Here is a 56,804-nt window from a genome sequence, read left to right on the forward strand (position 1 = left end):
GCGAGCATGCCACCGCCCGGCGGGGGCCGGGCGCCGCTCGGCTTCGTACCGGGGGTGCAGCCGTGATCGACTTCGAACTGCTCGTGCCCGACGGCTGGGTGCAGATCCCCACCACGGCGGAGACGGCCAGGGTGCGCGCCCGGGTCATCGACGAGCTGATCCGGCACCATCTGCCCGACTCGCTGCCCCGCGACAAGGCGGGCCCCTACCGCCGCATGCTCCGCAAGGAACTGGTCGCGGCGACCGATGACGCGTCACGGCAGGGCGCCCGCTCGGTACTGCTGCCGCTGGAGGAGTTCAACGGCATGAAGATGCCGGGCTCCTTGGTGGTCACCGTCATCGAGAGCGGGAACGAGGACGAGGACGCGGAAGCCATGCTGGCGTCCCTCCTCGCCGACGCGGGGGACTCCGGGACCTATCTGGAGATCGACGGGGTACCGGCGGTCCGCCTGGCCACGGTCATCGACACCGGCCGTCTCGGGCGCAAACAGCCGGCCTGGCGGGTTTCGTACTACGTGTCCCACCCGGAAGCCCCCGGCGTGTGGGGGCTGCTGACCTACACCGTGCTGACCGACGGTGACGTCGATGCCGAGCCGGTCCGGGCGGTGATGCTGGTCTTCGACGTGATCGTGTCGTCGCTGCGCTGGGAGGACCGGATCGACGTCCCGACCGAGGAGGAGGTCCTCGCGGAGGCGGATGCGTTCCTCGCCCGGGTCGAGGCGGCCGAGGCGGCGGCCGCGGGGCCGGACACCTCGCCGGGCGAGGGGCCCGCGGCTCCCCGGGCAGAGGCACCCGGCGCCCCGCATGAAGCAGACGTGAAGAGAACCTGAAGCCGCCCCCCGCAGGCTGACGGCATGACAACCGATGCCAGCTCACCCTTTGTGCCGCAGGGCGCCCACCGGGTCCGCATTGCCATCGTCAGCCCGGACATCCTGGCCCGGATCAGGCAGGTGTTCGCCGAGAAGAACCTCACCGTCGAGATCGCCCGGATGCCGTACGTCGAGGTCGCCGTGCGACCGGTGACCGGCGGCCGGACCGGGCCCGGCGGCGCGCCGGACCGGGCGCGGGGCGGTCACCGGGACGCCCCGCCCACGGCCCGCCGGCTGTGCGCGGAATACCGGCTGAGCGTGGTGGGACAAGACGAGCCGGGCCCGGCGGCCGGTCCGGCGGGGGCCGGTGCCCCGCCGCCGGAGACGGCCGCTCCCGCATCCCGGCTCTCCCGGCGGCAGCACGAGGTGATGGCCCTGGTCTCGCGCGGGGCGCGCAACGCCGAGATCGCCGAGCGGCTGCACCTCAGCGAGAAGACCGTGAAGAACCATCTCAACCGCATCTTCCGGCGGTTGGGCGCCGGCAGCCGGATCGAGGCGGTGCTGCTCTGGCACCGCGATCAGCGCCACGGACGCACCGCACCGCGATCCGGCGGCACCGCGCACCCGCCGTCGCCGTCCGCCGCCGGACCGGAGGCCGCCAGCCCCTCCCGCGCCCCCCGCTCCGCCGGACTCTCCCTCGCCCGGCCCGCCCCGCCCGGCCGCCCGGAACCCGCCGCCCGCTGGAGCTCGGCCGGACCGAACAGCGCCAACGCCTCGTGAGCGCGGTCGCCGTGGGCCGCACGCAGCGACAGCGCCTCCCGGAAACACCGCTCCGCCGCCTCCGCGTCGCCGAGCCCGTGCTCGGCCAGCCCCAGATGGATCAGTACGTTCGCCTCCAGCAGTGCGTCGCGGCAGCGCCGGGCCGCCGCCAGACCGGGGACGCCGTACCGCCGGGCGCTGCGGAAATCGCCGCGGTCGAGGTGGAGCCGGCACAGCAGGTCCAGACAGCCGGCCCGGTGGTGGAGCGAGCCGGTGCGGCGGGTCAGCGTCAGCGCCTGCTCCGCGTGGCGTAGGGCCGCCGGGACGTCCGCGGCCTCCCGCAGCGCGGCGGCCAGATTGCCGAGCAGGCCGGTGCGCACCACGTCGTCGCCGGTCTCCTCGGCCAGCGAAAGCCCCTGCTCCCACTGCTCCACGGCGGCGGCGCCCCGCCCCATCCGGGAGTGGGCCACGCCCAGGTGGTTGCGGAGCGCCGCCTCGGCCCGCCGGTCCCCGAGCAGTTCGGTGCTGCGCAGCCCGATCTGCAGGGTCTGCGCCCAGTCCCGCGCCTGTCCGGCCACACAGAAGTAGTCGAAGAGGAGATAGGCCAGCTGCCAGGCCGCGTCGTGGCAGCCGATCCGCTGCGCGGTCCGCACGAGCGGGCCGAGGTTCTCCCCGTCCCGCGCGCACCAGGCCACCAGCGCCTGCCGGTCCGCGAAGCGCGGCTCCCCGCCCGCGGCCCCGTCCTCGACGGTGAACGGCAGCGGCGGCTCACCGGCGGTGTGGAACCGCGCCAGCGTCCGTATGTGCCAGCGCAGCGCCCGCTCCAGCGACCGGCGCCGGGAGGCGGCCGTCTCACCGCCCCGGCACGCCTCCTCCGCGTAGATGCGGGTGAGATCGTGGATCACGTAGCGGTCGCCGGCGGCCTCCAGCAGATTCTGCGCGGCCAGGCTCCGCAGCGTCTCCGCGGCTGCCGGAGCGGGGACGTCCAGCAGCGCGGCGGCCGTCTCCGGCCGGATGCTCCCGCCCGGGAGGAGCCCCAGGAGCCGGAAGGCGTGGGCGTCCTCGGTGTGCAGCTTGGCGTAGGAGCAGGAGAGCGCCCCGCGGACGGACGCCAGCTCGTCGCCGGGGACCGTGAGAGTGTCGAGCCGGCTGCGGACGTCCTCCAGATCCGCCACCAGATCGGCGATCCGCGGCGGCGGGCCCGCGGACACCTGGTCGGCCACGATGCGCAGCGCCAGCGGCAGATGGCCGCACAGCTCCGCGAGACGGCGGGCCGTCGCCGCCTCCGCCGCGACCCGCGCGCCGCCGATCGCGCCGGAGAGCAGCTCCAGGGACTCCCCGGCGCTGAACGGGGACAGCGTCACCCGGCGGGCGGAGTAGCGGACGGCGAGCCCGCCGAGCCGGTTGCGGCTGGTGACGAGGGTGAAGGACGGCCCGCCGCCGGGCAGCAGACCGTCCAGCTGATCGGCGGACTCGGCGTTGTCGAGCACCAGGAGCAGCCGTTTGCCGCGCACGAGGCTGCGCCACAGGGCGATGCGGGCCTCCTCCGCCGGGGGAATCGCCGTGGCGCCGAGCGAGGTGAGCAGCGTGTGGAGCACATCCGCCGGTGCGCCGGCCGGGCGTTTGGGGTCGAAGCCGCGGAGGTTCACGTACAGCTGGCCGTCCGGGTAGGCGTCGGCCAGCTGATGGCCGCAGTGCACCGCCAGCGCGGTCTTGCCGACGCCGCCGACGCCGACGATCATCGCGATCCGCGACGCCCCGGACGACGGCGCGCGCGCCGCGTCCAGCACCTGCCGCACCGCATCGGCCCGGCCCACGAACCTGCCCACCCCCTGCGGCAGTTGCGCCGGACGGACCGGGGCCGCGGCGACGGGCACCGCGCCGTCCGGGTGGCCGGCGAGCAGCGATCCGTACAGCGACCGCAGCTCCGCCGTCGGATCGATCCCCAGATCGTCGGCGAGCCGCCTGCGCAGGCCGTGGTAGTGGGCGAGGGCGTCGGCGGTGCGGCCGCTGCGGCTGAGCGCCGTCATCAGCAGGGCGCTCAGCCGCTCGTGGTACGGATTGTCCGGAACATGCCGTTGCAACTGCGCGGCCGCCGGTTCGGGCCGGCCGAGGCTCAGCAGCGATTCGGCGCGCTCCAGCTGCAGGCTCAGCCGCAGTTCGGACAGCCAGGTGCGGTGCGCGGCGGCGAGCGGGCCCGGAAGTCCGCTGAGCGCGGAGCCCGGGTGCCAGTGCGCGAGCGCCCGGTCGTAGGCGCCGACCGCGGCGCCCGGGTCCTGCCGCGCCCGGCTGTCGCGGGCCTGCGCCGCCAGCCGCTCCACCACGGCGAGGTCCAGCCGCGCGGGGTCGAGGCGGAGCGTGTATCCGCGACGGGAACTGGTGAGCGGGAGCGACGGATCGCCGGATCCGGCCAGCGCCCGGCGCAGTCCGGACAGGTAGGTGTGGAGGCTGCCGACCGCGGTGGCCGGGGGCGAGGCGCCCCAGATGCCGTCGATCAACTCGTCCCGCGAGACCGCCCGGCCGCCCCGCAGCGCGAGGATGGCGAACGTCGCCCGCTGCTTCGGCGGGCCGAGCGCCAGCTCCCGGCCCCCGGCGTAGGCCCGCAGCGGCCCGAGGACCTCGACCTTCAGACCGTCGCGGCGCGACACCGGCATGGGACCTCCAGGGGAGGGCGTGCCCCGCCCTGCGCACCGCCGGGCGGGCGCGCCACGAGCACCGCCCGAGCCCGTCCAGTCTCCGGGCGCACTCCCCGGACGGACAAGGCGGGGCAGGGGGCATGCGGGCGCATTCGGACGGCGCGCGCCGTGTGACGGGGAATGGGGCGCGCGGTGGTTGAGGGCAACTCAAACATCCGGCCAGGGGAGGGAATTCGCCGTCCTTTGGTGCGGTATGGACGCGCTCGGCGGCCGTCCCTAGCCTGATCTGGTCTGGACCGCAGCCGGTTTCGCGGTCCTTTCCGTACGTCGTGATGCTCCATGGCCATCGGGCGCCATCGCCCGACAGGCCTGCTCGGTAAGGCACTTCCCCCACAGCGGCCGCCTCCCGCCCGGTGGCCCGGCGCCCACGAGGCCCGGATCTCCCACCCGGCGGGTGGCCGCATTAAGGAGTTCCCGATGAGGTCACGTATCGCCGCCCTGATCAGCGCCGCCACCCTCGCCGCCGGCGTGGCCGTGCTGGCGCCCGCCGCACCCGCGGGTGCCACGCCCGGATGCGCCCCGACCGCCCTCACCTGTACGAAGGCCGCCACCAAGGCCGAGGGCTTCGTCGTCAGCGAGGCGCAGTTCAACCAGATGTTCCCGAACCGGAACCAGTTCTACACGTACAAGGGGCTGACCGACGCGCTCAGCGCCTACCCGCAGTTCGCGAACACCGGAAGCGACACCGTCAAGCGTCAGGAGGCCGCCGCCTTCCTCGCGAACGTCGGCCACGAGACCGGTGGTCTCGTCTACGTCGTCGAGCAGAACACCGGCAACTACCCGCACTACTGCGACGCGACGCAGCCCTACGGCTGCCCCGCCGGCCAGGCCGCGTACTACGGGCGCGGGCCCCTCCAGCTGAGCTGGAACTTCAACTACAAGGCGGCGGGGGACGCGCTCGGCATCGACCTGCTGAACAACCCCTCGCTGGTGGAGAAGGACCCGGCGGTGTCCTGGAAGACCGCGCTCTGGTACTGGAACACCCAGAAGGGCCCGGGCACCATGACGCCGCACGACGCGATGGTCAACGGCGCGGGCTTCGGTGAGACGATCCGCTCCATCAACGGGGCCATCGAGTGCAACGGCGGCAACCCCGGCCAGGTGCAGAGCCGGATCGACAGCTACCAGAACTTCGTCAAGATCCTCGGCGCCGAGCCCGGCGGAAACCTGAGCTGCTGAGGCACGACCGCGGCAGCGGGCCCGCGCGCCCGGCCGGAGCCATCAGGCCCCGGCCGGGCGCGCGGGCCGTCGCCGTTCTTCCCCGGCGGCAGCATCGCCGAGGACACCCGCGCCACCGCCGTCGGCGCATGCGTCACCGGCCACCCCGGCGTGGCCGGCGCCCGCACCGCCCCGCTCGTGCGCGTCTGCCGCAGGCCGTTCGGCGGCGGCCCCCCTTCGTCTGTCTGCACAGATTCGTTTGCGTACGCACAAAAGATGCGCTCCCGCGCGCTGCCGGCGCCGCGCGTGCGGGAATCGGCGACGTGCCTACCATGGGAGAGGCCCGGAATGCGGACACCTGGTTTTCGCCCGCCGGGCGGGGGCCGGGTGCGTCCCGGCCGGTAACGCCGGAGCGGCCCGTCCAGCCCGCTTTTCCCCCTCGGACGCCGCTTCCGCGCCCTGAAACTCTGGTCGGTGGTCCGCTGGTACGGCGCCGAAGGCCTGCGCACCCACATCCGCACCGGCGTCCGCTACGCCCGCCTCTTCGCCGACCTGCTCGGCACCGACCCCTGCTTCACCCTGCTCGCCCCGCCCCTCCTCGGCCTGGTGACCTTCCGCCTGAACGCCTCCGACGCCGCCAATCGCGCCCTCCTGGACACCGTCAACACCGAGGGCACCACCTTCCTCACCCACTCCGAGAAGAACGGCACCTTCTTCCTCCGCTTCGCCGCCGGCGGCACCTTCACGGAGGACCGCCATGTCCAGCAGGCGTGGGCCGTGGTGCGCGGGGCCGCCGACGCGGGACGGAGCGAGGACGAGCGGGGCGCCGCGTGAACTCCCGCTCATATGCGGCGGTCACGCGTGGCGGTGGGGTGAGGAAATACCGGGCGACTTTCCGTCGTCGAGGCGAAACTGCATTATCTGTGCGATGTGCTGGACCGCTGTTCGGCAGCGGAATTCACCGGGCGCAATGACCGGACGGAATCCTTGAATTCCTCCTCGGGCTGATTGACCGGTAGGCGCCTCGCCCGGCCGGGCTCCGGCTCGGGTTCCTCGTCCGGCTCCGGTGGTTCGGGGCCCGGATGCATCGGGTCCTGCGGGCCCGGAGGCGGTGGGTGAGGCGCGTCCGGATCGGGTTGCAGCGGCGGCTCGCGGGGCGGTGTGGGCCACGGGGACGGCGCCGGTTGTGCGGGGTCCCCGATGGGCGGGGCGGACAAGGTGAGGCGCATCTCTCCTCCTGTCGAGAACGGCCGGCACCGGGACGGACACCGGGACGGGCAGGGGAACGGGCAGGGGAACGGCGCGCGGGAAGGCATGCGGCCGCTGTGCCTACGGAGGCGCCGGTCGCGGCGCGCGCCATCGTGCCGCCGGGGGCGTCGTTCGCCGCGCCGGCCATTTGTCTGCCGGCGGCACCGCTCGCCGTTCCGACCACCGCGCCACCGAGGGCACCGTTCGCCGTATCCGGCCCCGGCCCCTCCTCCCACTGTGCGGCAGCCGCAGCGGGTCCGCGACAAGGGCGCCGGGCCGCGGCATCCGGGCCGGACCGCCCCGGCGGCGAAAGGGGGAGCCGCCACCGCGAACACCCTGATCTCCACCCCGGCCGGTCTCGCCCTCCTCGCGGGCACCATCATGGTGGCCCCGCTCTCGACCACCGGGTGCAGCTCGTCGCGGCGGGCATGATCGGTCTGGTAACAGCCCTGCTGCCGACGGCCACCGCGCATGCTCCGCACCGGCGCGGCCCCGCCGGGCCGGGCCCGAAGGGCCGACGGTGCGGCACCGGCGTAGGCGGCGGCACCGCGCACCGCACCGCACCGAAAGGATGAGCCATGCTCCACGATCCCTCCGGGACATCCCCCGGGCCGGTCTCCTCACCCGGCTTCCGGACGACCGCTCTTGAGCAGTACACGCCCGCCGACCTGCGCGGCATCTCGGGAGACGACCCCGACCCGTTCGAGGTCGCCCACCTGGGCCTGACGTGGCGCCCCAAGGAGCACCACTTCGGAGTCGTGCAGGGCGAGCGCATGGTGGCGCACGCCGGGTGGGTCGATCTCCCCGTCCGCGTCGACGGCACCCGGATGCAGGTGGCGGGCCTGGGCGGCGTGATCGTCGCGCCCGGGCTGCGGGGGCACGGCCTGGCCCGGCGCGTCGTATCCGCCGCCGCGGCCCACGCGGCGGAGCAGGGCTTCGGCCTCGCCCTGCTGTTCTGCCGGGAGGACCGTGTGCCGGTCTACACGAAGATGGGGTGGACCCGGCTGACCGCCGAGGTCGAGGCCGAGCAGCCGGGCGGCACCCGCACCATGCCGCTGCCGGCCATGTGGCTCTCCCTCGGCGGGGACGCGTCGTGGCCGCACGGGCGGGTCAGCCTGCTCTCGCTGCCGATGTGACCGGCCCGCGCGGCGGCGCCGCCCGTCACAGATCCGGATGCTTCGTCGCCACGTGGTAGTACCCCGAGTGGAAGACCAGCGGGGTGCCGCCGTCGGACTCGTACTGTTCGACCTCGCCGAGGAAGATGATGTGGTCGCCGGCGTCGAGGCGCTGGACGGTGCGGCACTGGAAGCGGGCGACCGTGCCCTCCAGCAGGGGCGTCCCGGCGATGCCGGGGGTGGTCGGCGTGCCGCGGAACTTGTCGTCGGACGGGGTGGCGAACTGGCGGGAGAGATGGTGCTGGTCGGCCGCGAGGACGTGCACGGCGAAGTGGGAGGCGTCGGTGAAGTCCGGCAGGCTCGGGCTGTTCTTGCCCGGGCACCACAGGACGAGCGGCGGGTCCAGGGATACGGAGGTGAAGGAGTTCGCCGTCATGCCGACGTTGCGGCCGTCGGGGGCCCGGGCCGTCACCACGGTCACGCCGGTCGCGTACTGCCCCAGCGCCCGGCGCAGCTCCCGGCCGTCGAAGCGGGCGGCGTGCTGGGCGCGCTTCTCGGCGAGGAAGCGCTGCGCCTCGGCCTCCTCGAACCACCAGCGGTAGAGCGTGCGCGGATCGTCGAAGCCGGCGGCGACGGCGCCCGCGACCGACGGGATCTCGGCCGCCGCCGTCAGGATCTCGCGGTGGTGCGGGCCCAGCTCGGTCAGCAGGGAGTTGGTCCAGCCGACGGCCCACTGGGCCCAGCCGCGCCAGAAGTTGTCGAAGGTGCGCTGCATCCACTGCGGCGTGAACTCCGCGGCGCCGTGCCGCAGGATGCTGTCGAGGTAGTGGGACGCGGCCTGGGCCGCGTTGTTGGAGCCCTGGCCGGTGATCGGGTCGTTGAGGACCACGGCGTCGGCCATGCCGAGGACGTGCCGCCCGGAGGACAGCCGGGCGACGGGCTGCCGGACGGTCGGCGTGACGCGGCCGCGCAGCACACCGCCGTTGTCGGTGAGGCGGGAGTGCCGGTGGCGCTCGAACTCGTCCGGGAAGAACCGGTGGAGGATCTCCAGGGACCGGGTGAGGTGGGCCTCGGGGGTGTGGACGTCGTCCCAGCAGTCCATCGGCCCGCCGGGCACGCCCTCGAAGACCATGATCTCGCAGGGGCCCGTCGTGGTGAGGGCCGGGAACGAGAAGAACTCGCCGACCCCGGGGACCAGCCGGTAGTGGACGGCGGCCGCCCCCTCCCGCGGCTCCGCACCCGTGACGTACGTCAGCGCCACCGCACGGCGCGGCCGGTCGTACGGGGAGAGTTCGGAGTTGCGCGGGAAGAGGCGGCTCAGCTCGCCCTTGCCCGTGGAGACCACGACGAGATCGTGCGTACGGGCGTACCACTCCAGATCGCCCGCGCCCGCCTCGTGCAGCACGATCTCGCCCTGGCCGTCCGCGAACTGCTCGATCCACGTCGCGCACTTGACCCGCTGGTCGACGGAGTGCGCCGGGCCCTCCAGCGGGGCGCGCCAGGTGAGGTCGGGAGTGCCGTGCGGACCGATCAGGGAGAACGCGATGCCGGAGATGTCCGGGGCCTGGCCCTCCCAGTGGTGCAGGCCGAGTTCGCGCTCGTTCTGCCGCGCGGTGTCGAACATGCACTGACTGGACATGACCGGGCCCCGGCGTATCTCCTCCGGGCTGCGGTCGGTGACCAGGGTGACGTCGTAGCCGTGCGCCTGGAGTCCCAGGGCGAGTTGGGCACCCGCCTGCCCGGCGCCGATCACCGCGATCCTTCTCATGTCCTGCTGCCTTGCTCTCGTTACCTGGCTGGTGCTGTGCTGCTGGCGTGGTGCTCCCGGCGGGCGGTCAGGAGGCGATCGCGGCCAGGTAGTTCTGCGCGGCGACCGGGTCCATGAACCAGTGGAAGAAGTCGCGCGGGTCGTCGAAGCCGTTGACGAAACGGGAGGCGACACGGGGGTTGACGCTCGCCGCGCCGAACAGCTCCAGGACGTGCTGCGGCGGGGCGCCCAGCATCGCGTTGGTCCACGCCGTCGCGGACTGCGCGTTGTCCCAGAAGCGGCCGAAGGCCAGCTCCATGAACGCGGCGTCGTACGGGCGGTCGCCGTGGTCGAGGATGGCGGCGAGGTAGGCGGCCGCGCACTTCGAGGCGTTGTTGGAGCCCTGGCCGGTGACCGGGTCGTTGAGGACGACCACGTCGGCGAGGCCGAGCACCTGCGCGCCGGAGGGCAGCGTGGCGACGGGCTTGCGGACGGTCGGCGCGAAGCGGCCCGCGAGGGTGCCGCCGGCGTCGGTGAGCGCGAGGTCGGTGCAGCGCTCGGCCTCCCACGGGACGTACGTCCGCAGCAGCTCCTGGAACGTCGCCAGCTGCTGCTCGGGGGCGAGGCCGCCGAAGCAGTCGAGCGGGCCGCCCGGGATGCCCTCGAAGAACATGATGTCGCAGGGGCCGGTGGTGGTGAGGCTGGGCATGGTGAAGTACTCGCCGATGCCGGGGATGACGTTGAAGCTGACGCCGGTGCGGTGCGGCAGCGGCACCATGCCGGTGACGTACGTCAGGGCCAGCGCGCGCTGCGGGGCGGCGAACGGGGAGCGCTGCGCGTCCCGCTCGAACAGCCCGGCGATGGCGCCCTTGCCGGCCGCGACGATCACCAGGTCGGACTCGGCGGCGTAGCGCTCCAGGTCCGCGATACCGGCCTCGCGGATGTCCAGCCGGCCGCCGCGGCGTGCGAACTCGCCCATCCAGAGGGGCATCTTGACGCGCTGGTCGATGGAGCGGGCGGTGGCGTCCAGGCGGGCGTCGAAGGCGAGCGCCCGGCCGCCCTGGCCGTCGGCGATGTTCACGCCGAGCCCGGAGATCGCCGGGCAGGCGTCGCCCCAGAAGTCGAGGCCGAGGTTGCGCTCGTGGGCCAGCGCGGTGCCGAACATGGCCTGGCTGGACATGACCCGGCCCTCGCGGATCTGCTCACCGGTGCGGTTGGAGACGACGGTGACGTCGTAGCCCTGGTCGATCAGGCCGATACCGAGCTGGAGCCCGGCCTGACCGGCTCCGACGATGGTGATCTTGCGCATGGGTGGGACCTCCGGGGGTTCGGATGATGCGGTGGAGAGGGGTGCCGTGCGCCGCCGTGCGCGGGACGGCACGGCGACGCGGCGGCGGTGGGGACGCTGCTGTGGGGGGATGGGCGGCTGCCCGCCGGCGGGGGGTCCGGCGGGCAGCCGCGGGAAGCCGGTGCACCCGTGGGACCAGGGGAGAGGTCCGGGTCACCGGCCGGCTACAGGGGCCCGGCCGGTGCGGCGGGCCGGGGCGGGGGCGGGGGTGCGGCGGTGCGCGGGGGCTCGGCCTCGTCGGCGCGCGCCGGGCCGGCGGCCGTCCCGGGGGGCACGCGTGGCGGACCGGCGGCGGGCCGTCCGCCGGGTGTCGCCCCGCTCCTGACGAGCGCGGTGGGGCCCGGCACTCCCTGCATCGTTGATTCCCTGGTCTCTTCTCGGATCCGCGGCGATAGGGGTCCACCTTGGTATGGCAAGATCGTCTTCGCTATCCGGATCACGCGGGTCGCTGTCCCGATCGCGCATCTCGGCGGTGGAGGTTGACATGCCCGCTGATGAGCCCCCGCTCGCAAATCACCAGCTGTTTCACACAGCGGACATCTGGGAGGCGCGGGCCGAGGTCGGCCGTGCCTTCTGCCCGCACGACCTGCGCATCGTGCAGCGCTCGGCGACCCTCGACGCCCGGCTGCACGGCGCCCCCTTCGACCGGACCGGTCTGTACTACCTCGACTACGGGACGGAGGTCCGGATCACCCCGGGCGACCTGGAGAGCTTCTTCCTGGTCCAGATACCGCTCGCCGGATACGCCGAGATCACCTGCGGCCGCGAGGAGATCATTTCCTCGCCGGAACTCGCCTCCGTCCCCTCTCCCGCCGGAAAGCTGGACATGCGCTGGGGCGGCGGCAACCCGCAGCTGATCGTGTGGCTCGACCGGGCGGCCATGGAGGCGCACCTCGGCAGCCTGCTCGGCCGCACCGTGCGCCGACCGATCTCCTTCTCGCTCGGCATGAACCTCACCACGCCGGGCTCCCGCTCCTGGCTCAACATCGTCGACCTGATGCGCCGGGAGGCGGAGGGCCCGGGCGGCATGACCAGCCGCCCGATCGTGACGAAACAGCTCGAATCGCTCCTGATGACCCAGCTGTTGATGGCCCAGCCCCACAACTACAGCCCGGCGCTCCACGGCGAGCAGCCGCGCGTCGCCCCGCCCGCGGTCCGCCGCGCCATGGAGATCATCGAGGCGCACGCCGCCGAGCCGCTCACCGTCGCCGAGATCGCCGAATGCGTCGGCGTCGGCGTCCGCGCCCTCCAGGAAGGCTTCCGCCGCCACCTCGACACCACGCCCCTCGCCTATCTGCGCGAGGTCCGCCTGGATCACGTACGCAAGGAACTCCTGTCCGGCGACCCGGGGACCACGACCGTCACCGCCGTCGCCGCCCGCTGGGGCTTTCTGCACCCGGGACGCTTCTCCGTCGCCTACCGTCGGCAGTTCGGGGAGCCGCCCTCGCAGACGCTGCGGCGGGCCTGCGCCCTTCGACCCTGACCGGCCGAAGCCCCTAATATCGTTCGACATTTCGCCGGCGGGCACCGCGCCCGCCGCCCGTAACCGCCGCCCCACGCTCCACACCCCGACGGGGGAGCCGGGCACCGAGGAGAGGAACGTCCATGCGCGCCCGGAGCATCGGCGCGGTCGCCGCCACCGCAGTGGCACTGGTGGCTGCCCGCGACCTCATGCAGAAGAAGCACGCACTGCTCAGGAACTTCCCGGTGATCGGGCACGCCCGGTACCTGCTGGAGACGATCGGTCCGGAGCTGCGGCAGTACATAGTCACCTCCAACGACGAGGAGCGCCCGTTCAGCCGCGACCAGCGCACCTGGATCTACGCGTCGTCGAAGGGCGAGAACAACTACTTCGGCTTCGGCACCGACAACGACGTCGAGCACATGCAGGGGCACGCCTACGTCAAGCAGCGCACGTTCGCCGGCGCGCTGCCCGACCTGCACGATCCGCAGGTCCCGCTGCCCTCGGCCAAGGTGCTGGGCGGACCGCGCGGCCGCGCCAAGGCGTTCCGCCCGGCGAGCGTGGTGAACATCTCGGCGATGAGCTTCGGTTCGCTCTCCGGCGCCGCGATCACGGCCCTCAACGAGGGCGCGGCGCTGGCCGGCACGATGCACAACACCGGCGAGGGCGGCCTCTCGCCGTACCACCGGAGCGGCGGCGACCTCATCCTCCAGATCGGCACCTCGTACTTCGGCTGCCGCAACGACGACGGCACCTTCAACCTCGACAAGCTGAAGGAGATCGTCGCCGGCGCCCCGGTCAAGGCGCTGGAGATCAAGCTCTCCCAGGGCGCCAAGCCGGGCCTCGGCGGCATGCTGCCGGGCGCGAAGGTCACCCCCGAGATCGCCGAGATCCGCGGCATCCCGGTCGGCGAGGACTGCGCCTCGCCCTCGCGGCACACCGCGTTCCACGACGTCGACTCGATGCTGGACTTCGTCGAACTGCTCGCCACCGAGACCGGGCTGCCGGTCGGCATCAAGAGCGCGGTCGGCGAGATGGAGTTCTGGCAGGAGCTGGCCACGCTGATGGCGCGGGGCGACCGCGGCGTCGACTTCGTGACGATCGACGGCGGCGAGGGCGGCACCGGCGCCGCGCCGCTGATCTTCTCCGACTCGGTGTCGCTGCCGTTCCGGATGGGCTTCTCCCGCGTCTACGGCACCTTCGCCGAGCGCGGGCTCACCGACGACGTCACCTTCATCGGCTCCGGCAAGCTCGGTCTGCCCGAGAACGCCGCCGTCGCCTTCGCCCTGGGCGTCGACATGATCAACGTCGCCCGTGAGGCGATGCTGTCCATCGGCTGCATCCAGGCGCAGAAGTGCCACACCGACAAGTGCCCCACCGGCATCGCCACCCAGGACCCGTGGCTGGTCCGCGGCCTCGACCCCACCTCGAAGGCCACCCGCGCCGCCGTCTACCTGCGCACCCTGCGCAAGGAGCTGATGAAGGTCTCGTCGGCCGTCGGCGTCGCCCACCCGGCGCTCATCACCCCGGCCGACATCGAGATCATGAACGGCGACTACGAGGCCCGCACCCTGGCCGGCGTCTACGGCTACAAGGACGGCTGGGGCGAACTCGGCCCGCACCTCGCCGAGGAGATCACGGCGCTGCTGACCACCGGAGCGCAGCCGTCCGCCGAGCCGGGCGCCTGACACCCGGCGGCCGGTGCCGCGGGCCCGGCTCCGCCCGGAACGGAGCCGGGCCCGCGGCGCGCCGCAACGGCCCGGAGCCCTTCCGCCTCAGGCCCGCATCCCGCCGTCCACCCGCAGCACCGTGCCCGTCACGTACGAGGCGCGGTCGCTCAGCAGCCAGGCCGCGGCCTGCGCGATCTCGTCCGGATCGGCGGCCCGGCGCAGCGGGGTCACGGCGTTGAGCTGCGCGATCGTGCCCGGGGACCGGGCGTCCCAGTCCTGCAGCATCTCGGTGAGCGTGGTGCCCGGAGCGACCGCGTTGACCCGGATTCCCTCCGGCCCGTACGTGGCGGCCGCCGACGCGGTGAGGCTGTTGACCGCAGCCTTCGCCGCCCCGTACACGGGCAGTTCCGGATTGGCCATCAGGCTGCCCACGCTGGAGGTGTTGACGATCGCGCCGCGCCCGGCGGTGGCGCGGATGGCGGCGATCTCCGCGGCCATGGCCACCCACATGCCCTTGAAGTTGACGGCCGAGACCGGGTCGAACTCCTCCTCCGGCAGCCCGTCCAGCGGACCGGGCGGCTGGCCCGCCGCACCGTTGTTGAAGGCCACGTCGAGCCGCCCGTACCGCTCCACGGCCCGGCCGACGGCGGCGCGGACGCTCGCCGGGTCGGCCAGATCGCACCGGACGTGATCCGCGGTGCCGCCCTCCTCGCGGATCTCCTCGGCGACCGCCGCGAGCTGATCGGTGCTGCGCGCCGCGAGGAGGACCCGGGCGCCCTCCCGGGCGAAGAGCCGTGCCGCCGCCGCGCCGATGCCGCGGCCGGCACCCGTGAGGAACGCGACCTTGCCGGCGAGCAGACCGGGAGCCGTGGTGGAGGTGATGGTGGTGTGGTTCATGCCGACGAGCCTGGCCCCGGCGGCCGCGCCCATCCAGGCACCGGCAGTACCTGGCTCGGCGGTCCGCCGCTCCCGCACACTGGACGGGTGGACCGAAAAGAACTGGCAGGCTTCCTGCGCAGCCGGCGCGAACGCCTGAGCCCCGCCACCGTGGGCCTGCCCACCGGACCGCGCCGCCGCACCCCGGGGCTGCGCCGCGAGGAGGTGGCGCAGCTCGCGTTCATCTCGACCGAGTACTACACCCGCCTGGAACAGGCCCGCGGCCCCTCCCCGTCCCGCGAGGTGCTGGCCCAGCTCGCCCGTGCGCTGCGCCTGTCGGACGCCGAACGCGACCACCTCCACCACCTCGCCGGCGCCCCGCCCGGCCCGCCGCCCGGGCCCTCGCGGGAGGTGCGGCAGTCCCTCGTCGACCTGCTCGCCCGGCTGCCGGAGACCGCCGCGCTCGTCCTCTCCGCGACCTACGACGTCCTCGCCTGGAACGAGCTGGCCGCCGCCCTGATGGAGGACTTCTCCGCCCTGCCGCGCCGCGACCGCAACCTGCTGCGACGCGCCTTCCTCACCCCGCACGCCCACGGGCGACGGCTGTACGGCCTCGGGGACACCGACACCTTCGCCCGGACCGCGGCCCAGCAGCTGCGCACCGCCGCCGCGCGCTACCCCGACGCCCCGGAGGTGACCGCCCTGGTCCGCGAACTGCGCGACGGCAGCGAGGAGTTCGCCCGGATCTGGGCGGCCCACGACGTCGCCGCCCGGCCCGCCACCTGCGCCGCCTTCGCCCACCCCCTCGTCGGCCCCGTCCACGTCACCTGCGACATCCTGGACATCGCCGACCGCGACCAGCGGGTCCTGCTCTACTCCGCCGTCCCCGGCTCGCCCTCGCAGGAGTCGCTGCGGCTGCTGTCGGTCATCGGCACCCAGCGCCTGGACGTACCGGGCTGAGCGGTCCGGGCGGCCGCGCGGGGGAGCCGGGACGGCCCGCGCGGCCTTGCGGGGGCGGCGGTCGGGCTCAGTCCGGTGGCCACCGGAGTTCCCCCCGGGCCCCCGTTCCGCCGCCGGATCCGCCCTGGTGCACAATCGCCGCGTGCCTGTCTCCGTTGCCGATCTGCTCGCCGAACCGACCCTGCGGCTGCGGGCGCTGAGCAGCCACTGCCACGACGCCGACCGGCGCATCGGCTGGGTCTCCACGACGGAACTGCCCGACCCGCTGCCGTTCCTGCGCGGCGACGAGCTGGTGATGACGACCGGCCTGCGGGAGCGGGACGCCGCCGAATGGACCCGGCTCCTCGAACGGCTGGCGGAACTCCCGGTGGCCGCGGTGTGCTTCGGCACCGGGCTGGTGCACCAGGAGGTGCCGCCCGCCGTCGTCGAGACCGCCGAGCGGACCGGGCTGGCGCTCGTCGGCTCACCGGTCGAGGTGCCGTTCGTCCAGATCAGCCGCTGGGTGGCCGACCGGATCTTCGCGGAGCGGTACGACGCGGTGCGGTCGGCCGCCGCCCTGCAGGACCAACTCGTCCGCGAGCTGCTGTCCGGTCACGGACTGCGCGGAATGCTCCGGCGGCTGCACCGCGAGCTGGGCGCGGGCCCGGTGGCCGTGGTCGAGCCCGGCGGCCGCGTCCTGGCGCGCCACCCCGCCGCGTCCCGCCGCGAGGACGCTCGCCCCGGGACGGACGGGCCGGACGCGGAGCACCCGGGAGAGTCCGTACCGGTCCTGGTGGACGGCGTACCGGTCGCGGAGCTGCGGACCGGGCGCCCCACCCCGCGGCAGGACATCCTGTCCTTCGCCACCAGCATCCTCGGCCTCGAAGTCGCCCGTCACCAGGCCGTGCTCACCGGACGGCGGGAACTCCTCGGGCAGGTGCTGGAGGACGTCTTGCACCGCACGGTCTCCGACGGCGACGCCCGCCGCCGGCTGGCGTCGTACGGACTCGCCGCGGACGGCCCGCACACGGTCATGGTCGCCCGGGTCGGCGGCGACCCCGCACGGCTGCGGAGCCTGCCGTGGACCCTGGGCCCGCTCCTGGAACGCGCGCACGACCGGCTGCCCACCGCTCTGGTCGACGACGCCGTGACGGTCGTCGTGCCGGACGGGGCCGATGCCGGGGCCGCCGCAGGGACGGTCGCGGAGCATCTGAGCGTGCTCGACCCGCAGGTCCGTGTCGGGGTGGGGGAGCCGCGGCGCGGCGTGAGCGGGCTGCGGCTCGGCTACTTCGAGGCCCGCCAGGCCGCCCGGTCCGGTCCCGGCGTGCACCGGGCGGCGCCGCTGAGCATCGCCGGTCTGCTGATGGGCAATCTGGATCTGCCGCTGCGGGAGCTGGGGCACGCGGTGCTCGCCCCGCTGGTCCACCACGACGAGGCCCACCGCGCCGAACTCGTCACCACCCTGCGGTCGTACCTCTCCCACGACTGCTCATCCGCCGCGACCGCCCGCGAGCTGACCCTCCACCGCAACAGCCTGCGCTACCGGCTCCAGCTGATCGAACACCTCACCGCCCGCGACCTCGGCAGCCTCACCGACCGCATGGAGCTGTGGCTCGCCCTGACCGCCCTCGACGCCGACCCGGCGGGCGCGCCGCCCGAGGCGACCTCGTAGGGCGACACATGCCTGAGCCGGGGATCACCGCCCCGCGTCGAGGGCGAGCCACGCGGCCGGGTACGCATCCGGCGCCTCGGGGCCGACTCCGACCGGCCCCTGCGGCCACCGGACGGCGGCTCGGGGCAGAGGGGAGCGCCCGGGGAGCCCTGCCCTACCCGCGCTCCCGGTCCCGGCTTCGGCCCCGGCTCCCGGAGAGCCACTGTGCGACGATCTCCTCGGCGTGCTCGCCGAGCGCCGGGCTCGGGGCCGTCGGCGCGGATCCGTGCGCCGCGGCGCCCGCCGGGCCCGGTGCGGTGCCCGCCGGGCCCGGTGCGGTGCCCGCCGTCGGGTCCGGCGCGGCGTCCCCGAAGTGCGCCGGCTGCCGCAGGAACGGCGTGCGGCCCAGGACCGGATGGTCGAACTCGCCGATCAGGCCCCGCTGCCGGATCTGGTCGCTGCGCACCGCATCGGTCAACTCCCAGATGGGGGCGGCGGGGACGCCCGCCGCCCGCGCGAGGTCGAGGGCCCGCTCCGTCGTGAGGCCCGTGGACCACGCCTCGGTGATCTCCCGCACCTGCTCGATGTGGCGCGAGCGGGCGGCGTCGTCGCCGAACCGCGGATCGGCCGGCAGCTCGGGCCGCCCCACCAGCGCGGCGAACCGGGCGAACACCGCATCGCTCGCCACCGCGATCGCCACCAGCCCGTCGGCGGTGCGGTAGGTGTCGAACGGTGTGGAGACCGGATGCCGGTTGCCGACCCGCCCCGGCAGGCTGCCGGTCGCGGTCAGCAGACTCATCGCGGTCACCTGCAACGACACCAACGAGTCGAGCATGGCCACATCGATGTGCCGCCCCCGCCCGCCGCGCTCCCGGTCGTACAGCGCCGCGCCGATGGCCCAGGAGGCGAACAGCCCGGCCAGCAGATCACCGACCGACTCACCCACCCTGGTGGGCGGCCCGCCGGGCACGCCCGTACCGGCCATCAGCCCGGACATCGCCTGCACGATCAGATCGTAGGCGGGGCGTTCGCGCAGCGGACCGCTCTGCCCGAAGCCCGAGATGCTCGCGTAGACCAGACGCGGGTTGAGGGCCGCGAGCGTGGCGTGGTCGATGCCCAGCCGCTGCGCCACACCGGGGCGGAAGTTCTCGACGAAGACGTCCGCACGGGCGGCCAGCCGCAGCAGCAGCGCATGGTCACCGGGGTCCTTCAGATCGAGGGCGATGCTGCGCTTACCGCGGTTGAGCTGCGCGAAGTACACGCTCTCCCCGTCCCGGAACGGCCCGAGACGGCGGGCGTCGTCACCGGCGGGCGGCTCGACCTTGACCACGTCCGCCCCCAGATCCGCCAGCAGCGCGGTGCAGTACGGGCCCGCCAGCACCCGGCTCAGGTCCAGCACCCGCAGCCCTTGGAGAACGGTCATCGCTTCACGCCTTTCGGTCGGTGGCTCGCATCCGGCCTGCGGAACGTATGCGGGCCCGGGCCGCGGCGTCGATGTGCCGCTGCACGAACATCTCGCCGATCCCGGTGCACCCGCACCTTGGCGTGGCGCATCCCCGTACGCCGCAATGGATCCGCGCCGCACCCACAGCGCGTGCCCCGCCGATCCCGCACCCGAGAAGGACGCCGCCATGACGGACCCCACCACCACCCCGTATCTGCTGCCCGGGACGTACGACGAGTTCCGCGCCGCGGCCCGTGCCGTCGCCGAGAAGGAGCTGGGCCCGCGGGCCGCCGAGGTCGACGCGCGGGGCGGCTTCCCGCACGAGAACTACGCGGCGCTCACCGCGGCCGGGCTGCACGCGCCGGGCATCCCCGAGGAGTACGGCGGCGACGGCGTCGACGCGCTCGCCGCGGCCATCGCCGTCGAGGAGGTCGCCCGCGTCTGCGCCTCGTCCTCCACCATCCAGACCTCCAACAAGCTCGGCGTCGTACCGCTGCTGCTGGCCGGCACGGAGGAGCAGCGGCGCCGCTACCTGCCCGAGGTCGCCGCGGGCGAGGCGCTGATGGCGTACGCGATCAGCGAGCGCGAGGCCGGCAGCGACGTCGCCGCGATGCGCTGCCGGGCGACCCCCGACGGCGACGGCTGGGTCCTGGACGGCGTCAAGACCTGGATCACCTCCGCCGGGATCGCCGCGTACCTCATCGTCTTCGCCGTCACCGACCCCGGCTCCCGCGGGATCTCGGCCTTCGTCGTGCACGCCGACGACCCCGGCATCGGCTACGGCGAACCCGAACGCAAGATGGGCCTGAAGGGCTCGGTCACCCGCGAGGTGTACTTCGACGGCTGCCGGATCCCCGGCGACCGCCTCCTCGGCGAGCGGGGGAGGGGACTGCGGGTGGCGCTGGCGACCCTCGACCACACCCGCGTCTCGGTCGGCGCCCAGGCCCTCGGCATCGCCCAGGGCGCCCTCGACACCGCCGTCGCCTACGTGCGGGAACGCCGCCAGTTCGGCAAGGCCCTAGCCGACTTCCAGGGCGTCCAGTTCCTGCTCGCCGACATGGCGATGAAGGTGGAGTCGGCCCGGCAGCTGGTCTACGCCGCCGCGGCCCGCAGCAGCGCGGCCGCCCCCGACCTCACGTACTTCGGCGCGGCCGCCAAGTGCCTGGCGTCCGACGCCGCCATGGCGGTGACGACCGACGCGGTGCAACTGCTCGGCGGCTACGGCTACACCCAGGACTTCCCCGCCGAGCGCATGATGCGCGATGCGAAGATCACCCAGATCTACGAGGGCACCAATCAGATCCAGCGCATCGTCATGGCCCGGAAGCTGCTGGAGAAGCGCTAGGGGGTGTCTTTTCGATCTTCGTGGGTCAGGCCCCACGAAGATCGGGAAGACACCCCCTAGGTCCAGGACAGGGCGGCGCATCTCCTTCGGCCCCAACTATTCCGACCGGCGGCCCGATTCATCACTTGGGTGGAACTTCCCCGGCGCTTCTGGCCGGTCGCGAGCGGCCCCTCGAAACTGGTGCGGAATGCCGGGATCACCTGATCCGACCAGGTGTGTCCCGCATGCACAGAAGGGGGAAAGCGATCCGTCACAGGAGATTTCACCTCAGCGTTCTCGCCGTACTCGCCTCGCTGGCCGTCGCGGGCATGTCGGCACCGTCAACCTCCGCGTCCGCGCACGACGCCCACCCACCGGCAGGGCCCGGCCCGCAGATCACCGCCGCGGAAGCGGTGCCGGGCGTCGCGCCACCCGGCGCCGGGGCGAGCGCGGTCTATCTGGACCGCACCGGCCGGGTGCTGGACATGCACGGCTCCGGCCTGCCCTGGCAGGCCGCGGCGTTCGGATGCACCCCGGTCAGCGGACGGGACAATCCCCACCGCTCCGGCACCGGCGTGGCGGCGTCCGGCCACGGCTGGTGGAAGAAGGGGAACTGCAGCAACGACCGCGCCAAGGTGTTCAACTGCCTGTACGAGTGGTATACGGACAACACCTGGCGTCAGCAGGCGTGTTCCGCCACCGAAACGCTCAAACCCGGCGGCGGGAGCACCCACCGCACGGTGGCCCGCCGCGACTGCCGTGACACGCAGCGGACGTCCTGGCGCAACCACGTGGACGTCGACGTGATCGGCGAGATCGACACCGCCGAGAAGCCGATGAACCAGGCCGATATGGACTGCCGGGTGTACTGAGGGACCGTGCCGGCCGCCGTCGAGGGCAGGCCGTGCAAGCCGCAGCGGAACCACGGAGGACGAAGTGTCAGAGCAGGGTGCCACCGCACAACCGGGCATCGCGCCCACGTCCCACCGCACCGCGGGCACCCTGTTCGCCGCCCTCTACGGCGAGTTGACCCCGCACTCCTGGCACGACCCCGCGTCCGAACACGACGCCTACCAGCTCTTCCACCAGCGCTCACTCGCCATGGGCTGGCTCGACGACCGGGCGGGCGCCGCGGCGGAGACGGATCCCGCCAGGCGCGCCGCCGTCGCCCCGGGGCTGTGGGCCATGAACGACGCCGGATGGAGCCACCCCCTCGCCGCTCCCGAGCCGCAGCTGATCGCGTGGTTCCAGGTCGAGGCCGGCGCCGTGGCGGGGGACCGGCCGCTCCCCGTCCAGCCGTTCCTGCGCTGCGCCGAGGACACCGCGGCCCGGATCGGCACGGTGCGCCTCTCCGCGGTGCAGCTCCTCCTGCCGGTCCACGGCCTCGATCCCTCCGCCCGCCCGGCGTCCGCACGCGTGCCGTCCCTCCAGACGGCCGACTGGTTCGGCGAGTACGACCCGCGGGCGCGGACACCGGTGACGGTCCGCATCGACAGCGGACGCTCCCCGTCGCTCTCCGCGGTCGCACCGCAGCTCGCCCAGCGCCTCGGTCGGTTGGACCAGGGCGTCTTCGCCTGCGGCGCGCACGACCTCGCGGCTCCGGGCGGCGTGCCGGCGCCGCCGTTCGACGACAGCTTCTGGAACGGGCCGCCCGGGCACGGCACCACCCTCACCGGCGTACTCGCGGAGTGGTCGTGCGAGGCCGTCGGCTGGCTGGCCGAGGTCGTCGCCGACTCCGCCGCCGGGCTCGGTGTACGGGAACCCCTGCTCGTCACCGTCCTGCGGACCTGAGCCCGGCAGTTCTCCGCCGGCCCGGCCACGCTCTCCCCGCGGCGCCTGTTCCCGCGGCCCGTGCGGCGCCGGGGGGCTTTTCGGTCTTCGTGGGGCAGATCGTCACGGCCCCGCGAAGAGCGGGAAACACCCTCTAGAGTCGGCTCCGTGATCGTATGGCTCAACGGCACCCACGGTGTGGGCAAGACGACGACCAGTGCGCTGGTGCAGCAGCTGCTCCCGGACTCCCGGGTGCTCGACGCCGAGAAGGTCGGCGAGACGCTGATGGACATCGCGCCGGGGCTGCCCGGGACGGACAACTTCCAGCACTGGCCACCGTGGCGGCCGCTCGTCGTGGAGACCGCCCGCCACGTCCTCGACTACACCGGCGGCACCCTGGTGATGCCCATGACCGTGCTGGTCGAGGCGTACTGGCGCGAGATCAGCGCGGGCCTCGCCCGGCACGCCATTCCGGTACGGCACTTCGTCCTCCACGCCGACGAGGCGACCCTCCGCCGGCGCATCGCGGGGGACACCGTGCTCGGCCCCGACTCGCCCTTCCGCCTCCGCTACCTGGAGCCCTACGCCGAGGCGGCCCGCACCTGGCTGCACACGGAGGCCGAGGTCGTCGACACCACCCACCTCACGCCCGCTCAGAGTGCCGCGCGGATCGCGGCGGCCGTCCGGGGCTGAGGCCCGCCCGGCCGTGCGTGGCACTGACCGGTGCCGGGCCGCTGCCGGTTGGCCCGCGGGCGAGGGCGCCTCCGCCGCCGGGGAAGGCGTATGCCGGGCAATGAGGTGATGGCCTCCGCGCTCCGCGGCGGCTGCGCCGCCATCGGCCCGGCGCCGGTGTGAGATGTCCCCACAGCCACCGACCGCCGGCCCGGCGGACCGGCGAAGACCGAGGCGGAGGACGGGACCATGGTCGAACTGGACGAGCGATTCGACGTCGTCGTACTCGGCGCCGGGCCCGGTGGCTACGTCGCCGCCGTCCGCGCCGCCCAACTGGGCCGGAGCGTCGCCGTCGTCGAGGAGAAGTACTGGGGCGGCGTCTGCCTGAACGTCGGCTGCATCCCCAGCAAGGCCCTGCTGCGCAACGCGGAGCTGGCCCACCTCTTCACCCGGGAGGCGAAGACCTTCGGCATCAAGGTCGAGGGGCGGGTCTCCTTCGACTATGGCGAGGCGTTCCGCCGCAGCCGCAAGGTCGCCGACGGCCGGGTCAGGGGCGTCCACTACCTGATGAAGAAGAACAAGATCACCGAGGTGAACGGGCGCGGCACCTTCCTCGGCCCGCACGTCCTCCAGGTCGCCGACTACGACGGCAACACCCGGACCATCGGCTTCACGGACTGCATCATCGCCACCGGCGCCACCCCGAAGCTGCTGCCCGGCACCAAGCGCAGCGCGCGGGTGGTGACCTACGAGGAGCAGATCCTCGCCGAGGAACTTCCGCGGTCGATCGTCATCGCCGGCGCCGGGGCCATCGGCGTGGAGTTCGCCTATGTGCTCCACCAGTACGGCGTGCAGGTCACGGTCGTCGAGTTCCTCGACCGCATCGCCCCGCTGGAGGACGCCGAGGTCTCCGCCGAACTCGCCCGCCGGTACCGCAAGCTGGGCATCGACGTGCTGACCGCCACCCGCGTCGAGTCCATCGACGAATCCGGCCCGCAGGTCCGCACCACCGTCACCGGCAAGGACGGCACCTCGCGGATCCTGGAGGCGGACAAGGTCCTCCAGGCCCTCGGCTTCGCCCCCAACGTCACCGGCTACGGCCTGGAGAACACCGGCGTGGCGCTCACCGACCGCGGTGCGATCGCCGTCGACGGCCGCTGCCGCACGTCCGTCCCGCACCTCTACGCCATCGGCGACGTCACCGCCAAGCTGATGCTCGCGCACGCCGCCGAGGCCATGGGCATCATCGCCGCCGAGACGATCGCCGGCGCCGAGACCATGGAACTCGACTACGTGATGATCCCGCGGGCCACGTACTGCCAGCCCCAGATCGCCAGCTTCGGCCACACCGAGGAACAGGCCCGCGACCTCGGCTACGACGTCAAGGTCGCCACGTTCCCGTTCACCGCCAACGGCAAGTCCCACGGCCTCGGCGACACCGCCGGCTTCGTCAAACTCATCAGCGACGCCACGCACGGCGAGCTGATCGGCGGCCATCTGATCGGCCCGGAGGTCACCGAACTGCTGCCGGAGCTGACCCTGGCCCAGCAGTGGGATCTCACCGTCCACGAGGCCGCCCGCAACGTGCACGCCCACCCGACCCTGGGCGAAGCCGTCAAGGAGGCCCTGCACGGGCTGGCCGGTCACATGATCAACATGTGAGCGGCGGGTTCCCGCGGTTCTCGGTGCTGCTCCCGGGCGGGGCAGGGTGGCTGACGCACCGTCCGCCGGACGTCGGCAGGCGGGATGACGCGCGTCCGCATGAATCCGGTTGACCATCTCTGCACCGATCGCCAGGGTGAACGCGGCAGGAGGCGGCTTCGACCTGTCCCCGCTCCGCGGCCGGCCTCCGGTTCCCCTGCAACGGCACCCGCATCGCTGTGCAAGAGAGGAAAACCCTCCGCCCATGACCGACAAGGCCGGCCCCACCGCCGTCCCGGGAGACGCAAACCCCGGCGTCATCGTCGTCTCCGGCATCTCCGCCGCGGGCAAGTCGACCGTCGCGCAGGCCCTTGCCGAGCGGCTGCCCCGTTCGGCGCACGTACGCGGCGACATCTTCCGCCGCATGGTCGTCAACGGTCAGGCGCACATGACCGCCGAGGCCCTGCCGGAGGCCGTCGCGCAGCTGCGCCTGCGGCACCGGCTGGCCGCCGCGGCGGCCGACGCCTACGCCGAGGCCGGTTTCACGGCCGTCCTTCAGGACGTTTTCCTCGGCGAACACCTGCGGAAGATCACCGAGATGATCAGCTGCCGTCCGCTCGCCGTGGTGGTGCTGGCACCCGACCCGGACGTCGTGGCCCGGCGCGAGGAGAAGCGCTCCAAGACCGGCTACGGACCCGACTGGCGGCCCAAGGACCTGGACAAGGTGCTCCGGGAGAGCACGCCCCGCATCGGGTTGTGGCTCGACACCTCCCACCGGACGGTCGACGAGACCGTTGACGAGATCCTCCGGCGCGCCTGGGGCGAGGGCGCCGTCTTCTGACCACGCCGACGGGCTCCCGGGGCGCCGCCACGCCCCTCACGGACCCGCGGTGACCAGGCCGTGCGGATCGTGCGCCGGACGGCCGCCGACGAGTGTGGCCAGGACGGAGATCGCGCCGATGCGGTCGGGGGCGCAGGTCGTGGGGTCGGCGTCGAGCACCGTGAGGTCCGCCAGCAGGCCGGGGACCAGCCGGCCCTTGCGGTCCGCGGTGCCGGTGGCGTGGGCCGAGCCGACCGTCCAGGCGCGCAGGGCGGTGGCGGCGGGTACGCCCTCGTGCGGGCCGAAGGGCGCGCCGCTCTCCGTCAGCCGCTCCACCATCGCCTGCATCGCGGCGAGCGGCGCGCCCGGTGCGACGGGGCGGTCGGAGCTGCCCGGCACGGTGAGCCCGAGATCGAGGAAGGAGCGCAGCCGGTACGCCCAGCCCGCCCGGCGGGCGCCGAGACCGGCGGCCATGCTCTCGCCGAACGCCGGGATGAAGTTGTGCTGCGGTACGGGCACCACCCCCAGGGACGCGAACGCCGCGAGCTGATCGGGGCGGACCACCCCCGCGTGCTCGATGCGGTGGTGCACCCCGGGGCGCGGCGCCTCGCGCTGCGCCCGCGCGTACGCCGACAGGGCCAGGTCGACGGCGCGGTCGCCGATGGCGTGCGCGGCCACCGTCCAGCCCGCCCGGTGCGCCGCGACGACCGTGCCGGCCATCGCGTCCGGATCGCCCTGGAAGTAGCCGGTGTTCTCGTGCGGGCAGCCGCAGAACGGCTCGGAGACGGCGGCGGTGCGCCCGAACAGCGAACCGTCCAGGAAGATCTTCACGGGCCCGACGGAGAGCGTGTCGTCCCCCAGGCCCGTCCGTATCCCCAGGTCGAGACCGAGGGTGAGGTCGTCGTCCGGATGCGCGGTCAGCGGGTGCAGCACATCGGCGGCCACCATCAGCTGGGCCCGCGCACGCAGCCGCCCGGTGTCCCGGGCGTGTTGGTAGGCGGCGAGTTCCACGGGGGTGTGGCCGATCCAGCCGCCGCCGATCCCGGCCTCCGTGAAGCTGGTGATGCCCTCGGTGAGGTAGTGCCCGGTGGCCCGGTCGACCGCCGCGGCGACGGTCTCGACGGAGTACGGCAGCACCTGGTCCTGGACGAGGCGCTGCGCGGTCTCCTCCAGGAGGCCGTTCGGCCGGCCGTCCGCGTACCGGGCCACGACCCCGCCGGGCGGATCGGCGTGGCCCGGCTCCAGGGCGCCGGCCGCCCGCAGCACCGGCGAGTTGACGACGCAGGCGTGCCCCGAGGCGTCCTTGAGCCAGACGGGCCGCCCGCCCGCCGCCCGATCCAGCGCGTCCCGGTGGGGCCGGCGGCCGCCCGGGCCGCCGGGGGCCAGGCCCGCTCCGACGACCCACGCCCCGGCGGGCAGCTCCGCCGCGTGCGCGGCGACCGCCGCGTACACCTCGTCCGGATCGCGCACACCGGACAGATCGAGCTGACCGAGCGTCAGGCCGAACCAGGCGGTGTGACAGTGCGCGTCGTTCAGGCCCGGGACGACGGTCGCGCCGCCCGCGTCGAGCACCCGGGCCGCGGCGAGATGCGCCACGTCCTCGTCGAGCCCGACGACGCGGCCGTGCAGCACCCCCAGGGTGTGCGCGGTGGGCCGCCGTTCGTCGAGGGTCAGGATGCGCGCATTGCGCACCAGAAGATCGAGCAGCACGGGATGTCCTCTCCTCACCGCCACACCGTGTCCTGACGGTCGTACGTCCGCCCCGCGGGCGCGGGGCGCTTGCGGAGTTCGCCCTTGGCGACGCGCTCCGACGGGGTCAGCGGGAGCCGGTCGCGCAGCTCCCAGTAGCGGGGCACCTTGAAGGCGGCCAGCCGCTCGCCGCAGTGGGCGGCCAGCTCGTCCGGGCCGGGCGCCGGTCCGTCGCCGTCCGGCACGACGTACGCCTTGATCTCCTCGCCGCGCAGCTCGTCGGCGACCGGCACGACGGCGGCCAGCCGGACCCGCGGGTGCGCGGTCAGCACCTCCTCCACCTCGGCCGCTGCGACGTTCTCGCCGCTGCGCCGGATCATGTCCTTGAGCCGGCCCCGGAAATGGACCCGGCCCTCCTCGTCCAGGTGGCCGAGGTCCCCGGTGCGGAACCAGCCGTCCGCGAAGGCGGCCGCGGTCGCGTCCGGGCGGCCGAGATAGCCCGCCATCATGCCCGGGCCGCGCAGCTGGATCTCGCCGGCCGTGTGGGCCGGGAGCGCGGCGCCGTCCGGCCCGGCGATGCGGACGGCGCGGTGCCGCAGCGGCCGGCCGATGCAGCCGCTGCCGACCGCCGCATCGTGGTCCGCGGGCCCGACGCGCAGGTCCGCGCCGGTCTCCGTCATGCCGAACGCCTCGTACCACGGGACGCCCCAGCGCTCCTCCAGCCGGGCGTGCAGCGCGGGCGGAATGGCGGAGCACTGGACGGCGCGGACGCGGTGGTCGCGGTCCTCGGGGTGCTCCGGCATCCGCAGCAGCAGCGCGGGCATCAGGCCCAGGCAGTAGAAGTACGTGACGCGGTGCTCCCTGACCTTCTGCCAGAAGGTGGTGGGGTGGAACCGGTCCAGAACGACGAGGCGGCTGCCGGCGAGCAGGGCCGCGGCGACGTTCCACTGCGGGTCGATGTAGTGGAACGGCTGGCAGGTGAGCAGCGTGTCGTCCGGCCCCAGGTGCGGGAACTCGGCGACGAGACTGCCGGCCAGGGCCAGCCAGTAGCGGTGCGGCAGCAGGCAGCCCTTGGGACTGCCGGTGGTGCCGGAGGTGTACTGGACGTTGACGAGCTCATCGGGACCGCACGGGCCGCCGGACGAGACGGGGGCCGGAACGGCGGGCGGCGCAACCTCGTCGACGTAGCGGACGGCGCGCAGGGTGGGCACGGCCGCCAGCAGCTCCTCGGCCATCGGCCGGAACTCCTTGCAGGTCACCAGCAACTGGGCGCCGGAGTCCCGCAGGACGTGCGCCGCGTCGTGGCTGCGGTAGGCCGTGTTGACCGGCACCATCGCGGCGCCGAGCGCCGCCAGGGCCAGCCAGGTGAGCGGGAACTCCGGGCGGTTGCGCAGCAGCACGGCGACCCGGGCGTCCCGCCCGACACCGGCCGCGCTCAGCTCCGCCGCGGTCCGCCGGACGCCGCGCGCCACGCCGGCGAAGGTGAGGTCGCGGCCGTACTCGTCGAACGTCCAGGCCACCCGGTCGGGCCACCGGTCCGCCGCCCGCTCCACGAGCGTCACCAGATCGGGTACGGACTCCGGCGGCAGCTCCGCACACCCCGGGGCGTCCTGCGCGCTCATCGCCCGCCCTCCCGGGCCGGTGCGGGCGCTTGCGTGAACGCCTGCCGGGGGCGCTCGTGCTCGCCGCTCTCCCCGGTGAGCTGGGCCGCCGACACCTCCCGTGCCAGGGCCTGTTCGACGGTCCCGTCCAGACCCTCGTCGATCAGCTGCTTGGCGAGCGCGAGCGCGAACGGCGGCCGCCCGGCGAGGACGGCCGCCAGCTCGGCCGCCACGCTCTCGTGCCGCCCCGGTGGGCTGATCCGGGTGACCAGCCCCAGCCGCTGCGCCTGACGGGCGTCGAAGTGCTCGCCCAGCAGGACCAGTTCCTTCGCCTTGATCGCGCCGACGGCGGTGGTGAGCAGGCGGGAGACGCCCCCGGTCACACTGAGCCCGACACCCACCTCCGGGAAGCCGAACCGGGTGCCCTCCGCCGCGACGACCAGATCGCAGGAGAGCGCGAACTCGCAGCCGGCGCCCAGCGCGTAGCCGTGCACGGCGGCCACGACGGGGAAGGGGGCGTCCCGGATCAGCCGGGTCACCTCCTGGATGCGGTCCAGGCGGGCGCGGGTGCCCGCGGCGTCCGCCGGCGCGGGCTCGGCCTTGAGGTCATGGCCGGAGCAGAAGGCCCGGCCCGCCCCGCACAGGACGGCCGCGCGCACGCCCTCGTCGGTCGCCCGGCGCAGCGCCGCCAGCAGATCGTCGACGAGATGCTCGGTCACGGCGTTGAGCCGGTGCGGCCGGGAGAGGCGGATGCGGGCGATGCCGTGGTCGAGGACCGCGTACGCGACGCGGGGCTCCTCGGCGCCGCCGTCCGGCCGGACGCTGTTCGCCGTACCGGTGGGAATGGGGTCAGTAGCCACAAGGTGCTCCTCGGAAGTCGCCGAACAGCGCGCACGTTACTCTATCGATCGGTCGATCGATAGAGGCTTGCGTACGAGGACTCGGACCCGGTGAATCGATGGTTCGGCGGCGTCCGAGGCGGGTGGGGAAGCGGGGTGGCGCGGCCGTACGCCGCTGCCTTGAGGGGGACGTACGTCGCCGCCCGAAGGGGGAAGGGGCTGCGTCAGGCCGAGGTGGGCGTGCTCGCGCCCAGGCTGACCTGCCAGATCTCCTCCACCAGCGCCCGCGCCGTGCGGATCTCGGCGGGCTCGGGACGCGGCATCGAGTGCGCCGGGACGCCGAGCAGTTGCAGCGCCAGGCGCGCATGGGCCGTCGCCACCCCGTCGAGCGCGATCGAGCCGTCGGGGGAGTACCACGTGGCGACCCCGGAGCACATCTCCAGCAACGCCATCCGCGCGAAGGTCCGGTCGGGCACCGTGAACAGGCCGGAGGCGCAGCCGTTGGCGATGGCGTGGCGCCAGTGGTCCTCGTACGCGTCCCGCAGCGCCACCATCGCCGTGCGGCGCTCGGGCCCGAGCGCCTCCAGCTCGTTGTCGACCACGGCGGTCTCCTCCGGGCGCAGCGCATGGGTGAGCACATGGACGTGCACCAGCCCGGTGATCTGCGCCTGCGGATCGGACGCGTCCGCGACGATCCGGCCGGCCGCGTCGTTCAGCCGGTCCAGGCTGGCCCGCATGATGGAGGCGAGCAACTCCTCCTTGGTGCCCATGTAGTGGTAGAGGGTCGCGGACGACATGCCCGCGCCCTCGGCCAACTCCCGGATGCCCACACCGTGGAAGCCCTTCGCGGCGAACAGCCGGATCGCCGCGTCCCAGACCTGGCGACGTGCGTGCGCGCCGGCGCGTGTGCTGGGGGCCTTGGCCACGGGACGATCCTTCGCTCGGAGCGGGCACGCTGGACGGACGGGCCGAGTTTACCGCGCCCTATCGGCCGATCGATTGGCGAGCGGGATGCGTGCCATGGCAGGCACGCACCGGGACGCGGTCCGCCGTCCCACCGGTCACCGCTACCGCCCGCCCCCGCCACTCCTGCCCGCCCGCCGCTGCCGCAGCGCCCCGACGCCCGCCGCCACCACCGTGACCGTCAGCGTCAGGAACAGCGAGCGCTGCGTGGTCGCGTCGAAGGCCAGCAGCACGAGGACCGCCGCCAGCGCCGTGACGACCGTCCACGACAGCCAGGGGTAGGCCCACATCCGTACCGCCGGTGTCCGTCCCAGCCGCTCGGCCCGCATCCGGCTGCGGATCTGGCACGCCGCCACGCACAGATACATCAGGACGATCACCGCCCCGGTGGAGTCCAGCAGGAAAGTGAAGATCGTGGCGGTCCCCGCGAAGTACTTCGACGCGAGGGTGAGAAGCCCGGCGCCCGCGGCGACCAGCACCGCGGGCACGGGGACGCCGCGCGCATTGGTCCGCGCGAAGAGCCGGGGCGCCTCGCGCTGCCCGGCCAGGGCGAAGAGCATGCGGGACGCCGTGTAGAGGCCGGAGTTCAGGCAGGACGCCACCGCGACCAGCACGATCAGATCCATGAGCCGGCCCGCCTGGGGCACGCCCAGCGCGTCGAGCGCCGCCGAGTAGGGGCTGGACGTGACGCTCGCCCGGTCGTATGGCAGCAGCGTGACGATGACCCCGATGGAGCCGATGTAGAAGATGAGGATGCGGGCGGTGGTGGAGCGGATCGCCTTGCGCACCGCCTCCGCCGGGCGCGGCGCCTCGCCCGCCGCGATGGTGACCACCTCGGCGCCGCCGAACGCGAAGATCACGGTCAGCACGCTCGGCAGCACCGCGTACCAGCCCTCCGGGGCGAAGCCGCCGTGCCCGAGGAGGTTGGCCGTGCCGGGGGGGTCCGTACCCGGCAGCAGCCCCGCGACGGCCAGCACGCCCAGCCCGATGAAGGCGGTGATGGCCACCACCTTGATCAGGGCGAACCAGTACTCGGCCTCGCCGAACGCCGCCACATGGATCAGATTCGACGCCGTGAGCACGGCGAGGAGCACCAGCGAGGCGACCCAGGCGGGGACCGCGGGCACCAGATGGTGGGCCAACTCGCCGCCGATGACCGCCTCCAGGCCGACCGTCACCCACCACGAGTAGGCGTAGAGCCAGCCGATCGCGAGCCCGCACCAGCTGCCGAACTCCCGCGAGGCGTAGTGCGCGAACGATCCGGTGCTCGGGTCCGCCACGGCCAGTTCGGCGAGCATCCGCATGACGAGGATGACCAGCAGCCCCGCGATGGCGTACGAGACCAGGGCCGCCGGACCGGTGCTGCGGATGACCGTGCCCGACCCCACGAACAGGCCCGCGCCGACCACCCCGCCGATGGCGATCATGCTCATCTGGCGGTTCCGCAGACCGCGCCGGAGACCGGAACCGCCGTCCGTCCGCCCGGCGTCGGCGTCGTTGTCGGAGCCCGCGGCGGCGGCCGGCCCGCCGGTGTGCGCGCGGGCCGCCTCCGTGGCGAGGGGGCGGGACGCGGCCCCGGGCGGGGATGGAGCCTGTCGGGGTGCTGCGGAATCCCGGGTCATGGCCACTCCAGCTCACTCGATCGATCGGTCGATTGATTTGCGACAAGGTAGGTCCGGAGCTGGGCCAGGACAAGACTTCTCGCCGAGGGGATTTCCGTCTCCGCCCAACACCCGCTGGTCAGGCCCTGATTGCCGAGCGGGGGAGGCGCCGGAGAGGCGGGGCGGTATCGAGACCGCCGGTGTGTCAAGACGTTGCGTCGCGCCGTGGTGGCGCCCTAGGCTCTCGAACGATCGAACGAGAGCGCACCTCAGCACACCTCCGTCACCAGGCACCGGGGCGGCGAGCCGAAGGAGCACCGTGGACGTCCCGCACCTCACGCACACCGCGCCCGTGTACTACGACGAGTTCGACCTCAACGGACATCTCCACAACGCGCGGTACGCCCTCCACATCGAACGCGCCACGACGGCGGCCTTCGCCGGGGCCGGCTACGACACGGGGGAGACCGTGGAACGCCATCCCGACCTGCGCTACGTCGTGCGCCGGTTCGCCATCGACTTCCTGGTGCCGGTGGAGGGCGCCGATCGGCTCGCCGTCGACCTCTGGCTGAGCCGGCTGGGACGTACGGGCATGACCTGGAACTTCCGGGTCCGGCAGGGGGACGATCCGCTGCCCCGGGCCACGGGCACCCGCGTCCTCGTCAAGGTCGGCCCGGACGGCAGGCCGTCCCCGTGGTCGTCCGCGATGCGGGACTGGTACGCGACGCTGAGTGGCGACCCGGCGCACGCGCACGGCTGGCGCCTTCCCGGAGCTCCGGGAAGGCGTCAGACATCCGGGCCGAGGGTGTCCCTCGGGTCAGTGCTGCGGGTGCGGGCGTGGGTGGAACACCGACCGCCGGTGCCTGGGGGGTGCGGACGCGGGGTCGCGCCCGACGGCGATGCGCAGGCGAATGGCGTTGATCACCTCGGTGACGCCCAGGACGATGGCCATGATGCCGGTCACCAGGGTGAGCGCGGCGATCGAGCCGAACGGCGAGATGATCATCACGATGCCGGCGAGCAGGGTGATGATGCCCAGGAAGAGCTGCCAGCCACGGGCCGGCGTTTCGCGGGCGGAGCCGGCGGCCGCGGTCAGCATGATGCCGCGCACCAGCCAGCCGAAGCCGATCCAGAGGGCGAGCAACAGGGTTGACTGCAGGGTGCCCCGGAAGCAGATGAGTCCGAGGAGCACGCTGAGCGCACCGGTGATGAAGTGCAGTGCCCGTAGATGCCCGGGTACATGTGCGCCGAAGGCTCCGGCCAGTTGGAAGACACCGCTGACCAACAGGTAGACGCCGAAGGCGATGCCGATGACCAGCAGCGTTTTGCCCGGCCAGACCAGGACGATCACGCCCAGCGCGATCGATGCCAGGCCGATGGTGAACAGCGCCTGCCAGCCGAGATTGGCCAGGATCCCCAGGGGATTGCTCTCCGCGGAAGCTTCCGGGGGTTGCGTCGGGCCGTCGTCCGAGGCCGCGGAGGGATTCGTCATACCTGCCACCTCTCTCATGGGACAGCGCGGGACGGATACGGACGTTTCCATCGTCACCCCAACGGCCCCGTCCCGCTTGGGGAGGGCGCCGCGGCCCGCGGTGAGGCGCCCGCCTGGCGGCGGCGCGGAGCGGTTGCCGAATTCTCCGGTCCGTGGCAGGCCGTTCCGGACCGTTCCAAGGTCGTTCCAGGCTGTTCCGGAACTACCTGGAACGAGCTGGAACGGTCCGGTTGGATCTGGAGCGAGCTGGAACGGTCCGGAAGGATCTGGAACGGGCTCGAATGGTCCGGAAGGACCTGGAACGCCATGGAACGACAGCGGAACGGATGGAACGGCCTGGAACGGCCCGGGACGGGAAATCTCCTGATACCGGGCGCGCTTGCCCGGTATCGAAGGCCGGCAACTTGGTTCGCTTCCCCGGCCTGTGATCGCATGGCGGCGATGCTCTCCAACGAACCTTCCGCACATTCCACGGCACGGGTTCCGGCCGGCCGCACGCCCCGGAACGGCGAGGAGCCGGACGCCGCGCCTGCCCGGAACGACGGTGCCGACCTGGGCCGGAACGACGGCCCCGACCCGAGCCGGAACGACGACGTCGCCCCGGACCGGGACAGCGGCGCCGCCCCGGCCACCGGCAGCACCCCCGCCCCCGCCGTGCCCGACAGCGCACCCACCGTGACCGGCAGCGGCACCGACCCCGCTGCCACCACCGCCACCGCCGGCACGGGCACGGACACCGCGCCCATCGGCGACGGGAAGGAGCCCCCGCGGCCCGGACGCAAGCCCCGTCGGGTGCTGGTGCGAAGGACCGTGAAGACGGCCGTCGCGCTCGCCGTCGTGCTGGCGTTTCTCGCGCTCGGCGACCGGTGGGCGGTGCTCTACGCGGAGAACGTGGCGGCGCAGCAGGTCCAACGGGCGCTGAAGCTGCACGCCGAGCCCGAGGTGCACATCGACAGCTTCCCGTTCGTCGGGCAGGTGCTCGCCGGCGGCATCGACCACGTCGAGGTCACCGTCCCCCACGTCGACGCCGGGCCGGTCTCCGTCGCCCGGGTGAAGGGGACGGTGGACGACATCCGGATCGTCGGCAGCCTGCCCTCCTCGGTCGAGGGAGCGGTCCTGAGCCGGGTGCGCGGAGACGTCCTGCTGGACTTCAAGGACCTGAACCGCGAGGTCGGGGCCTCGCAGATCCGTCTGAGGCCCGGCCCGGGGAAGAACACGGTGCTGGCCTCCGGCGAGCTGCCGGTGGGCGGCAGGCAGGCCCGCGTCCAGGGGCGCGCGCAGCTGGAGCGCACCGGGGACCGCGGCCTGCGGATGGCCGTGCAGGACACGCGCGTGGTGGTGCCCGGCCTGCTCACCTACGTGCCGGGCAAGGGCGGCGGCCTCCAGCTGACCGCACCCGTCGCCGACCGGATGGACGAGGGCGAGCTGCGGCGGGCGACCGGCGAGCACGTCAGCCCGCGGCAGCGGATGACCGGCCGCATGCTGGACACGCTCGCGGACCATCCGTCGCTGCTCGCACCCACCGGCATCGATCCCTCGCTGATCAAGGGCCTGCAAAAGCTCCGGGAGCCGAAGGTCGCCCAGCGGATGGAGTTCTCCGCGCGGCTGCCGGACGACCTGCCGGGCGACATCCGGCTGCGCGACCTCTCCGTGACGAAGGACGGGATCCGGGCGCAGCTGACCGGCAAGGACGTGGCGGTCGGCTGAGCGGCGGCGCCGACGGGCGCCCGCACATGGGCGCCCGCACACGGGCATCCGCGCACGGGCGCGCCGGACCGGAGCGGGCAACGCGGCGGTACGGGCGCGCAGATGCCGCCCGTACCACGGGCCGTCGTCACCGTCCCCCGGCCCGCGCTCCGGGCCCCGGCCGCCCCGCCGGGCGGCGGCTCACGGGTGATCCGGCTGCCCGACGCGGCGCCACCACTGCCGGCCGCCCGTGTCATGGACGACCACCCCGAGCTTCGTCAACTCCCGCCGCAGCTCCGCGACCTCCTTCTCCTCCTTCTTCCGCAGGGCCTCGGCCCGCGCCTTCAGAAGCGCGTTGCCGCCGGCCGGCAGGCCCGGCATCTCCTCGACCCAGCGCCGGTACGCGTCGCGGTACGGGTCGCCGTCCGCCAGCCACGGATACCCGTGGGCGCGGAAGCCCTTCGCGAGCTGCGCGACCGACGGCAGGTCCGCGCCCTCGCTCTTGTGCTCCACGGCCAGCTCCTCGCCCCGCTCGCCGAGTATCACCAGCCGCCCGCGGTCGGCGAACACCGCGCGGACCGCGGTCCGGGGAACGCTCTGACGGACGTCGCCGCGGCTCGTGGTGATCCGGTCTTCCTCGATGGTGACGGTGGTGTAGCCGTACTCGGCCAGGAAGACGATCACGCCGCCGGCCAGGGCCCCGACGAGGAGGCTCACCACCGTCGCCGTCGGTTCGGGCGCCTTGTGGATGAGTTCGACCAGCCCCTCCCACGGAACCCAGGGCCAGGAAGCCGCCCAGTCCGCGAGGGCCTTGAGCAGCAGTCCGGCCGCTGCCCCCAGTGCCGGGAAGCCGATCGCCACCAGAATGCGGTGCGACGCCTTCTGCCGTACCACGATTGCCGTGCCTGCGCCAGTCATACCGATGCGCCTTTCTTCGATTTCGGGTGTGTACCGGGACGAGGAATGCCTGCGTGCTACGGCCGGGGCGGGTGCGCGTCGTCGCGCCGGCGCCACGGCGGCACCGACAGCGTGGTCCAGGAGCGCAGCGGCCACTCCAGCGGGCCGTAGGCGTGCTGCCGCAGCCACCACCGGGCGGCCACCGTCTGTACCGCGAACAGCGCCAGGGCGATCGCCACGAGGCCGGCGGGCGCGACCCGGCCGACCAGCGCGGCGCCGTAGCCGGTGAACAGCAGGGCGCAGACCAGGGACTGGCCGAGGTAGTGGGTCAGCGACATGCGGCCCGCGGGCGCGAGCGCCGCGGTCACGGCCCCGCCCCGGCGGCCGCGGACGAGCCGGAGCACGGTCGCCGCGTAACCGGCGGCCAGCAGCGGAGCGGTGAGCACATCGAGGCCCATGGCGAGGACCTGGTACGCGGACCCGGGGTGGTTCAGGCTCGCGTCCGCGTACACCACGCCGCCCAGCAGTCCGACGGTGAAACCGGCCCACTGGAGCCGCTTCAGGAACCGCTCGTGGCGGTCGGTGTCGGCCAGGGCCCGGCGGCGGCCGGCGGCCAGGCCCAGCAGGAAGGCGGCGAGCGCCGAGGGCGCCTGGAAGAAGACCAGCAGGAAGGCCACGTCCGGCAGCTGCGCGAGGTGGGCGCGGACGACCGAGCCCGGCCCGCCGCGCAGCGCCTCGGTCGCCTGCGCGGCGTCGGACGCCGTGGACGCCGGGATGCCACCGCCGCCCGCCTGGTGGAGCACGAGCGCGAGGAGCGCGTAGCAGGCGGCGGTCACCACCAGCAGCGTCACCGCGGTCCGCACCGCCGTACGGGGCCGCAGGCGGCGCAGCGCCAGCAGGATCAGGCCGAGGACGGCGTAGAGGGTGAGGATGTCGCCGGGGAAGAGGATGACGGCGTGGACGACGCCGATCACGTACAGGCCGGTCAGGCGCCGCAGGAAGCGGGGGGTGAAGCGGGCGCCGCGCCGCTCGGCCGAGTCGATCTGCAGCGTGAAGCTGTAGCCGAACAGGAACGAGAACAGCAGGAAGAACTTCGCCTCGAAGAACACGGCCACCAGCCATCGGGCGGCGGCGTTCAGCGGGCCGCCGAAGCCCGGGTCCTCCAGGCCGGTCCCGTGGTAGGCGGAGGCGAGGTAGGTGATGTTCACCATCAGGATGCCGAACAGGGCGAAGCCGCGCAGCGCATCCACCTGCGGCAACCGCGCACCGCCGCTCTGCTGTGCCGCTGCCGCGGGGCGGGGATGCGGAGGGCTCTCCGTACGGGGTCGGACGTTCACGGCACTCCTTGAAGACGTCGAAACTATCGAAGTTGAAACGGTCGTTTCTTAAACGAGCGTACTATGGTTGTCGAAGTGAGAGTGACCGGCGGAATCCGGCGGAGGCGGGCGAGGCCCGCGCCGGGAGAGGGGTAACGATGGACGTACCGAAGAAGGCGGACCGGAGCGACGGCGCTCCCCGGCTGCACCGCGGCATCCCCGACGGGGGCGAGACGCAGGTCGCCGCCCTGTACTGGGAGGCGTTCGGCCGCAAGCTCGGCGGCGCGCTCGGCCCGCCCGCCAAGGGCCGGGCGTTCCTCGCCTCCCATCTGCACCGCGACCGGGGCATCGCCGCACTCGACGGCGCGGGCCGCGTCATCGGCGTCGCCGGCTACGACCTCGCGGGCCGCGCCCTGTTCGGCGGCTCGGCACGCGATGTGCTGTCCGGATACGGCCTGCTGGGCGGGGTGCCGCGGATCGCCCTCCTCGCCCTGTTCACCCGGAGGCCCGCCGAGGGCGAACTCGTGATGGACGGCATCTGCGTGGCGGCGTCGCACCGCGGCACCGGCATCGGCTCACTGCTGCTGCGCGAGACCGCCGCCGTGGCCGCCGAGAACGCCTGCACCCGCATCCGGCTCGACGTCATCGACACCAACCCGCGCGCCCGGGCCCTCTACGTACGCCACGGCTTCGGCGCCGTGCACACCCGGCAGACCCCGTTCCTGCGGAAGCCGATGGGCTTCGGAGCCGTCACCACCATGCACCGTGCCGTCACCCCCGACGACCTCAGCGGAGGAACCCCCTGATGCCCCGCCCCCAACCGGACGCCCGGCGCCCGGAGATCCCCACCCGGCTGCTCGTGCACGCCCTCGTCCGGGAGGACGCGACCGTCGACGCCGGACAGCTCTACGCCGTCGCCGGGCTCCTCGGCATGACCGACCAGCAGGTCCGGCTCTGCGTCAAACGCCTCGTCACCGAGGGGCGGTTCGTCCAGGAAGGGCGCGGGCGCAAGGCCGTGCTGCGGGCCGTCTCCGACGCCGCGACCGGAACCGTCGCCCCCGACGCCGACCACGTCCGCCACGCCTACCGGCAAGACCGCGGGCTCGCGCCGTGGGACGGCACCTGGCACCTGTTCGCCTTCGCCGTCCCCGAAGCGCGCCGCACCGCCCGCGACGCGCTGCGCGAAACCCTGCTCCACCTGGGCGCGGCGCCCGTCCAGGGCGGGCTGTACGTCGCCGCCAACCCCATCGCCGACCTGGTCGAGGCGCAGGCCAGGCACCTCGACGTCCTCGGCTCCGTCACCTTCCTCACCAGCACCGACCTGCGCATCGGGGACACCACCGACCCGCGCGAACTGGCCGCCGCCATCTGGCCGCTGGAGACGATCGCCGCCCGCCACGACGACCTCGCCGCCTTCGCCGGTGCCTGCGCCGACCGCATCGGCCGCGGGACGGACCTGTCCGGCACCGAGCAGCTCACCCTCGCCGTGGAGCTCGCCGCGGAGTTCAGCCGCGCCATGACCGGCGATCCGCTGCTGCCCCCGGAACTGCTGCCCCGGCCCTGGCCCGGCAGCCGCGCCCGCCGACTGGCCCGGGAATGCTGGGACGCCCTGCGCGCGCTCCCCGCGGACGAGGACACCGCCACGCCGCTGCCGCGCCTGTTCCACTTCTACGACGACGCGTTCGCCGAGCCCGGCGGGCAGGGATAGCCCCCACAGGCCGGTGCCCGGGCGCACAGCCGCCCGCCCGGGCACCGGCACGGGGCCGGATCAGCGGATGACGGCCTCGCCGTTGCTGCGGATCCTGTCCACGATCGCGGCCGGAGCCTTCTGCGGGGAGCCCGCGTCGTACGGCGGCTGCGGGTCGTACTCGGTCCCGAGCTGGACGACCTGGGCGAATTCGTTGCCGGCCACCTTGCCGACCAGCGCCAGGCCCATGTCGATGCCGGACGAGACCCCGGCGGCGGTGACGACCTTGCCGTCCACGACGACCCGCTCCCCGGTCGGCGTGGCGCCGAACGTGGCGAGAGCGTCCAGCGCCAGCCAGTGCGAGGTGGCGCGCCGGCCCTGGAGCAGCCCGGCCGCCCCGAGCAGCAGCGAGCCCGTGCAGACCGACGTCGTCCAGGTGCTGGTGGCGTCGGCGGCGCGCAGCCAGCCCAGAAGCGCCTCGTTCGTCATCTGCTCCCGCTGGCCCGGGCCGCCGGGCACCACCACGATGTCCGGGCGCGGCACCTCGGCGAGCGCCTTGTCCGCGACCAGCGTGAGCGTGCCCTGGTCATTGGTGACCGGACCGGGCCGCTCGGCGACGAAGACGGTCTCGGCCCCGGGCGTACGGCACAGCATCTCGTACGGACCGATCGCGTCCAGCGCGGTGAAGCGGTCGTAGAGGACGATGGCGATCTGCATGGCTTTTCCTTTCACGGAGGGGAGTGGGGGAGAGGCCGGCCCGGGCCGGGGGCGGCCGGGCCGGGGGAGTTGGGGTCATCGGCGGAAGCGGCGGCGGTATTCGGCCGGTGCGGTGTCCAGCGCCTTGACGAAGGCGCGGCGCATGGCCTCCGGGGTGCCGTATCCGCAGGCCCGGGAGACCTGTTCCACACCGTCGGCCGAGTCCTCCAGGAGCCGGCGGGCCTGCTCCAGGCGGACGCGCTCCACGTACCGGCCCGGCGTCATCCCCGTCTCCGCACGGAACGCCCGCGCGAAGTGCCGGGGGGAGAGGCGGGCGCGCTCCGCGAGGCGCTCGACCGAAAGATCCGCTTCCGGATGCTCGGTGATCCACTGCTGAAGCTCCCGCAGCGGCTCCCGCCGCGCCGTCTGAACGGCCAGCTGGGCGCTGAACTGCGCCTGGTTGCCCGGGCGCCGGAGAAAGACGACCAGATCGCGTGCGACGGCGAGGGCGACCTCCCGGCCGTGGTCCTCCTCGACCAGGGCCAGCGCGAGGTCGATGCCGGCGGTGACCCCGGCGGAGGTGGCGATCGCGCCGTCCCGTACGAAGATCGGGTCCGGCTCGACCGTCACCTCCGGGTACTGCTCGGCCAGCTGCTCGCACACCGCCCAGTGCGTCGTCGCCCGGCGGCCGTCGAGCAGCCCGGCCCCGGCCAGCAGCAGCGCACCGCTGCACACCGACACGATCCGCGCCGCCCGCCGCGCGTGCCCCCGCAGCCAGCCGATCAGCGCGGGGTCGGGGGAGCGGGAGCCGTCACCGCCCGGGACGAGCAGCGTGTGCGGCGTCCCGGCGTCGGGCAGCGCGCGGTCCGGGGTGATCCGCAGCCCGCTCGACGTCCGGACGGGCGCGCCGTCGAGCGAGGCGGTGCGGATCACATACGGTTCGCCGCTCGCCCGGCCGGCACCCGAGAACACCTCCACGGGGCCGGTCACATCGAGACTCTGCACGCCCTCGAAGAGGACGACCAGCACGGATCGCTGCATCATGACGCCCATCCTTCGCGGCCCGCCCCATGTCCGCAATGACGAGAATCCCACCCTTCCTGCCATCCGGGACCGGGTACCTCAGGACGGCGGCTCCGGTCCTCGGCTGCTCCGCTCAGACCGCGGACGGGGCGGACGGGGGGACCGGGGGCGCGTCCGCCGCCCCGCCCTCCGAAACCGTCAGGAAGGCCCGGACCTGGCCGCCCGGCGGAGGTGTTCGGCGAGGGCCACCGCCTCCGGCGACGCGGCGCGGTCCCGGACGCCCCAGGCCAGGAGGTGCTGCCGGCGGGCCCAGGGGTCCTGGAGCGGGCACACGTCGAGGGGCTGACCGGGGTCGATGGCGCGACGCGGCACGATGGCGAGCCCGGCGCCGGCGGCGGCGAGGGAGACCAGGACGCCCAGGTGGGCGACGGTGGTGCGGTGGCGCACCGCCGGGGCGTGGGGCCCGAGATGCCTCTCGATCCAGCGGCGCAGCGAGGAGTCGGCGTCCAGTCCGACGAGGGGGTGTTCGGCGACCTCGCGGTAGGTCAGCGCGGTCCGTCCGCTGAGGACTCCGCCGACCTGACCGATCACGAAGAGGGAGTCGTCGCCGAGCGGCTCCGTGCGCAGCCCGCACTCCCCGGCCTCGTCATCGATGACGACCCCCAACTCCGCCTCGCCGTCCGCGAGCCGCCGCACGGTCCGCGGGGTGCGGCTCTCGGACACGGTGACATCGACGTCCGGGTGGGCGCGGAGGAACGAGGTCAGGGCCTGCGGCACCAGCCGGTGCATCGCGGAGCCGCCGCCCAGCAGGGTCAGCGGAGCGGTCGGGGGCCGGGCGTAGCTGGCGACGGCGCTTTCGAGCCGCGCGGTCCGGTCGAGCACCTCGCGTGCATGGCGGGCCAGGGCCGTCCCCGCCGGCGTGGGCCGTACGCCCCGGCGGCCGCGGACCAGCAGCGCCACGCCCGCGTGGTGTTCCAGCGCACGCACCCGCGCACTGGCCGAGGGCAGGCTCAGAGGCATACGACGAGCGCCCGCCGTGATCGACCCCTCCGTGACGATGTGGAGGAAGAGCCGTAGATCGTCCAGGTCATAGCGCACCCGTCCAGACTACGTCGCAGCCTAAGCCTGAGTACGAAGATTCCGCATTGTGGAACCCGTCGCCCGGGGCTGATGCTCGGCGCATGAGTGAGTTCCTTCCTGTCCTGCTGGCCGGTGTGGCCGCCGGAGCCCTGAACGCCATCGGAGGCGGCGGGACCTTCGTGGCGCTGCCCGCACTGGTCGCCTTCGGACTGCCGCCGGTCGCGGCGAACACCGTGTCCCGGGTCGCCCTCGCACCCGGAGCGCTCGTCAGCGCATGGGTGTACCGACGCGACCTCACCCCGGTCGGACCCGTATCCGTCAGGGCGTTGACGACGGCCGGCGTGATCGGCGGCGGCGTCGGCGCCGGCCTGCTGCTGGCGCTGCCCGCAGCGTCGTTCGACATCGCGGCGCCATGGCTGCTCGCCTTCGCCACGCTCGTCCTCGCCTTCGGCCGCCACCTCTCCAAGGCGCTGACCGGCGCGCTGGGCCGCCCGGTCGGCATGAGCGCCCGAGCCGTCCTGACCGGGCAGTTCCTCCTCGCCGTGTACGGCGGATACTTCGGCGGAGCCGTAGGCATCCTCATGCTGGCCCTGTGGAGCATCGGCCTGGGCCTGGACGCCGCGGCCGGCAACCCGATGCGGATCGCCCAACTCGCCGCCGTCCACCTCAGCGCGACCGCGCTGTTCCTCCTCGCCTCGAACGCCCTGAGCGCCCCGCTGCTCCTCACCGCCCTGCTGATCGGCGCCCTGGCCGGCGGCTTCGCCGGCGCCCACCTGGCCCGCCGCCTGCCCGCCCGACTGCTACGCGGCGTCCTCCTGGCCACCGCGGTGATCACGACCGTCCTCTACTTCCTGCGCGGCTGACGGCGCGGCGCCCCGCGGTACGGGCGCACGCGGGTGCCCTCCCGCACATATGGCCTCCCGACCGGCGATCCTGACGGGCCGCCGGCTGTGCCCGAAGGTAACTTCTGCCTCACCGGCGGAGAATTCATCGCCCGCCCGTGCGGCGCCCTCCCGGCCGAAGGAAGGGCGCGCCCCGCGCGGCATCCAGCCCACCCGCACGACGCCCGCCTGCCCACGGACACCCTGGAGGGAAGGAATGACGACGGTCGCGATCGTCGGTTTCGGGGACATGGGGGAGCCGATGGCGCCCCACCTCGTCGCCGCCGGACATGAGGTCCGGGTCAGCGACACCGACCCCGCCAAGCGGAAGCGCGCCGCCGCCCTCGGCGCCTCCGTCCACACCACCCCGGCCGACGCCGCCCGCGGCGCGCGGCTCACCCTCGGCCTGGTGATGTCGGACGACATCCCCGCCGCCTACCTCGGCCCCGACGGCATCCTCGCCGGAGCCGAGCCGGACTCCCTGGTCCTGGTCTGCTCCACCACCACGCCCGAACTGCTGGACACCGTGGTCTTGGCAGCGCCCGCCGGAGTGACCGTCCTGGACGCGCCGATCGTCGGCGGGGTGAAGTACGCGCGCGAGCGCGGGATCACCTTCCTGGTCGGCGCCGCGCCGGACGCCTTCGCGCGGGCGCGCCCGGTGCTGGAGACGCTGGGGAAGGCGCGGCACGTCGGCGAGCCGGGGTCCGGCGTGGCCTACAAGCTGATCAACAATGTCGCGATCATGGCGGCCGAGGCCGGCATCCGCGAGGCCCTGGACCTGGCCGACCACCTGGGCCAGGACTACGACACCGCGCTGGACCTGATGGCGGTCGGCCCCATGGCCGCCGTCGTCGCCCGCGCCCGGGACACCACCAACCCGCGCCCGCTGCGCCGCTCGGCGGAGGACGACGACACCCTGCTCACCGCCGTCCCCGACCCGGCCCGGCAGCTGCCGATCTCCCACGCCGCCGCCGGACGGCTGTGGGAGGCCGTCACCGCGGTCGACGGCCACGAACCGGACTTCGTGGACCTGACCCGCAAAACCACCGCCCGCGAGGAGTTCCGTTCCTGAAACCCGCGAACCCGTGCCCCGGTAAAAGGGCGTCCCGTCGGTGTACGCAGACCCCGGCCGATGCGAGCGGTTCCGCACCGAAGCCTCCGCGGAATTTCCCCCCGCAGGCAGGAACTCCGCCGCACAAGGGAGAACCCGGCCGCGGAGAGTTGACGGCGGCCGGGCAGGCCTCCGGCCGGGGCCCGGGTGGGCGCACCGGCCGGAGGAGGGAGGGTTCAGCCCGCGTGCGGGAAGAGGGCGGTGAAGGAGTCGACGCCGGCGGCGAGGCCGCGGCTGAACGGTGCGTCGAGGTCCCAGACCAGGAACAGCAAGAACGCGATCAGCGCGCTGAACAGCCCGGCCATCAGCAGTTCCTTGCCCGATCGCCGGATCTGCAGGGTGAAGATCAGGCCGACGGTCACGGCCGCACCGGTGATCAGCCCGAACCACACGACGGACGGCAGGGTGGAACCGGCCGCATCGGCACGGGCGTTGCGCGCCCCGTCCGCCACCGCGACCTGATCGGTGAGGGGTTGGTAGGACTGCTCCTCGAAACTGTCGCGGGCGCGGTGGTCGGTGACGTCCGCGCGGACCTTTGCGAGGAGTTCGGTGCCGCGCGCGGTGACCTCACCGCGTTCGGCCATCACCGGCCACTCCTTCTGCACCACATAGGTGACGTACCGGTCGACGTCCGTACGGATCTGGTCGCGGACGGGCGGTGTGAAGACCCGCGCCCGCTCGCTGATCTCGTGCAGGGCCTGCGCCTCGGTGCGGACGGTGTCCTCCGCGGTGCCCCGGGCCTCCCAGACCCCGGCGATCGCCAGACCCAGGACGATCGCGTAGACGACGCCCACCATCATCGTCATGTACTCGATGACATCGGGCGTTTCGGACGGGTCGTCGTCCTCACCGATCCGGCGCTGCTTGAGCACCGTGATGGCCAGAACGACGCCACAGGCGGCGGCCATGGCGATCGCCAGTACCAGCCATTGCGACATGGGTTCTCCTACGAGGAACGGCGTCCGGACGAACCGGACGAAGAGCGGGGGCGGAGCGCGACCCCGGCCAGGACGGCGGGGGTGGTGATCAGCAAGGTGTTGGTCACCATCGAGTGGCCGCCGTGCGGGGAGTGCGCCATCGCCGCGTAGTTGCGCGGAGGCGTGGGGGAGGCGGCCGGCGCCGCGGGGGAGTGCGGCGCCGGGGCGGGCTCGTGAGGGCCGGGCCCGGGCGGCGCCGGACGCGGCGGCGGGGGCGACGGCGCGGGCTGCTGCGAGGGCGCCCGGGGCGTGGGTGTCGGCTGCGGGGTGGTCTCCGGCGGGCGGGGACCGGGCGTCGGCTCGCCGGGAGGAGTAGGTGTCGGCGTCGGCGTCGTACAGGGGAAATGCCGGCCGGGCATCGGGAAACCGCCGACGGGCAGCCACACCCCGACGTACACGCAGATGCCGCCGAAGGAGACGTACACGCCGTCAGGGGTGACGGAGGCGGTGGCGTCGCCGGACGGGGTGGGGGCCGAGTGCGGGTCGGCGCCGGCGTGTGCTCCGCGGTGTCCGGGGCTGTGCGAGGGGCGGTGTATGCCGCCGTGCCCGGTGTCGTGCGTCTGGTCGGCCACGGCAGGGGCGGCCAGGGCCGGTATCGAGGCGAATCCCGTCAGCAGCAGAATTGCGGCGGTGGCGAGGCCGGTGACCGGCCGGGGTATTACGTGGAGTTGGCACACGATCCGATTGTGCGCAGCGCGCAGCCGGTCCGGCGGCGATGATCCACCGAGTTCCCTCAATGGTGGGAAAAGCGGATGGTGCGTGCGCCGGGGCGGTGGATGTGTGTAAAGAGGCCAACCTCCGTGCGAGGCGGGCCGGATCGACCGCCGGATCCTGCGGGCGTACGGACCCACCTGCGGCATCCCGGGTGAAGACCGGCACCCGGCCGCCCTCCTCGTGGGAGGCGACGGCATCGTCCTGACGCCCTGTCAGCCGCGAGCTGACGGAGGCCGGCCACCGCCCGGCGAAACCGGGCCCCCGCAAGACGCGAGCCGTCCGCACATCGCCACTCCAGCGGGCAGAACCGGCAGGGCGAGGCCGGCGGGCCGTAGCCTGGCACCGAGGGCCGGTACCGTCGCCGGCCCGTCCGGAGGAGACACGCCATGGCCCCCTGCCCGCACGCCGACCTGCTCCTGCGCGCCGCCCGCATCCACACCCGCGTCGAGGGCCAGGCACCCGGGCGCGCGCTGGCCGTGCGCGGGGATCGGATCGCCGCCGTCGACCCCGACCCGCACGGTCTGGACGAACTGATCGGACCCGGCACCCGCGTGCTGGACCTGCCCGGCGCGACCGTGCTGCCCGCCTTCGACGACACCCACACCCACCTGATCTCGGCGGGGGACAGCGCCCACGACGTGGCGGTCGACGGGGCCCGCAGCATCGCCGAGTTCCTGGACCTGATCCGGGCCCGCGCCGCCGGGACCCCGGACGGCCGGTGGATCCGCACGGCCGGGCACTGGCAGGAGCTGAACCTCGCCGAACGCCGCTTCCCCACCGCCGCCGAACTGGACTCCGCCACCGACCGGCACCCGGTGCTCGTCCTGCGCGGCGTTCACAACCAGGTCCTCAACGGGTACGCGCTCACCGCCTGCGGCATCGACGCCACCACCCCCGACCCGGAGGGCGGCGCCATCGAGCGTGACGCCGACGGCACCCCGAACGGGCACCTCGTCGACGGCCTCGCCCTCATCCAACCGCAGCTGCCCGCCCCCGACCCGGCCCGCAAGCTCGACGGGCTGCGGATCGCCTCCCACGACTACGCCGCCACCGGCATCGGCACCGTCCGCGACACCAACACCTCGCTCGCCGACCTCGCCGCGCTCAAGCAGCTGCGGGACGCCGGTGACCTGGGCTGCCGGGTGCGGGTGCTGCTCACCACCATGGGCTTCACGACCGTCGAGCAGGTCGAGGAGGTGCTCGACGGGATGGAGGAGTGGAAGTACACCGCGGACCCGTGGCTGAAGGTGTGGGGCGTGAAGTTCTGGATGGACGGTGGCATCGAATCCGGCGCCCTCGATGCGCCCTACTGCCCCGCCCACTGCCCCAGCCCCGGCTACACCGGCCAACTCGCCTGGAAAACGGACGTGTTGCAGGAGACGGTGGAACGCGTCGTACGGCGCGGCTGGCGCGTCGGCATCCACGCCTACGGCGACCGCGGCGTGCGCACCCTGCTCGACCTGTTCGAACGCGTCCGGGCCCGCATCCCCGGACTGCCCGACGGCGCCCTCGTCATGGAACACGGCGGCATCGCCGACGACGAGCAGCGCCGCCGTGCCGTCGCCCTCCGCATCCCGGTGACCGTGCAGCAGCCACTGCTCCACGACGCGGCCGCCGTGCAGAGCGCGTACTGGGGCGAGGAACGGGTCGCCCACCTGTTCCCCGCACGGCAGTGGCTGGACGCCGGCGCCGACATCTCCGCCGGCTCCGACTACCCCGTCGGCTCGTACGGCGCCGCCCACTCCCTGTACGGGCTCACCACCCGGCAGACCGTCTCCGGCGTGCTCGGCCCGGACCACGCCATCGGGCGCGACGAGGCCGTCACCCTGCACACCACGGCCGCCGCCCGCCTCACCGGCGAGAGCGCGCTGCGCGGACAGCTCACCCCGGGACGCCTCGCCGACCTCACCGTATGGGCGCGGGACCCCCTGACCGCGCCGGCGGACGAGCTGCCCGGACTGCGGCCCACCCACACCTTCCTCGGCGGCGTCCCCGTGCACGCGCCCGACGGGCCGGAGGAGACGCAGCCGGCGACGCCATGAGGGAAGACCGACGGATCTCCGGACGACGGCATCAACGACGGCATCTTGTTGAAGGTTATTGAAGGAGGACATGGTGAGTGACTGGACGCGGGTGGCGACGGCCGCGGAGCTGATGGCGGCGGTCGACCGCGAGGAACCCGCCATCGAGGTCGACGGCACCCTGCGCGGGATGCCGATGATCACGCTGGCGCCCGGAGTGCGGCTGCGCGGCGGCACCCTGGAATTCGGCGCCAAGGGCGTCCGCCTGACCCGGGACAACGTCCTGGAGAACGTGACGATCCGCACCCCCGAACACGAAACGGCCGTCCTCAACGACCTCTCCGTCGCCGACCTGGGCACCCTGGTGCTGCGCGGCGTCCGCACCACCGGGCAGGTGCTGCTCCTGGCCCGCGACGCGGTGCGCGCCGGACACGTCCGGGTCGAGGGCCTGACGGTGGAGGCGGCCGACGTACGCGGGCGCGCGGAGCGTCCGCACGGCTTCGGCGTGGACGCCCTGCAGGGCGCCTTCACCCTGTGGAACCAGCAGCCGGACAGCGCCGTCGAGATCACCGCGGAACTGCTCGATGTGGCCGCCGGCAGTGCCGGCCGCCCGGTACGGGGCAGCGGCGTCTTCGTCGGCGGACACGGCGACCGGGACGGCGCGGCGGACGGCGGCACCGTGCGGGTGCCGCTGCTGCGCACCGGGGAGATCCACACCGACGGCGGCATCCCCGCCGGCACCCCGGACCTGATCAGCGGCGGCGTCTTCACCCTCGCCGGCGCCGTGGTGGACGAGGTGATCAACGCCGGCCCGGTCACCACCCACGGCCAGAACGACATGGTGCTCGACAACTGGGGCCGGGTGGAGACCTGGACCGCCACCGCACCGGTGACCTCGTACGGCCCCAGCGGCATCGGCTTCGTCAACTTCGGCGACCTCGGACGGCTGGACATACGGGCACCGATCACCACCCACGGCACCGGAGCACGCGGCTTCAACCTCTACGACGGCTCGCTGCGGCACGCCTCGTTCGCCTCCCTCGCCACCACGGGCGACGGCGCGATCGGCATCCAGATCGGCAAGGAGCTGCCGCGGCTGGAGATCCACGGCGACCTGACCACCTCCGGCGGCACCGGAACCAGCCTGGTCCGCGGCGTCCAGGTCGAACTGCAGGCGATCGCACTGAGCATCAAGCCGGGCGGGCGCATCGGACAGACCGCCGTGGACGGACGCATCGCCACCCGGGGCGACCATGTGGTCACGGTCGACATCGAAGGCGAACTCGGCGACCTGCGGGCCGACGGCGGCATCCACGCCGAAGGCCGCCACTCGGACGCCGTCCACCTCACCGGCGACGGCACCGACCTGACCGGCATCGACATCACCGCCGCGGACGGCCGGACGGTCGTCCACCGCCCGGCCTGACCGCACACCCGCTGCCCCCACCACGGGGAGTGGCCCGGCCGCTCACGACCGGGCCACTCCCCGAAGCACACCCGCCACGCCACGCCACCGACATGTGGTCCAAGGTGGTGGATTTCCTGACCGACCTGGCTGCCAGGTTCATGGACTTCATGAACAAGGTCATTGAGTGGTTCGCCGAGTTCGGAGCGGCCATCGCCTCGTGGTGGAAGAGCCTCTGGTAACCACCAGCCCCGTTGCCGGCCCGCCGGGCTTCTCCGACGGGCCGGCAACGGCCTGGGGCCGACACTTCCGCCCCGCGTGTCTGACAGCGTGCTCTCGACACCGCCGCAGCTCACCGGCCACGCCGAAGGACATCACACCGCTGCGGCTATCGCATCCACCGCAGCCTCGGCCCGAGCCAGCGACTCCGCCGCGAGCGACTGGAGACCGTCCAGCGCAGGGATGTCGTCGACCCGGGTCAGCTCGGCAGTGACCACGTGCACATTGCCCTCCGCGACCCCGAGGCTGCCGAACCAGGCCCGCAGGTAAGGGATCTGGAAGTCGAAGTGCTCACGCGGCGTACCCGGTCCATAGCCGCCGCCTCGGGCAGCAACGACCACGACACGCGTGTCACGCAGCAGCTTCTCGCCGGTGCCCGCATCGACATAGGCACCAGGAAAAGTGATCCGGTCGATCCACGCCTTCAGACCCGTCGAGACGGTGAAGTTGTACATCGGGGAACCGAGCAGCACGGTGTCGGCGGCCCGCAGCTCCTCGATCAGCGAACGGGTGAGCACCCACTCACGTTCCTCCTCCGGGCTCTCGACAAGGGCAGCGACATCGTCCAGCGAAAGAACGCCCTTCCGTTCGACCCGGCGGCCGAGATCAGCGTAGGCGGCACGCACCGCGGGCACGGGATCAGCGACAAGGTCGTGGTGCCGGACGCGGGCGGCACCATCGTGCCGGGCTCTCCAGGCCGCCGCGAAGCGAGCAGTCAGGGTACGGCTGACCGACCCGGCCGGACTGATGCCGGAATCCAGGTGGAGCAGCGCAGCGGACGTCATAACGATCTCCTTGTCACCTTGGGGGAGGTAGGCACGTCACCACGATGACGAGCCGGACCGAGGAAAGGTGACCGATGAGCTGGGACAGAATTCTGGACGAGACACTCGCGGCACGCTTCGAAGCCGAGCGCGGACGGCTGCGGGCGATCGCCCAGCGAATGCTCGGCTCGACCGCCGAGGCGGAGGACGCCGTCCAGGACACCTGGCTGCGACTGGCCCGGACGGACCCGGCAGAGATCAAGAATCTCCCCCGCTGGCTGACCACCGTGCTGTCCCGCATCTGCCTTGACCTGCTACGGGCCCGAGCAGCGCGCCGAGAGGACCCGACCGGCGAGCCGCTGCCCGAGCCGCCGCCCGAGGCGGCGGGAGACGGCAACGCCCCGGAGCAGGAGGCACTACTGGTCGAGTCGGTCGGCCGCGCACTGCTCGTCGTGCTGAACCGGCTGGCACCGGCCGAGCGGGTCGCCTTCGTACTGCACGACAGCTTCGCGGTGCCCTTCGAACAGATCGCACCGATCGTCGGCCGGACCCCGGTAGCCACGAAGAAGCTGGCCAGCCGGGCCCGCCGGCGAGTGCGCGGGACGGCTTCGGAGCCGCCGGAGCAGCTGGCCGGGCACCAGAAAGTGGCGGAGGCATTCCTGTCCGCCGCCCGGGGCGGGGAACTGGACGACCTGCTGGCCGTGCTGGCCCCGGACGTCGTCCGCCGGGCCGATCCGACCGCGCTGCCCCCGGGCCGCGCCCTGGTCGCCCGCGGCGCACTCACCATCGCCCGGGAAACAACGGTGTGGGGCCGACGCGCCCGCTTCGGCGCGGCCGCCCTGGTGGACGGCGCCCCTGGCATCCTGATCGCCCCCGGCGGACGGCTGAGCCTGGTCCTGAGCATGTCCGTCACACAGGACCGCGTGACCGCCTACGACGTGATCGCCGATCCGGCCCGCCTGGCCACCGTGAAGCTGGCTCTGCTCCCGGACGGCGAAAGGTAACTGGACGGCCCACACGATCGGACGCTTGACGACATCTGCCACGACTGGACGATCACTTCCCACAGCCCGCGCCCCGCAACATCCCGAGAAAAGCTCATGGCACAACCTCAGCGAAGCCGCTGAACGGTGGCGCCGGGCGCCGGGAGTGTCTGCGGGGCATTGCGCGCGAGCCGCTCCGGCAGGTCAAGGAACCAAAAGAACCGGCCGACCCTGTTGGCTCACCTCGGCCGACGGTCCACCGGTGCGCCGGCAGATCCCGGGCCAACCACGCCACTGTCCACGCTTCGCCGGCCGCCGGCCACAGCCGCCGCGGGATCCAACGCCGGCCGGGCATCGGGGGATATCGTGCCACTCGGCTGAACCGGCAGCTACCAGCGAGTTCGCGCCTACTTCCGCACCAAGCGCCTCTCAGCGGCCTGGTCACCTCCGCCCTCACCCTGCACGCTCGCCGGCTGGGTGCTCCGGCATCCCGAGCCCCTCTCCGAGGGCGAACAGCTCCGGATGAAGGAGGCGAGAATGACGACGTGTTGATCGTGAATGCCGTCCTGGAAACCCCAGACACCGTTGGCTTCTCTTTCTGGCCAGTGGCTGACCTGCCTCCATACCAGTTCATGGCTCTGTCGAACGGTATGTCCCCGCTCGAAGTCGGCAGCGCGCTGGCCGTGCTGGCTGACTACAACTCGCGGACAGGTGACGACGATCGCCCTTCGCTGGACGCCGGCGAGGCGATTCGCCGCCTGCTGGCGACAGACAAAGTCATCGCACCAGGAGGGCTGCGCGTCCATGACACCCGTACCAATCTCACCGTCCAGCCAGGATGTTGTTGCGGGCTGGAGGACTGGCGCGAGTGGCTCGGTGTCGCAGACGGAGAGACCCTGTGGCTCGGCCATGACCCTTCACCAAGGCTTGAGCATGCTGACGAGGTCGTGCAGCTGTGGCCAGACAGCGTAGGCGCTCAAGAAACTCCTTCCGGGCAGCCCATCGAGATCGTGGTGGGTGACCTACCGGGGATCCTGCATACCGTGCAGGAGGGACTGCAAGGCTTTCTCTCTCTGGCCAAGCAGTGGGCCACTCGCCATGTTCCGAACCTCGCCGAGAACCTGGTAGCCAGAATCGACGAAGACCTGGCCATCAGCGCACCACTGCCGGGTATCAGTGGCCAACACGCACCGTAACCCATCACGAAATCTGCGCCAGAGCCATTTCTCGTGAATATCCGCGCGCTCATTGATTACGAACTGCTGCCCAAAACTCAGCAACAAACGCTGCTCCTGAACGTGCACGAAGCCAGCGAGGACGTGGCCTCCCACCGGAAGGCGCAACGTCGAATTCCCACAGGGCCGGGGCTGGGGGCAAGCTGACGACTTCGGCTCGTACCATGCTGAGGCTTGGACAGCGTTCAGGTTTGGCGCGGACGATGAACCCCCTGGTTCCTGCTGCTCTGAGGCGTGACGTACCCGCTCCTCCCGGCCAACAGGCCAGCAGGTGCCCAGAATCCATCGCACACCTTCGAGCGGCACCCGTTCTCGCCGACGTAGGCCCTCTTGCCGTAGCGGGTGGCGATGGCTCGGGAGTTCTTGATTTGTCAGATCACCCCGCCCAACACCGGACGCAACGAGTGGACAGCCCGACAGTCACATGCTCCGCTGGACAGGCCCTGGTGCCGCATCAGGCAACGGCACAGCTTCCCTGCCGCGTGCTGCCGGTGATGCTCATTCCGTCGGTGTGCCGATCCGCAGCCGGTTGCCATCAGGGTCGCGCACCTCGATCTCGCGCGCCCACGGAGCATCCTTCGTCTGCACACCGAACTCGGAGGCGATGACCTCGACATCACGAACGCGGAGGTAGACCAACGTGCCGGGACGGGCATCGCCCTTGTGCTCTGACAAGAACAACCGCACTCCGCCCCTGGCGACTTCGACGAACGCGGGAAGTCCCGGTTCGAAGCGGTGTTCCCACTGCTTGGCGAAGCCCAGCCGCTCGTACCAAGCGACCGCCGCCGCAGCGTCCTCGACGCGAAGAATGGGAATGGCTCCTTCGTCCATGAGGTCATTGTCGCAGCCTGCCCAGGGCGAGCGTTGCCTGCTACGTCACCAGGCTGCGGTGATGGAGCGCGAAACCGATGCGCCCGAGTGCCTCGCCCGGTCTGCGAATCCGGCCCGGGTGAACGACTACGACAGTTTCGCCGAGGCGTACTCGGCGGAGAACGAGTACGCCTCGTGAATGCGTACTACGCACGGCCCGCGATGCTGGACCTCGCCGGAGACGTGGCCGGTCGCCGGATCCTGGACGCCGGCTGCGGCTCCGGCCCCCTGTCCGCAGCACTGCGCGACCGCGGAGCCGTCGTGACCGGCATCGACACCAGTGCCGGAATGCTGGCACTGGCCAAGCAACGGCTCGGTGACGGCGCGGACGTGCACCAGGTCGACCTTCGCGACCGCTTGCCGTTCGACGACGGCGCATTCGACGATGTGGTCTCTTCCCTGGTCCTGCACTACGTGGAGGACTGGGGGCCGACGCTGGCCGAGTTGCGGTGCGTGCTCAAGCCCGGCGGCCGGCTGCTCGCGTCGATGGACCACCCGACCGTGGCCTACACGATCCAGGAACCTCGGCCCGACTACTTCGCGACCACCAGCTACACCTTCGACTGGACGTGCGGCGGGCAGTAGGGCCCCGATGAAGTTCTGGCGCAAGCCGTTGCACGCGATGATCGATGCCTTCACCACCGCCGGCTTCCGCCTCTCCACCATCAGTGAGCCGCAGCCCGACCCGGCTGCCCGTGAACTCTTCCCCGACGGCTTCCGCGACCTTTCGGCCAAACCCTGCTTCCCGTTCCTCGTCGTCGAGGTCCCACCTTCGCCCACCGATTCGGATGACCAGCGAGTCGCGGATCACGGGTGAAGCCGCGTGAACTGTGCTCGACAGCGCGGATCTACGAGGCCACCGATCGGTCGGCGGCCTCGGCGCGCCTTGACCTCCGACTCTGGCTCCGGCCGTGCTCTTCGCCAGGTCTAATCGCCGGTCGTGCCGTCGAGCATCTCGCGCAGGATGTCCAGGTGGCCGTTGTGGCGGGCTGTCTCTTCGGTGAGGTGGAGGAGAATCCAGCGCAGGTCGACGTGAAGGCCGTTGCGGATGGTTCCCCTGGCCTGCTTGTCCAAGGCGTTCCCGGCGACCAGTTCGCGGTAGCGGGCGCTCTGTTCGGCGTACTCGTCGAGCAACTGCGTGAGCGGGAACTCGACGGCGGTACGCATCTCACGGTCCGGGTCCTCATCCGTCATGGGGGCCCGGTCTTCCTCGCCGAGGAAGACCACCTGGAACCAGTAGTACTCGACCCAGCGGAGGTGGTTGATCACTCCGCTCATGGTCATCAGCGGTGAGCCCGGCAGCAGCGCCTTGCGGGCGTTCTCCGCAGAGACGCCCTCGCACTTGGCGCGGGCGGTGTCCCGCGCGTAGTCAAGAAACGTGGTGATTTGGGTGCGCTCGTCCCATGCGGACGGAGTGTCGTCGATTCTTGTCATCGCGCGAAGCGTCCCCGATCACCGCGACCGATGTCGAGGCATTTACCGACGGCCCAACCCGTTCCGCCCACCTCCTTTTCAGACGGGGCGCCTCATAGCGACGGTGAATGGTCGCCAGGGCGGTCCAGCAGCATCTCGGCGAAGAGGGCCGGAGCGCCGAGCCGGACCAGGCGTCGCCTGCGCTCTGCCGGCAGCACGGTGGCAAGCGCGGTGGCCCATACCGGCGGCGCGTGGAACTCCCTAACGCCGTGTCGGCCGCCGGTCCATGTGCGAACTATCGGAGCGGGCTGAGCGTGGCGAAGACCTTGCCGCAGCACGTGTCGCGAACCCGAAGTTGGCGGCTCAGCTGAACCGTTGCCGTGTCGCCACCGGTGATTCCGCCAGCGGAGATCATCTGCGAGATAATGATGCGAATCCTCGGTGCCATAGGTCCGACAATCGTTCGGTGACTGACAAGAAACGCTGCCTCACCCTCCACGTTGTTGTTCCCGACCGTTCGCAAAGGGGCGCAACAGTGGAGGTCCAACCGCTGGTCGACGGTGAGGACATCCTGACCAAGGCTTTTGCAGAGGGGCGAGGCGAGGACCCCAGGTACCTTCTGCTGCCGGAGAGCCCTCTCATAGCCGTTGCTGAGCCGCACGAGGTGCGGTTGGCCGAGGCGACATGTACCGAAGGGTGTTGCGGCGCTCTCTACGTGACCATCCGGCGGGACGGCGACCGCGTGATCTGGAATGAGTGGCGCAACCCCGATAAAGACGACGTCGACCTACCGGAGTTCTGGTTCGGTGCTCAGGAGTACCAGGCAGAGGTCGAGCGAGCTGTCGCGGACCACAGCTGGGAGTGGCCGGCGCGCACCGTTGCCCGGCTTCTGGAGCTGCACCTCAAAGCGCGCACCGATTGGCTTGCACAGTGGGAATGTGAAATTGGCGCGGTGTCAGCCTGGGTATGGGAGCCCCGGCACATCGACCTCTTCCTCCTCCACCCAGGCCGCTCGGCCCTCAGGGAAGGCCTCCCATGGCTGCAGTTCCGGATGACGCTTGACGTCTCCAGCGATACCCCCGAAAAGCAAGCCGAGAGACTCGCTGATCAACTCGTGGCGGATGACCCACGTCGGACAGCCGAGATCTGCGGCGGATCTCCGGAGTACGCCAGGCGACTCGGATATCCCTTGCCACCGCGGTGGCGGGCTTGAACTCTCTCCAGTAGTGGCCTGTCCGGCGAACTTGATCGCTTGCAGGCACGCATGGCATCGAGGGCGACCTCGGGGAGAAGGACCGGCCGCTGGCCGGCCCGATCCCCAAGGGCGTGGCCTGCGCGGGGGTTTCCGGCGCCGGTCGCGAGCGTGCTGGTCGGGTGCGGCGGCCGCCCCCGGGCGTCTCTGCTGGGTGTGAGGACCGTCAAGCGGCCGGTTGGACGGCGGCGCCGAGGATCGGAGACGTCCTGGACAGGCTCGGGACACTCGGTACCTTCGTCGCAAACCTTGCGGATGACGGTGGCGTGCTTGATGTAGCCGCCGTTGCCTGCCTTCTCCGCGAATGCCGGTGGATTCAGATATTCGGACGGGCGGAATAGGGCCTGAGCCGTGACGTATCCGCTCCCTTCCAGGGCCCTGAGAGATTTCCTCCTGTCGCTCCGCCCAGGCGATGTCGTGGCTGGGGCGGTGAGCGGAATCGAGAACTTTGGTGTGTTCGTCGATCTCGACGGGGCGCCGGAGGCTTCGGTGGGATTCATTCCTCCGCCCGAACTTTCGTGGAGACGGATCTCCTCTTGTCACGAAGCGGTGTCAATGGGGCAGCGTGTGAGCGCTGAGGTCTTGGCGCTGGACACCGAGAAGCGTGGGCAGGCTGTGCTGTCCTTGACAGCCCTGCAGGAGAATCCATGGCTCGTCTGGGCTACGTGCGTGGGCAGCATCGTCAGTGGCCGCGTCACGAAGCTCGTCCCGTTCGGTGCCTTCGTAGGTCTCGATGACGGGATTACAGGGCTGGTTCACAGCTCCGAACTCCTGGCAGCAGAACCGGACCGGGGAATTCGTGTCGGCGACGTGATGACCGTGCGGATCGCAGAGGTCGACCCGCCCGTGCGACGCATGCGTCTGGCACTCGCATGACCGACGCTGCACGAACGGAGCCATGAGCTACCGGCCACTCTGGGTGTCGATCTCGCAGCGCAGCTCGTACGCGATCTGCTGAAGGGGGAGACGGATGATCCCGGTGGAGGCGTGGAGGCGTGGAGTCGGTCGATGGCGTGCTCCGTGCCGGTCGATGTGGCGCTCAACGATCGTCGGCGCGCCCAGTTCACCACTGAGTTCCCGGAGCCGTCGCGCGATACTCGCCGATCGCGTCTCCGCTTCGTCGCCGCTCAGGACTGCTGGCGCGGGGCCTCATCATCGGGAGTGTCCGGCGGGCTGGCGA

49 protein-coding genes and 5 pseudogenes (2 of these 54 cut by a window edge) are annotated in these 56,804 nt (G+C 72.8%); 32 read left to right on the forward strand and 22 right to left on the reverse strand.

Annotated features, from left to right (window positions below; genetic code table 11):
* The 3 genes in view from ABT345_RS27135 to ABT345_RS27145 are tightly spaced (at most 24 nt apart) and all read left to right on the forward strand, a layout consistent with a single transcriptional unit that may run on beyond the window.
* On the forward strand, nt 1–66 hold the 3' portion of the coding sequence (locus ABT345_RS27135; RefSeq protein ID WP_345087215.1) for a hypothetical protein. 666 nt of this gene lie to the left of the window's left edge; only the last 66 of its 732 coding nucleotides appear in the window; its start codon lies beyond the left edge, outside the window; it ends in the stop codon at nt 64–66.
* Complete coding sequence (locus tag ABT345_RS27140) at nt 63–830, forward strand: hypothetical protein (protein ID WP_345087213.1); 768 nt, start codon at nt 63–65, stop codon at nt 828–830. Before ABT345_RS27135 ends, ABT345_RS27140 begins: the two co-directional genes overlap by 4 nt.
* 24 nt (nt 831–854) lie before the next feature.
* Complete coding sequence (locus ABT345_RS27145; RefSeq protein WP_351323558.1) at nt 855–1,589, forward strand: helix-turn-helix transcriptional regulator; 735 nt, start codon at nt 855–857, stop codon at nt 1,587–1,589.
* A 263-nt stretch (nt 1,590–1,852) separates the two neighbouring features.
* Here the strand turns inward: ABT345_RS27145 and ABT345_RS27150 are convergent.
* A pseudogene (locus ABT345_RS27150) lies at nt 1,853–4,222 on the reverse strand (AfsR/SARP family transcriptional regulator); the annotation flags it as partial.
* Nucleotides 4,223–4,681: 459 nt separating this feature from the next.
* On the opposite strand from ABT345_RS27150, the gene ABT345_RS27155 reads away from it, so the two are divergent.
* The 4 genes and pseudogenes from ABT345_RS27155 to ABT345_RS27170 all read left to right on the forward strand — a co-directional run bounded on the left by ABT345_RS27155 (nt 4,682) and on the right by ABT345_RS27170 (nt 7,806).
* Nucleotides 4,682–5,443 carry a chitinase gene (locus ABT345_RS27155; RefSeq protein WP_345087209.1) on the forward strand — a complete coding sequence of 254 codons (762 nt, stop codon included), beginning with the start codon at nt 4,682–4,684 and terminating at the stop codon, nt 5,441–5,443.
* Between the two features lie 426 nt (nt 5,444–5,869).
* Nucleotides 5,870–6,256 (forward strand): annotated as a pseudogene (locus tag ABT345_RS27160) (pyridoxal-dependent decarboxylase); the annotation flags it as partial.
* A gap of 651 nt (nt 6,257–6,907) precedes the next feature.
* Entirely contained in the window at nt 6,908–7,102 is a 195-nt protein-coding gene (locus ABT345_RS27165) for a hypothetical protein (RefSeq protein ID WP_345087205.1), read from the forward strand.
* A gap of 146 nt (nt 7,103–7,248) precedes the next feature.
* Nucleotides 7,249–7,806: a GNAT family N-acetyltransferase gene (locus tag ABT345_RS27170; protein ID WP_345087200.1), complete on the forward strand. Its 558-nt coding sequence runs from the start codon at nt 7,249–7,251 to the stop codon at nt 7,804–7,806.
* 25 nt (nt 7,807–7,831) lie between these two features.
* Here ABT345_RS27170 and ABT345_RS27175 read toward each other — a convergent pair whose 3' ends face one another.
* Both ABT345_RS27175 and ABT345_RS27180 read right to left on the reverse strand, forming a co-directional pair.
* On the reverse strand, nt 7,832–9,553 hold the full coding sequence (locus ABT345_RS27175; RefSeq protein ID WP_345087198.1) for a flavin reductase: 1,722 nt from the start codon (nt 9,551–9,553) through the stop codon (nt 7,832–7,834).
* A 67-nt stretch (nt 9,554–9,620) separates the two neighbouring features.
* Complete coding sequence (locus tag ABT345_RS27180) at nt 9,621–10,841, reverse strand: styrene monooxygenase/indole monooxygenase family protein (RefSeq protein ID WP_345087196.1); 1,221 nt, start codon at nt 10,839–10,841, stop codon at nt 9,621–9,623.
* Nucleotides 10,842–11,364: 523 nt separating this feature from the next.
* Between ABT345_RS27180 and ABT345_RS27185 the strand changes: the two genes are divergently transcribed.
* Entirely contained in the window at nt 11,365–12,363 is a 999-nt protein-coding gene (locus ABT345_RS27185; RefSeq protein ID WP_345087194.1) for an AraC family transcriptional regulator, read from the forward strand.
* A gap of 122 nt (nt 12,364–12,485) precedes the next feature.
* Nucleotides 12,486–14,030: an FMN-binding glutamate synthase family protein gene (locus ABT345_RS27190; protein ID WP_345087192.1), complete on the forward strand. Its 1,545-nt coding sequence runs from the start codon at nt 12,486–12,488 to the stop codon at nt 14,028–14,030.
* Nucleotides 14,031–14,117: 87 nt separating this feature from the next.
* Here the strand turns inward: ABT345_RS27190 and ABT345_RS27195 are convergent, their stop codons facing one another.
* Nucleotides 14,118–14,909: an SDR family NAD(P)-dependent oxidoreductase gene (locus tag ABT345_RS27195; protein WP_345087190.1), complete on the reverse strand. Its 792-nt coding sequence runs from the start codon at nt 14,907–14,909 to the stop codon at nt 14,118–14,120.
* Nucleotides 14,910–14,996: 87 nt separating this feature from the next.
* Between ABT345_RS27195 and ABT345_RS27200 the strand changes: the two genes are divergently transcribed.
* Nucleotides 14,997–15,848 carry a helix-turn-helix transcriptional regulator gene (locus ABT345_RS27200; RefSeq protein ID WP_345087188.1) on the forward strand — a complete coding sequence of 284 codons (852 nt, stop codon included), beginning with the start codon at nt 14,997–14,999 and terminating at the stop codon, nt 15,846–15,848.
* 142 nt (nt 15,849–15,990) lie between these two features.
* Nucleotides 15,991–17,499 carry a PucR family transcriptional regulator gene (locus ABT345_RS27205; RefSeq protein WP_345087186.1) on the forward strand — a complete coding sequence of 503 codons (1,509 nt, stop codon included), beginning with the start codon at nt 15,991–15,993 and terminating at the stop codon, nt 17,497–17,499.
* Between the two features lie 154 nt (nt 17,500–17,653).
* Here the strand turns inward: ABT345_RS27205 and ABT345_RS27210 are convergent, their stop codons facing one another.
* A complete protein-coding gene (locus ABT345_RS27210) occupies nt 17,654–18,901 on the reverse strand; it encodes a CaiB/BaiF CoA transferase family protein (RefSeq protein WP_345087184.1) in 1,248 nt (415 codons plus the stop codon).
* 208 nt (nt 18,902–19,109) lie between these two features.
* Between ABT345_RS27210 and ABT345_RS27215 the strand changes: the two genes are divergently transcribed.
* The 6 genes from ABT345_RS27215 to ABT345_RS27240 all read left to right on the forward strand — a co-directional run bounded on the left by ABT345_RS27215 (nt 19,110) and on the right by ABT345_RS27240 (nt 25,170).
* Nucleotides 19,110–20,267: an acyl-CoA dehydrogenase family protein gene (locus ABT345_RS27215; RefSeq protein WP_345087182.1), complete on the forward strand. Its 1,158-nt coding sequence runs from the start codon at nt 19,110–19,112 to the stop codon at nt 20,265–20,267.
* A 308-nt stretch (nt 20,268–20,575) separates the two neighbouring features.
* Nucleotides 20,576–21,118: a hypothetical protein gene (locus ABT345_RS27220; RefSeq protein WP_345087179.1), complete on the forward strand. Its 543-nt coding sequence runs from the start codon at nt 20,576–20,578 to the stop codon at nt 21,116–21,118.
* A gap of 64 nt (nt 21,119–21,182) precedes the next feature.
* A complete protein-coding gene (locus ABT345_RS27225; RefSeq protein WP_345087177.1) occupies nt 21,183–22,037 on the forward strand; it encodes a hypothetical protein in 855 nt (284 codons plus the stop codon).
* A gap of 147 nt (nt 22,038–22,184) precedes the next feature.
* A complete protein-coding gene (locus ABT345_RS27230) occupies nt 22,185–22,709 on the forward strand; it encodes an AAA family ATPase (protein WP_345087175.1) in 525 nt (174 codons plus the stop codon).
* Between the two features lie 228 nt (nt 22,710–22,937).
* Nucleotides 22,938–24,350 (forward strand): dihydrolipoyl dehydrogenase, encoded by a 1,413-nt coding sequence (gene lpdA, locus ABT345_RS27235; protein ID WP_345087173.1) that lies wholly within the window; start codon nt 22,938–22,940, stop codon nt 24,348–24,350.
* Nucleotides 24,351–24,594: 244 nt separating this feature from the next.
* On the forward strand, nt 24,595–25,170 hold the full coding sequence (locus ABT345_RS27240; RefSeq protein ID WP_345087171.1) for an AAA family ATPase: 576 nt from the start codon (nt 24,595–24,597) through the stop codon (nt 25,168–25,170).
* Between the two features lie 36 nt (nt 25,171–25,206).
* Here the strand turns inward: ABT345_RS27240 and ABT345_RS27245 are convergent, their stop codons facing one another.
* The 5 genes from ABT345_RS27245 to ABT345_RS27265 form a co-directional block, all read right to left on the reverse strand.
* The gene (locus ABT345_RS27245) at nt 25,207–26,859 is read right to left on the reverse strand and encodes an amidohydrolase (RefSeq protein ID WP_345087169.1); all 1,653 of its coding nucleotides are present in this window, start codon (nt 26,857–26,859) and stop codon (nt 25,207–25,209) included.
* A 14-nt stretch (nt 26,860–26,873) separates the two neighbouring features.
* Nucleotides 26,874–28,460, reverse strand: coding sequence for an AMP-binding protein (locus tag ABT345_RS27250; protein WP_345087167.1), 1,587 nt, complete (start codon nt 28,458–28,460; stop codon nt 26,874–26,876).
* Nucleotides 28,457–29,299 (reverse strand): enoyl-CoA hydratase/isomerase family protein, encoded by an 843-nt coding sequence (locus tag ABT345_RS27255; protein WP_345087165.1) that lies wholly within the window; start codon nt 29,297–29,299, stop codon nt 28,457–28,459. The genes ABT345_RS27250 and ABT345_RS27255 overlap by 4 nt, the downstream gene beginning before the upstream one ends.
* A gap of 203 nt (nt 29,300–29,502) precedes the next feature.
* Nucleotides 29,503–30,204 (reverse strand): TetR/AcrR family transcriptional regulator, encoded by a 702-nt coding sequence (locus ABT345_RS27260; protein WP_345087163.1) that lies wholly within the window; start codon nt 30,202–30,204, stop codon nt 29,503–29,505.
* A 141-nt stretch (nt 30,205–30,345) separates the two neighbouring features.
* On the reverse strand, nt 30,346–31,863 hold the full coding sequence (locus ABT345_RS27265; protein WP_345087161.1) for an amino acid permease: 1,518 nt from the start codon (nt 31,861–31,863) through the stop codon (nt 30,346–30,348).
* On the opposite strand from ABT345_RS27265, the pseudogene ABT345_RS27270 reads away from it, so the two are divergent.
* A pseudogene (locus ABT345_RS27270) lies at nt 31,862–32,548 on the forward strand (acyl-CoA thioesterase); the annotation flags it as partial. The gene ABT345_RS27265 and the pseudogene ABT345_RS27270 sit on opposite strands and share 2 nt — an antisense overlap.
* A 111-nt stretch (nt 32,549–32,659) precedes the next feature.
* On the opposite strand, the gene ABT345_RS27275 reads toward ABT345_RS27270, so the two are convergent.
* Nucleotides 32,660–33,334 (reverse strand): HdeD family acid-resistance protein, encoded by a 675-nt coding sequence (locus tag ABT345_RS27275; protein WP_345087159.1) that lies wholly within the window; start codon nt 33,332–33,334, stop codon nt 32,660–32,662.
* Between the two features lie 441 nt (nt 33,335–33,775).
* Between ABT345_RS27275 and ABT345_RS27280 the strand changes: the two genes are divergently transcribed.
* Complete coding sequence (locus tag ABT345_RS27280; RefSeq protein ID WP_345087157.1) at nt 33,776–35,041, forward strand: LmeA family phospholipid-binding protein; 1,266 nt, start codon at nt 33,776–33,778, stop codon at nt 35,039–35,041.
* A 180-nt stretch (nt 35,042–35,221) separates the two neighbouring features.
* Here the strand turns inward: ABT345_RS27280 and ABT345_RS27285 are convergent, their stop codons facing one another.
* A complete protein-coding gene (locus ABT345_RS27285; RefSeq protein WP_345087155.1) occupies nt 35,222–35,938 on the reverse strand; it encodes a YqeB family protein in 717 nt (238 codons plus the stop codon).
* A 56-nt stretch (nt 35,939–35,994) separates the two neighbouring features.
* A complete protein-coding gene (locus ABT345_RS27290) occupies nt 35,995–37,254 on the reverse strand; it encodes a DUF418 domain-containing protein (protein WP_345087153.1) in 1,260 nt (419 codons plus the stop codon).
* Nucleotides 37,255–37,391: 137 nt separating this feature from the next.
* On the opposite strand from ABT345_RS27290, the gene ABT345_RS27295 reads away from it, so the two are divergent.
* Together ABT345_RS27295 and ABT345_RS27300 are read left to right on the forward strand one after the other, a co-directional pair.
* Nucleotides 37,392–38,039 (forward strand): GNAT family N-acetyltransferase, encoded by a 648-nt coding sequence (locus tag ABT345_RS27295; RefSeq protein ID WP_345087151.1) that lies wholly within the window; start codon nt 37,392–37,394, stop codon nt 38,037–38,039.
* A complete protein-coding gene (locus ABT345_RS27300) occupies nt 38,039–38,941 on the forward strand; it encodes a PaaX family transcriptional regulator C-terminal domain-containing protein (protein ID WP_345087149.1) in 903 nt (300 codons plus the stop codon). The genes ABT345_RS27295 and ABT345_RS27300 overlap by 1 nt, the downstream gene beginning before the upstream one ends.
* 60 nt (nt 38,942–39,001) lie before the next feature.
* Here the strand turns inward: ABT345_RS27300 and ABT345_RS27305 are convergent, their stop codons facing one another.
* From ABT345_RS27305 to ABT345_RS27315, 3 genes are all read right to left on the reverse strand, one after another.
* Nucleotides 39,002–39,637, reverse strand: a complete 636-nt coding sequence (locus ABT345_RS27305; RefSeq protein WP_345087147.1) for a DJ-1/PfpI family protein — start codon at nt 39,635–39,637, stop codon at nt 39,002–39,004.
* Nucleotides 39,638–39,712: 75 nt separating this feature from the next.
* Nucleotides 39,713–40,660 (reverse strand): GlxA family transcriptional regulator, encoded by a 948-nt coding sequence (locus ABT345_RS27310; RefSeq protein WP_345087145.1) that lies wholly within the window; start codon nt 40,658–40,660, stop codon nt 39,713–39,715.
* Between the two features lie 177 nt (nt 40,661–40,837).
* Nucleotides 40,838–41,737, reverse strand: coding sequence for a LysR family transcriptional regulator (locus ABT345_RS27315; RefSeq protein WP_345087143.1), 900 nt, complete (start codon nt 41,735–41,737; stop codon nt 40,838–40,840).
* Between the two features lie 83 nt (nt 41,738–41,820).
* Between ABT345_RS27315 and ABT345_RS27320 the strand changes: the two genes are divergently transcribed.
* Both ABT345_RS27320 and ABT345_RS27325 read left to right on the forward strand, forming a co-directional pair.
* Nucleotides 41,821–42,582, forward strand: coding sequence for a sulfite exporter TauE/SafE family protein (locus ABT345_RS27320; RefSeq protein ID WP_345087141.1), 762 nt, complete (start codon nt 41,821–41,823; stop codon nt 42,580–42,582).
* 235 nt (nt 42,583–42,817) lie between these two features.
* The gene (locus ABT345_RS27325; protein WP_345087139.1) at nt 42,818–43,672 is read left to right on the forward strand and encodes an NAD(P)-dependent oxidoreductase; all 855 of its coding nucleotides are present in this window, start codon (nt 42,818–42,820) and stop codon (nt 43,670–43,672) included.
* Nucleotides 43,673–43,887: 215 nt separating this feature from the next.
* Here ABT345_RS27325 and ABT345_RS27330 read toward each other — a convergent pair whose 3' ends face one another.
* Together ABT345_RS27330 and ABT345_RS27335 are read right to left on the reverse strand one after the other, a co-directional pair.
* Nucleotides 43,888–44,649 (reverse strand): bestrophin-like domain, encoded by a 762-nt coding sequence (locus ABT345_RS27330; RefSeq protein ID WP_345087137.1) that lies wholly within the window; start codon nt 44,647–44,649, stop codon nt 43,888–43,890.
* Nucleotides 44,650–44,657: 8 nt separating this feature from the next.
* Entirely contained in the window at nt 44,658–45,260 is a 603-nt protein-coding gene (locus ABT345_RS27335; RefSeq protein ID WP_345087135.1) for a hypothetical protein, read from the reverse strand.
* 528 nt (nt 45,261–45,788) lie between these two features.
* Here ABT345_RS27335 and ABT345_RS27340 point away from each other — a divergent pair.
* From ABT345_RS27340 to ABT345_RS27350, 3 genes are all read left to right on the forward strand, one after another.
* The gene (locus ABT345_RS27340) at nt 45,789–47,444 is read left to right on the forward strand and encodes an amidohydrolase (RefSeq protein WP_345087133.1); all 1,656 of its coding nucleotides are present in this window, start codon (nt 45,789–45,791) and stop codon (nt 47,442–47,444) included.
* Nucleotides 47,445–47,514: 70 nt separating this feature from the next.
* On the forward strand, nt 47,515–48,849 hold the full coding sequence (locus tag ABT345_RS27345; protein ID WP_345087131.1) for a hypothetical protein: 1,335 nt from the start codon (nt 47,515–47,517) through the stop codon (nt 48,847–48,849).
* 92 nt (nt 48,850–48,941) lie between these two features.
* Complete coding sequence (locus ABT345_RS27350; protein WP_345087129.1) at nt 48,942–49,070, forward strand: hypothetical protein; 129 nt, start codon at nt 48,942–48,944, stop codon at nt 49,068–49,070.
* Between the two features lie 132 nt (nt 49,071–49,202).
* On the opposite strand, the gene ABT345_RS27355 is transcribed toward ABT345_RS27350, so the two are convergent.
* A complete protein-coding gene (locus ABT345_RS27355; RefSeq protein WP_345087127.1) occupies nt 49,203–49,892 on the reverse strand; it encodes an FMN-dependent NADH-azoreductase in 690 nt (229 codons plus the stop codon).
* Nucleotides 49,893–49,966: 74 nt separating this feature from the next.
* On the opposite strand from ABT345_RS27355, the gene ABT345_RS27360 reads away from it, so the two are divergent.
* On the forward strand, nt 49,967–50,875 hold the full coding sequence (locus tag ABT345_RS27360) for a sigma-70 family RNA polymerase sigma factor (RefSeq protein ID WP_345087125.1): 909 nt from the start codon (nt 49,967–49,969) through the stop codon (nt 50,873–50,875).
* A 524-nt stretch (nt 50,876–51,399) separates the two neighbouring features.
* A complete protein-coding gene (locus ABT345_RS27365; protein ID WP_345087123.1) occupies nt 51,400–52,050 on the forward strand; it encodes a hypothetical protein in 651 nt (216 codons plus the stop codon).
* A 537-nt stretch (nt 52,051–52,587) separates the two neighbouring features.
* Here ABT345_RS27365 and ABT345_RS27370 read toward each other — a convergent pair.
* On the reverse strand, nt 52,588–52,920 hold the full coding sequence (locus tag ABT345_RS27370) for a glyoxalase superfamily protein (protein WP_345087121.1): 333 nt from the start codon (nt 52,918–52,920) through the stop codon (nt 52,588–52,590).
* Between the two features lie 61 nt (nt 52,921–52,981).
* On the opposite strand from ABT345_RS27370, the pseudogene ABT345_RS27375 reads away from it, so the two are divergent.
* A pseudogene (locus tag ABT345_RS27375) lies at nt 52,982–53,776 on the forward strand (class I SAM-dependent methyltransferase).
* 110 nt (nt 53,777–53,886) lie between these two features.
* Here the strand turns inward: ABT345_RS27375 and ABT345_RS27380 are convergent.
* Nucleotides 53,887–54,393 (reverse strand): DinB family protein, encoded by a 507-nt coding sequence (locus ABT345_RS27380; RefSeq protein WP_345087119.1) that lies wholly within the window; start codon nt 54,391–54,393, stop codon nt 53,887–53,889.
* A 171-nt stretch (nt 54,394–54,564) separates the two neighbouring features.
* On the opposite strand from ABT345_RS27380, the pseudogene ABT345_RS27385 reads away from it, so the two are divergent.
* The 3 genes and pseudogenes from ABT345_RS27385 to ABT345_RS27395 all read left to right on the forward strand — a co-directional run.
* Nucleotides 54,565–54,675, forward strand: a pseudogene (locus ABT345_RS27385) (SDR family NAD(P)-dependent oxidoreductase); the annotation flags it as partial.
* Nucleotides 54,676–54,838: 163 nt separating this feature from the next.
* Nucleotides 54,839–55,585, forward strand: a complete 747-nt coding sequence (locus ABT345_RS27390; RefSeq protein ID WP_345087117.1) for a hypothetical protein — start codon at nt 54,839–54,841, stop codon at nt 55,583–55,585.
* A gap of 468 nt (nt 55,586–56,053) precedes the next feature.
* Nucleotides 56,054–56,500: a S1 RNA-binding domain-containing protein gene (locus tag ABT345_RS27395; RefSeq protein WP_345087115.1), complete on the forward strand. Its 447-nt coding sequence runs from the start codon at nt 56,054–56,056 to the stop codon at nt 56,498–56,500.
* A gap of 251 nt (nt 56,501–56,751) precedes the next feature.
* On the opposite strand, the gene ABT345_RS27400 is transcribed toward ABT345_RS27395, so the two are convergent.
* A protein-coding gene (locus tag ABT345_RS27400) for a hypothetical protein (protein ID WP_345087113.1) crosses the window boundary here: on the reverse strand, nt 56,752–56,804 show its 3' portion. The gene runs 301 nt beyond the window's last position; 53 of the gene's 354 nt are visible here — the last part of the coding sequence; its start codon lies beyond the right edge, outside the window; the stop codon is at nt 56,752–56,754.

It is taken from the genome of Streptomyces sp. NPDC000404, assembly GCF_040300365.1.
GTDB lineage: Bacteria > Actinomycetota > Actinomycetes > Streptomycetales > Streptomycetaceae > Streptomyces > Streptomyces ramulosus.

Coding starts and splice junctions, on each gene's coding strand:
- ABT345_RS27145 (WP_351323558.1), top strand. CDS start 855: ATGACAACCGATGCCAGCTCACCCTTTGTGCCGCAGGGCGCCCACCGG.
- ABT345_RS27155 (WP_345087209.1), top strand. CDS start 4,682: ATGAGGTCACGTATCGCCGCCCTGATCAGCGCCGCCACCCTCGCCGCC.
- ABT345_RS27170 (WP_345087200.1), top strand. CDS start 7,249: ATGCTCCACGATCCCTCCGGGACATCCCCCGGGCCGGTCTCCTCACCC.
- ABT345_RS27175 (WP_345087198.1), bottom strand. CDS start 9,553: ATGAGAAGGATCGCGGTGATCGGCGCCGGGCAGGCGGGTGCCCAACTC.
- ABT345_RS27180 (WP_345087196.1), bottom strand. CDS start 10,841: ATGCGCAAGATCACCATCGTCGGAGCCGGTCAGGCCGGGCTCCAGCTC.
- ABT345_RS27185 (WP_345087194.1), top strand. CDS start 11,365: ATGCCCGCTGATGAGCCCCCGCTCGCAAATCACCAGCTGTTTCACACA.
- ABT345_RS27190 (WP_345087192.1), top strand. CDS start 12,486: ATGCGCGCCCGGAGCATCGGCGCGGTCGCCGCCACCGCAGTGGCACTG.
- ABT345_RS27195 (WP_345087190.1), bottom strand. CDS start 14,909: ATGAACCACACCACCATCACCTCCACCACGGCTCCCGGTCTGCTCGCC.
- ABT345_RS27210 (WP_345087184.1), bottom strand. CDS start 18,901: ATGACCGTTCTCCAAGGGCTGCGGGTGCTGGACCTGAGCCGGGTGCTG.
- ABT345_RS27215 (WP_345087182.1), top strand. CDS start 19,110: ATGACGGACCCCACCACCACCCCGTATCTGCTGCCCGGGACGTACGAC.
- ABT345_RS27220 (WP_345087179.1), top strand. CDS start 20,576: ATGTCGGCACCGTCAACCTCCGCGTCCGCGCACGACGCCCACCCACCG.
- lpdA (WP_345087173.1), top strand. CDS start 22,938: ATGGTCGAACTGGACGAGCGATTCGACGTCGTCGTACTCGGCGCCGGG.
- ABT345_RS27240 (WP_345087171.1), top strand. CDS start 24,595: ATGACCGACAAGGCCGGCCCCACCGCCGTCCCGGGAGACGCAAACCCC.
- ABT345_RS27250 (WP_345087167.1), bottom strand. CDS start 28,460: ATGAGCGCGCAGGACGCCCCGGGGTGTGCGGAGCTGCCGCCGGAGTCC.
- ABT345_RS27265 (WP_345087161.1), bottom strand. CDS start 31,863: ATGACCCGGGATTCCGCAGCACCCCGACAGGCTCCATCCCCGCCCGGG.
- ABT345_RS27275 (WP_345087159.1), bottom strand. CDS start 33,334: ATGACGAATCCCTCCGCGGCCTCGGACGACGGCCCGACGCAACCCCCG.
- ABT345_RS27280 (WP_345087157.1), top strand. CDS start 33,776: ATGCTCTCCAACGAACCTTCCGCACATTCCACGGCACGGGTTCCGGCC.
- ABT345_RS27285 (WP_345087155.1), bottom strand. CDS start 35,938: ATGACTGGCGCAGGCACGGCAATCGTGGTACGGCAGAAGGCGTCGCAC.
- ABT345_RS27295 (WP_345087151.1), top strand. CDS start 37,392: ATGGACGTACCGAAGAAGGCGGACCGGAGCGACGGCGCTCCCCGGCTG.
- ABT345_RS27300 (WP_345087149.1), top strand. CDS start 38,039: ATGCCCCGCCCCCAACCGGACGCCCGGCGCCCGGAGATCCCCACCCGG.
- ABT345_RS27305 (WP_345087147.1), bottom strand. CDS start 39,637: ATGCAGATCGCCATCGTCCTCTACGACCGCTTCACCGCGCTGGACGCG.
- ABT345_RS27310 (WP_345087145.1), bottom strand. CDS start 40,660: ATGATGCAGCGATCCGTGCTGGTCGTCCTCTTCGAGGGCGTGCAGAGT.
- ABT345_RS27320 (WP_345087141.1), top strand. CDS start 41,821: ATGAGTGAGTTCCTTCCTGTCCTGCTGGCCGGTGTGGCCGCCGGAGCC.
- ABT345_RS27325 (WP_345087139.1), top strand. CDS start 42,818: ATGACGACGGTCGCGATCGTCGGTTTCGGGGACATGGGGGAGCCGATG.
- ABT345_RS27330 (WP_345087137.1), bottom strand. CDS start 44,649: ATGTCGCAATGGCTGGTACTGGCGATCGCCATGGCCGCCGCCTGTGGC.
- ABT345_RS27340 (WP_345087133.1), top strand. CDS start 45,789: ATGGCCCCCTGCCCGCACGCCGACCTGCTCCTGCGCGCCGCCCGCATC.
- ABT345_RS27345 (WP_345087131.1), top strand. CDS start 47,515: ATGGTGAGTGACTGGACGCGGGTGGCGACGGCCGCGGAGCTGATGGCG.
- ABT345_RS27350 (WP_345087129.1), top strand. CDS start 48,942: ATGTGGTCCAAGGTGGTGGATTTCCTGACCGACCTGGCTGCCAGGTTC.
- ABT345_RS27355 (WP_345087127.1), bottom strand. CDS start 49,892: ATGACGTCCGCTGCGCTGCTCCACCTGGATTCCGGCATCAGTCCGGCC.
- ABT345_RS27360 (WP_345087125.1), top strand. CDS start 49,967: ATGAGCTGGGACAGAATTCTGGACGAGACACTCGCGGCACGCTTCGAA.
- ABT345_RS27370 (WP_345087121.1), bottom strand. CDS start 52,920: ATGGACGAAGGAGCCATTCCCATTCTTCGCGTCGAGGACGCTGCGGCG.
- ABT345_RS27380 (WP_345087119.1), bottom strand. CDS start 54,393: ATGACAAGAATCGACGACACTCCGTCCGCATGGGACGAGCGCACCCAA.